The 57671-nt window shown below is 71.0% G+C and carries 48 protein-coding genes, 1 tRNA gene and 5 pseudogenes (2 of these 54 cut by a window edge); 21 read left to right on the top strand and 33 right to left on the bottom strand.

What is annotated here, in order from left to right; genetic code table 11:
• Positions 1-1841, top strand: a pseudogene (locus tag NEH16_RS17205) (DEAD/DEAH box helicase); it begins 657 nt to the left of the window's first position.
• Between the two features lie 197 nt (positions 1842-2038).
• On the opposite strand, the pseudogene NEH16_RS17200 reads toward NEH16_RS17205, so the two are convergent.
• The 7 genes and pseudogenes from NEH16_RS17200 to ssd form a co-directional block, all read right to left on the bottom strand.
• Positions 2039-2281 (bottom strand): annotated as a pseudogene (locus NEH16_RS17200) (Rv3654c family TadE-like protein); the annotation flags it as partial.
• 80 nt (positions 2282-2361) lie between these two features.
• Entirely contained in the window at positions 2362-2739 is a 378-nt protein-coding gene (locus NEH16_RS17195) for a TadE family type IV pilus minor pilin (protein ID WP_343299532.1), read from the bottom strand.
• Between the two features lie 113 nt (positions 2740-2852).
• Entirely contained in the window at positions 2853-3056 is a 204-nt protein-coding gene (locus tag NEH16_RS17190) for a DUF4244 domain-containing protein (RefSeq protein WP_073864057.1), read from the bottom strand.
• A 70-nt stretch (positions 3057-3126) separates the two neighbouring features.
• Positions 3127-3966 (bottom strand): type II secretion system F family protein, encoded by an 840-nt coding sequence (locus NEH16_RS17185; protein ID WP_265543406.1) that lies wholly within the window; start codon positions 3964-3966, stop codon positions 3127-3129.
• Positions 3963-4847 carry a type II secretion system F family protein gene (locus tag NEH16_RS17180; protein ID WP_265543404.1) on the bottom strand — a complete coding sequence of 295 codons (885 nt, stop codon included), beginning with the start codon at positions 4845-4847 and terminating at the stop codon, positions 3963-3965. Before NEH16_RS17180 ends, NEH16_RS17185 begins: the two co-directional genes overlap by 4 nt.
• Complete coding sequence (locus tag NEH16_RS17175) at positions 4844-5992, bottom strand: TadA family conjugal transfer-associated ATPase (protein WP_265543402.1); 1149 nt, start codon at positions 5990-5992, stop codon at positions 4844-4846. The genes NEH16_RS17180 and NEH16_RS17175 overlap by 4 nt, the downstream gene beginning before the upstream one ends.
• On the bottom strand, positions 5989-7050 hold the full coding sequence (gene ssd, locus NEH16_RS17170) for a septum site-determining protein Ssd (protein WP_265547229.1): 1062 nt from the start codon (positions 7048-7050) through the stop codon (positions 5989-5991). Before ssd ends, NEH16_RS17175 begins: the two co-directional genes overlap by 4 nt.
• A gap of 559 nt (positions 7051-7609) precedes the next feature.
• Between ssd and NEH16_RS17165 the strand changes: the two genes are divergently transcribed.
• Positions 7610-8449, top strand: a complete 840-nt coding sequence (locus NEH16_RS17165; RefSeq protein WP_265543400.1) for an HAD family hydrolase — start codon at positions 7610-7612, stop codon at positions 8447-8449.
• Between the two features lie 400 nt (positions 8450-8849).
• Here the strand turns inward: NEH16_RS17165 and NEH16_RS17160 are convergent, their stop codons facing one another.
• Complete coding sequence (locus NEH16_RS17160) at positions 8850-9674, bottom strand: oxidoreductase (protein WP_265543398.1); 825 nt, start codon at positions 9672-9674, stop codon at positions 8850-8852.
• 102 nt (positions 9675-9776) lie between these two features.
• Between NEH16_RS17160 and NEH16_RS17155 the strand changes: the two genes are divergently transcribed.
• Entirely contained in the window at positions 9777-10772 is a 996-nt protein-coding gene (locus NEH16_RS17155; protein ID WP_265543397.1) for an ATP-binding protein, read from the top strand.
• Between the two features lie 65 nt (positions 10773-10837).
• Here NEH16_RS17155 and NEH16_RS17150 read toward each other — a convergent pair whose 3' ends face one another.
• Positions 10838-12166, bottom strand: coding sequence for a hypothetical protein (locus NEH16_RS17150; RefSeq protein ID WP_265543395.1), 1329 nt, complete (start codon positions 12164-12166; stop codon positions 10838-10840).
• A gap of 282 nt (positions 12167-12448) precedes the next feature.
• Here NEH16_RS17150 and NEH16_RS17145 point away from each other — a divergent pair, with 282 nt between their 5' ends.
• From NEH16_RS17145 to NEH16_RS17115, 7 genes are all read left to right on the top strand, one after another.
• Positions 12449-14707 (top strand): SulP family inorganic anion transporter, encoded by a 2259-nt coding sequence (locus NEH16_RS17145; protein ID WP_265547227.1) that lies wholly within the window; start codon positions 12449-12451, stop codon positions 14705-14707.
• Positions 14708-14712: 5 nt separating this feature from the next.
• Positions 14713-15321 (top strand): carbonic anhydrase, encoded by a 609-nt coding sequence (locus NEH16_RS17140; RefSeq protein WP_265543393.1) that lies wholly within the window; start codon positions 14713-14715, stop codon positions 15319-15321.
• Between the two features lie 177 nt (positions 15322-15498).
• Positions 15499-17502 (top strand): acetate--CoA ligase, encoded by a 2004-nt coding sequence (gene acs, locus NEH16_RS17135; RefSeq protein ID WP_265543391.1) that lies wholly within the window; start codon positions 15499-15501, stop codon positions 17500-17502.
• Positions 17503-17743: 241 nt separating this feature from the next.
• Complete coding sequence (gene nhaA, locus NEH16_RS17130; protein WP_265543389.1) at positions 17744-19150, top strand: Na+/H+ antiporter NhaA; 1407 nt, start codon at positions 17744-17746, stop codon at positions 19148-19150.
• A gap of 39 nt (positions 19151-19189) precedes the next feature.
• Positions 19190-19720, top strand: coding sequence for a phage holin family protein (locus NEH16_RS17125; RefSeq protein WP_265543387.1), 531 nt, complete (start codon positions 19190-19192; stop codon positions 19718-19720).
• Entirely contained in the window at positions 19717-20661 is a 945-nt protein-coding gene (locus tag NEH16_RS17120; protein ID WP_265543385.1) for an alpha/beta fold hydrolase, read from the top strand. The genes NEH16_RS17125 and NEH16_RS17120 overlap by 4 nt, the downstream gene beginning before the upstream one ends.
• A 105-nt stretch (positions 20662-20766) precedes the next feature.
• Positions 20767-20970: a hypothetical protein gene (locus tag NEH16_RS17115; RefSeq protein ID WP_073966437.1), complete on the top strand. Its 204-nt coding sequence runs from the start codon at positions 20767-20769 to the stop codon at positions 20968-20970.
• A 36-nt stretch (positions 20971-21006) separates the two neighbouring features.
• On the opposite strand, the gene NEH16_RS17110 is transcribed toward NEH16_RS17115, so the two are convergent.
• The 3 genes from NEH16_RS17110 to nth form a co-directional block, all read right to left on the bottom strand.
• The gene (locus NEH16_RS17110) at positions 21007-22212 is read right to left on the bottom strand and encodes a MarP family serine protease (protein ID WP_073966438.1); all 1206 of its coding nucleotides are present in this window, start codon (positions 22210-22212) and stop codon (positions 21007-21009) included.
• 88 nt (positions 22213-22300) lie between these two features.
• Positions 22301-23014, bottom strand: coding sequence for an NUDIX hydrolase (locus NEH16_RS17105; protein ID WP_073966439.1), 714 nt, complete (start codon positions 23012-23014; stop codon positions 22301-22303).
• Positions 23015-23076: 62 nt separating this feature from the next.
• Positions 23077-24006: an endonuclease III gene (gene nth, locus NEH16_RS17100; RefSeq protein ID WP_265543382.1), complete on the bottom strand. Its 930-nt coding sequence runs from the start codon at positions 24004-24006 to the stop codon at positions 23077-23079.
• Between the two features lie 252 nt (positions 24007-24258).
• On the opposite strand from nth, the gene NEH16_RS17095 reads away from it, so the two are divergent.
• Positions 24259-24933, top strand: coding sequence for a Crp/Fnr family transcriptional regulator (locus NEH16_RS17095; protein ID WP_014046869.1), 675 nt, complete (start codon positions 24259-24261; stop codon positions 24931-24933).
• Positions 24934-24985: 52 nt separating this feature from the next.
• Here the strand turns inward: NEH16_RS17095 and NEH16_RS17090 are convergent, their stop codons facing one another.
• The 4 genes from NEH16_RS17090 to NEH16_RS17075 all read right to left on the bottom strand — a co-directional run bounded on the left by NEH16_RS17090 (position 24986) and on the right by NEH16_RS17075 (position 27495).
• A complete protein-coding gene (locus NEH16_RS17090; protein ID WP_265543375.1) occupies positions 24986-25816 on the bottom strand; it encodes an MBL fold metallo-hydrolase in 831 nt (276 codons plus the stop codon).
• Entirely contained in the window at positions 25813-26742 is a 930-nt protein-coding gene (locus NEH16_RS17085) for an NUDIX hydrolase (RefSeq protein ID WP_265543374.1), read from the bottom strand. Before NEH16_RS17085 ends, NEH16_RS17090 begins: the two co-directional genes overlap by 4 nt.
• 124 nt (positions 26743-26866) lie before the next feature.
• Positions 26867-27337 carry a RidA family protein gene (locus tag NEH16_RS17080; protein ID WP_265543372.1) on the bottom strand — a complete coding sequence of 157 codons (471 nt, stop codon included), beginning with the start codon at positions 27335-27337 and terminating at the stop codon, positions 26867-26869.
• Entirely contained in the window at positions 27337-27495 is a 159-nt protein-coding gene (locus NEH16_RS17075; protein ID WP_003991873.1) for a DUF4177 domain-containing protein, read from the bottom strand. The genes NEH16_RS17080 and NEH16_RS17075 overlap by 1 nt, the downstream gene beginning before the upstream one ends.
• A gap of 82 nt (positions 27496-27577) precedes the next feature.
• Here NEH16_RS17075 and NEH16_RS17070 point away from each other — a divergent pair, with 82 nt between their 5' ends.
• Positions 27578-28567 (top strand): ArsA family ATPase, encoded by a 990-nt coding sequence (locus NEH16_RS17070; protein WP_308286010.1) that lies wholly within the window; start codon positions 27578-27580, stop codon positions 28565-28567.
• Positions 28564-29880 carry an ArsA family ATPase gene (locus NEH16_RS17065; RefSeq protein ID WP_265543368.1) on the top strand — a complete coding sequence of 439 codons (1317 nt, stop codon included), beginning with the start codon at positions 28564-28566 and terminating at the stop codon, positions 29878-29880. Before NEH16_RS17070 ends, NEH16_RS17065 begins: the two co-directional genes overlap by 4 nt.
• Before the next feature lie 36 nt (positions 29881-29916).
• On the opposite strand, the gene NEH16_RS17060 is transcribed toward NEH16_RS17065, so the two are convergent.
• On the bottom strand, positions 29917-30270 hold the full coding sequence (locus NEH16_RS17060; protein ID WP_199879120.1) for a WhiB family transcriptional regulator: 354 nt from the start codon (positions 30268-30270) through the stop codon (positions 29917-29919).
• A 519-nt stretch (positions 30271-30789) separates the two neighbouring features.
• Between NEH16_RS17060 and NEH16_RS17055 the strand changes: the two genes are divergently transcribed.
• On the top strand, positions 30790-33033 hold the full coding sequence (locus NEH16_RS17055; RefSeq protein WP_265543366.1) for a transglycosylase domain-containing protein: 2244 nt from the start codon (positions 30790-30792) through the stop codon (positions 33031-33033).
• 86 nt (positions 33034-33119) lie between these two features.
• On the opposite strand, the gene NEH16_RS17050 is transcribed toward NEH16_RS17055, so the two are convergent.
• Positions 33120-33584, bottom strand: a complete 465-nt coding sequence (locus NEH16_RS17050; RefSeq protein WP_265543364.1) for a GatB/YqeY domain-containing protein — start codon at positions 33582-33584, stop codon at positions 33120-33122.
• 79 nt (positions 33585-33663) lie between these two features.
• On the opposite strand from NEH16_RS17050, the pseudogene NEH16_RS17045 reads away from it, so the two are divergent.
• Both NEH16_RS17045 and NEH16_RS17040 read left to right on the top strand, forming a co-directional pair.
• Positions 33664-34604, top strand: a pseudogene (locus NEH16_RS17045) (metallophosphoesterase).
• Positions 34605-34699: 95 nt separating this feature from the next.
• Positions 34700-34773: transfer RNA gene (locus tag NEH16_RS17040), tRNA-Pro, on the top strand.
• Between the two features lie 96 nt (positions 34774-34869).
• On the opposite strand, the gene NEH16_RS17035 is transcribed toward NEH16_RS17040, so the two are convergent.
• Positions 34870-37185 carry an FtsX-like permease family protein gene (locus tag NEH16_RS17035; RefSeq protein WP_265543363.1) on the bottom strand — a complete coding sequence of 772 codons (2316 nt, stop codon included), beginning with the start codon at positions 37183-37185 and terminating at the stop codon, positions 34870-34872.
• Positions 37182-37855: pseudogene (locus tag NEH16_RS17030) on the bottom strand (ABC transporter ATP-binding protein). Before NEH16_RS17030 ends, NEH16_RS17035 begins: the two are co-directional and overlap by 4 nt.
• 393 nt (positions 37856-38248) lie before the next feature.
• Here NEH16_RS17030 and NEH16_RS17025 point away from each other — a divergent pair.
• On the top strand, positions 38249-39055 hold the full coding sequence (locus tag NEH16_RS17025) for an SGNH/GDSL hydrolase family protein (protein WP_265543360.1): 807 nt from the start codon (positions 38249-38251) through the stop codon (positions 39053-39055).
• A 44-nt stretch (positions 39056-39099) separates the two neighbouring features.
• On the opposite strand, the gene NEH16_RS17020 is transcribed toward NEH16_RS17025, so the two are convergent.
• Positions 39100-39936, bottom strand: a complete 837-nt coding sequence (locus NEH16_RS17020) for a class I SAM-dependent methyltransferase (RefSeq protein ID WP_265543357.1) — start codon at positions 39934-39936, stop codon at positions 39100-39102.
• 70 nt (positions 39937-40006) lie between these two features.
• Here NEH16_RS17020 and NEH16_RS17015 point away from each other — a divergent pair, with 70 nt between their 5' ends.
• Entirely contained in the window at positions 40007-41893 is a 1887-nt protein-coding gene (locus tag NEH16_RS17015) for a S9 family peptidase (protein WP_265543355.1), read from the top strand.
• A gap of 72 nt (positions 41894-41965) precedes the next feature.
• Positions 41966-42820 carry an SURF1 family protein gene (locus tag NEH16_RS17010; RefSeq protein ID WP_265543353.1) on the top strand — a complete coding sequence of 285 codons (855 nt, stop codon included), beginning with the start codon at positions 41966-41968 and terminating at the stop codon, positions 42818-42820.
• Positions 42821-42866: 46 nt separating this feature from the next.
• Here NEH16_RS17010 and NEH16_RS17005 read toward each other — a convergent pair whose 3' ends face one another.
• The 7 genes from NEH16_RS17005 to NEH16_RS16975 form a co-directional block, all read right to left on the bottom strand.
• Complete coding sequence (locus tag NEH16_RS17005; protein ID WP_265543352.1) at positions 42867-44024, bottom strand: hypothetical protein; 1158 nt, start codon at positions 44022-44024, stop codon at positions 42867-42869.
• A gap of 118 nt (positions 44025-44142) precedes the next feature.
• Entirely contained in the window at positions 44143-44718 is a 576-nt protein-coding gene (locus NEH16_RS17000; protein ID WP_018102121.1) for a SigE family RNA polymerase sigma factor, read from the bottom strand.
• 382 nt (positions 44719-45100) lie between these two features.
• Positions 45101-46165, bottom strand: a complete 1065-nt coding sequence (locus NEH16_RS16995; protein ID WP_073966454.1) for an aspartate-semialdehyde dehydrogenase — start codon at positions 46163-46165, stop codon at positions 45101-45103.
• Positions 46162-47433 (bottom strand): aspartate kinase, encoded by a 1272-nt coding sequence (locus NEH16_RS16990; protein WP_018102119.1) that lies wholly within the window; start codon positions 47431-47433, stop codon positions 46162-46164. Before NEH16_RS16990 ends, NEH16_RS16995 begins: the two co-directional genes overlap by 4 nt.
• 213 nt (positions 47434-47646) lie before the next feature.
• A complete protein-coding gene (locus tag NEH16_RS16985) occupies positions 47647-48306 on the bottom strand; it encodes a DUF5063 domain-containing protein (RefSeq protein WP_073966455.1) in 660 nt (219 codons plus the stop codon).
• Positions 48307-48398: 92 nt separating this feature from the next.
• The gene (gene recR, locus NEH16_RS16980; protein ID WP_018514171.1) at positions 48399-48998 is read right to left on the bottom strand and encodes a recombination mediator RecR; all 600 of its coding nucleotides are present in this window, start codon (positions 48996-48998) and stop codon (positions 48399-48401) included.
• Between the two features lie 79 nt (positions 48999-49077).
• Positions 49078-49416 carry a YbaB/EbfC family nucleoid-associated protein gene (locus NEH16_RS16975; protein ID WP_265547225.1) on the bottom strand — a complete coding sequence of 113 codons (339 nt, stop codon included), beginning with the start codon at positions 49414-49416 and terminating at the stop codon, positions 49078-49080.
• A gap of 383 nt (positions 49417-49799) precedes the next feature.
• On the opposite strand from NEH16_RS16975, the gene NEH16_RS16970 reads away from it, so the two are divergent.
• Entirely contained in the window at positions 49800-50579 is a 780-nt protein-coding gene (locus tag NEH16_RS16970) for an SLATT domain-containing protein (protein ID WP_073966457.1), read from the top strand.
• Between the two features lie 48 nt (positions 50580-50627).
• Here the strand turns inward: NEH16_RS16970 and NEH16_RS16965 are convergent.
• Together NEH16_RS16965 and NEH16_RS16960 are read right to left on the bottom strand one after the other, a co-directional pair.
• Positions 50628-51276: pseudogene (locus NEH16_RS16965) on the bottom strand (hypothetical protein).
• A gap of 146 nt (positions 51277-51422) precedes the next feature.
• Positions 51423-52139, bottom strand: a complete 717-nt coding sequence (locus NEH16_RS16960; RefSeq protein ID WP_073966459.1) for a GntR family transcriptional regulator — start codon at positions 52137-52139, stop codon at positions 51423-51425.
• Positions 52140-52281: 142 nt separating this feature from the next.
• Here NEH16_RS16960 and NEH16_RS16955 point away from each other — a divergent pair, with 142 nt between their 5' ends.
• Complete coding sequence (locus NEH16_RS16955) at positions 52282-54501, top strand: serine/threonine-protein kinase (RefSeq protein WP_265543349.1); 2220 nt, start codon at positions 52282-52284, stop codon at positions 54499-54501.
• A gap of 71 nt (positions 54502-54572) precedes the next feature.
• On the opposite strand, the gene dnaN is transcribed toward NEH16_RS16955, so the two are convergent.
• From dnaN to NEH16_RS16940, 3 genes are all read right to left on the bottom strand, one after another.
• Positions 54573-55715: a DNA polymerase III subunit beta gene (dnaN, locus tag NEH16_RS16950; protein ID WP_265543347.1), complete on the bottom strand. Its 1143-nt coding sequence runs from the start codon at positions 55713-55715 to the stop codon at positions 54573-54575.
• 149 nt (positions 55716-55864) lie between these two features.
• Positions 55865-56761, bottom strand: coding sequence for a glycoside hydrolase family 19 protein (locus tag NEH16_RS16945; RefSeq protein ID WP_073966462.1), 897 nt, complete (start codon positions 56759-56761; stop codon positions 55865-55867).
• A gap of 188 nt (positions 56762-56949) precedes the next feature.
• Positions 56950-57671: the 3' portion of a glycoside hydrolase family 19 protein gene (locus NEH16_RS16940; RefSeq protein ID WP_374215648.1), read on the bottom strand. 160 nt of this gene lie beyond the right edge of the window; the window shows 722 of its 882 coding nt (coding positions 161-882); its start codon lies beyond the right edge, outside the window; it ends in the stop codon at positions 56950-56952.

The raw sequence follows: 57671 nt of genomic DNA, 5'->3' as shown, positions 1-57671 counted from the left end.
ACCCCCGCTGGTCCTCCTTCCTGCGCTCCCTGCGCTACGTCGTCATCGACGAGTGCCACACCTACCGGGGCGTCTTCGGCTCCCACGTCGCCCAGGTGATGCGCCGGCTCCGCCGCCTCTGCGCCCGTTACGGCTCCGATCCCGTCTTCCTCCTCGCGTCCGCCACCTCCGCCGAGCCCGCCCTCGCGGCCGGCCGCCTCACCGGCCTCCCCGTCACGGAGGTGGCCGACGACGCCTCCCCGCGCGGCGAACTGGTCTTCGCCCTGTGGGAACCCCCGCTGACCGAGCTGCACGGCGAGAAGGGTGCCCCCGTACGCCGTACCGCCACGGCCGAGACCGCCGACCTGCTCACCGACCTCACCGTCCAGGGCGTCCGCTCGGTCGCCTTCGTACGGTCCCGGCGCGGCGCCGAGCTGATCTCCGTCATCGCCAAGGAACGCCTCGCCGAGGTCGACCGCACCCTGCCCTCCCGGGTCGCCGCCTACCGCGGGGGGTACCTCCCCGAGGAACGCCGCGCCCTGGAACGCGCCCTGCACTCCGGCAACCTCCTGGGCCTCGCCGCCACCACCGCCCTGGAACTGGGCATCGACGTCTCCGGGCTGGACGCCGTCGTCATATCCGGCTACCCGGGAACGAGGGCGTCCCTCTGGCAGCAGGCGGGCCGGGCCGGACGGGCGGGTCAGGGCGCCCTCGCCATCCTGGTGGCCCGCGACGATCCGCTGGACACCTTCCTCGTCCACCACCCCGAGGCCCTGTTCGAGCAGCCCGTGGAGTCGACCGTCCTGGACCCGGACAACCCGTACGTCCTCGCCCCCCACCTCTGCGCCGCCGCCGCGGAGCTTCCGCTCACCGAGAACGACCTCCAGCTCTTCGGCCCGACCGCGCCCGGGCTCCTCCCCCAGCTCGAGACCGCCAGACTGCTCCGCAAACGGCCCTCGGGCTGGCACTGGACCCGGCGCGAGCGGGCCGCCGACCTCACCGACATCCGGGGCGAGGGCGGCCGCCCCGTCCAGATCGTCGAGGAGGGCACCGGCCGGCTGCTGGGCACCGTGGACGAGTCCGCCGCCCACAGCGCCGTGCACGAGGGCGCCGTCCACCTCCACCAGGGCCGCTCCTACCTGGTCCGCAAACTGGACCTGGAGGACTCCGTGGCCCTGGTCGAACAGGCCGACCCGCCGTACTCGACCACCGCCCGCGACACCACCTCCATCGCCGTCCTGGACACCGACACCGAGATCCCCTGGGGGGACGGCCGCCTCTGCTACGGGTCCGTCGAGGTCACCAACCAGGTCGTCTCCTTCCTCCGCCGCAGGCTGATCACCGGCGAGGTGCTCGGCGAGACCAAGCTGGACCTGCCGCCCCGCACCCTGCGCACCCGCGCCGTCTGGTGGACGGTGACCGAGGACCAGCTCGACGCGGCCCGGATCAACCCGGAGATCCTCGGCGGCGCGCTCCACGCCGCCGAGCACGCCTCGATCGGCATGCTGCCCCTCTTCGCCACCTGCGACCGCTGGGACATCGGCGGGGTGTCCGTCCCGCTGCACCCCGACACCCTGCTGCCCACGGTCTTCGTGTACGACGGCCACCCGGGCGGCGCCGGATTCGCCGAGCGCGCCTTCCACACCGCCCGCGAGTGGCTGTCGGCCACGCGCCTGGCCATCGCGTCCTGCGAGTGCGACGCGGGCTGTCCGTCCTGCATCCAGTCCCCCAAGTGCGGCAACGGCAACGACCCCTTGCACAAACGAGGCGCCGTCCGCCTCCTCACGGAACTCCTGCGCTCCGCGCCGGACGGGGCGGGCGAGACCGACGGCCCGGGCGGAGCGCCGAGCGGGCTGGGCTGAGCGCCGAGCGGGCTGGGCAAGGACGACGACGCGGGCGCTACGGCGGGGGCCCGGGCCGCCCGGCCGATCCGGTCCGGGCCGCCCCGCTGATCCCGGCCCGCCCGGACCGGCGGACCGCCCGACGGAGCCTCCCCCGCCGGCCCCGCCCGGGACCTGACCTCCGGCGCGTACGGCCCGAACCGCACCCGGGCCGTCACATCGGCGACCTCTCCCAGCACCGCGCACCGCACCACCTCCGCCCCCTGCGCCCTGGCCACCTCCTCGGCCGACGCGCAGGCCGGCTCCACGCCTTCGAGCGCCCGGTCCGCCGCCGCCAGCGCCGCCAGATCGGCCGCGCCCCCGGCCCGGTGCCGGGCGGCCACCGCCTGCCCGAGCGCCAGGACCACCGCGAACACGGTGCACAGTGTCGCCGTGGTCACCGCCGCCCAAACGGTCGCCATCCCCTGATCCCCCACCGACATCCGACACCGCCCTCGCCACCGCGCCGAGGCCCCACCCCACCGGCAACGGCCCCGTCCCGTCACCGACCGCCCCCTTCCGCCGCCGGATTCGGCGCCCCCGCGGCAGCCGCCGCGTCAGGCACCGGCGCATCCTCAGCCGCGGCCGCTGCCTCCGCTCTCAGCCTCACGGAGAGGCGCCCGGGCCCGGGCGTCGGAGCGGTCACCGTCACCCGCCACAGCTGTCCGGCCCGCTCCACCTCGACCGAAGCCCCGCCGGGCGCGGCGGAGAGAGCGGCTTCCCGCACCTGGGGAGCGGGCTCCGAACGGGCCGCGGCACGGGCCCCGGCCCGGGCCGCGTCCACGCAACGAATCTGGGCCGACGCAGCCATCAACGCCCACAGCAGGGCCAGAGCGAACAGCGTCAGCACCGGGATCACCATGGCGGCTTCCGCCGTCACCGCTCCCCGATCGCCGAAGCTCCTGTCGTCCGCCACGGCGCCCCCGCGCCGCCCGTTCTCCCCCGCCCGAACCGACCTGCGGACCCGCCGCCCCGGCGGCCCCCGCGCCCGCCTCAGAACTTCGCATCGAGCGCGCCCTTCAGCAGCGACTGCAGCTGAGACATCACCGCGGCACTGGTGACGACCTTGTAGAGCACCGCGGCAAACGCACAGGCCGCGATCGTGCCCACCGCGTACTCCGACGTCGTCATTCCGCTGTCGGCCCGAGACCGTGCGAGACGGACCACGGATCGCGTCCAGTTCTTGATCTTGCGCATCACTTCAAACCCCCGACACATCGATTACGTACGACACGACTGAACTGCTCTTACGTCTTCGCCTTCCGGACTACGCCGGCTGGAGCAGGCCCCCGGCCAGCCCGATCACCACGGGCGCCACCCCGACCGACAGGAACGCGGGGAGGAAGCAGAGCCCCACAGGCGCGGTGACCATCACGCCGGCCCGCTGCGCCCGCGCCACGGCCGCCCTCGCCCGCTCGGTCCGCAGTGCCTCGGCGATCCGGGCCACCGGCTCCGCCGCCGGCGCACCGGACGAGCCCGCCCGGTCCAGGCAGCCGGCCAAGGCGGCGGCACCCGGTATCTCGCCGAACCTCCCCCACGCGACGGCCGGGTCTCCGCCGAGCCGGATCTCCGCAGCCGTCCGGGCGAGCTGATCGCCCACCGGACCGCCCAGGGACTCGCCCACCGCCTCGGCCGCCTCCACCGGACCGGCACCGGCGGAGAGGCAGGCCGCCAGCAGGTCCGCCGCCATGGGCAGCTGGCGGGCGGCCTCCGCCATTCGGGCTTTGGTCTCCGCGGCGAGTCGCGAGGCGTATCCGAGCCTCGTCCGCTGCCACCGCCGCGCGGCGCAGGCCGTGGCCAGGCCAACCACCCATCCCGCCAGGCCGCCCACGAGGAACCACCCGGTCAGCACGACCGCCGACAGCACCACCCACTGTCTGAGCGGGCCGAGGGAGACCGTATGGCCCACCCGAGGCCGGGAGGACCGCAACGGCCCCATCCGGACACCGGAAACCGCCGGCCCCACCGCCAGAAGGCGCTCGCCCCGACGCCGCACCCGCCGACCGGCCTGCCGCCGCGCCAAAGGGAGAACCACTCGCGCGTACAGACACACCGCCACCGCAATGGCTTCCGCCGCCTGGGCATTCCCTCCGGCCGACGCGCTCATCCGGCTTCTCCCGCCCGGACGATCCTGGAAGCCCAGAAGAGCCCGCACACCTCCAGCAGGCCGCCGGTCACCAGACAGACCAGACCGGTGGTGCTGTGCAGCAACACCCTCAACGGGTCGGCGCCCAGCGCGGCGCCGAGCACCAGGGCGATAACAGGGAGCACGGCGAGCACCACGACGGTCGACCATGCCCCCGCGAGTTGCGCCCGCAGCTCGTCCCGCTGCCGGCGTTCGGCACGCAACGCACTCTCCAGTCGGCCCAGGCCCGTCGCGAGCCCGGCCCCGCTGCCCACCGACACCCGCCAGCAGGCTGCCACCCCGGCCAGTCCCTCCAGCCCCGGTTCACCCGCCGCCTGGACGAGCGCTCGCGGCACGTCGCCCCCGAACCGTGCGGCGGCCGACACCCGGAATCCGGCATCGCCCATCACGTCCGTACCGCGCACCGCGACGAGCAGCGCCTCCCCCGGCTCGCGACCGGCCCTGAGCTCGCCGACCAGCGCACCGCACAGGTCCCCCACCCCGTTCGCCCGGGCCTCCTGTTCCTTGCGGGCCCTCCTTCTCAGCAACCATCTCCGCGCCAGGGGGACGGCAGCGGCCCCCGCGATCAACGGCAGTACGGACTGCCCGAGCACCGCCGGCACCGAAGCCACCGGGAGACACAGCCACTCCCACCTCCCTCTCAGCCGCTTCTCGATCCGGCTGCGGACCCCGCACCACCTCTCCACGGCCGACGACCGCTCGCCCCCGTCGGTCAGTAGCACGCGCGCCCTGCGCAGCGGCCGACTACGTCCCATCACCACCAGCCAGGCCGCCATCGCCGCACACAGCGCCGCGGCGTGCACCACGTCCGGGATCCCGATGTGCGCCGTCCCGCCGGTCACAGCGCACCCCCGATGAGCTGGTGCAGCCGCTCCCAGCCGCGCTCCCGCTCAAAGCCCGCGGCGCCCCACCGCAGCGCCGGGACGGTCAGCACCAGCCCGGCCGCGTCCCGCTCCAGTACATGGATGTCCGCGATCCGCCTGCGTCCCGTCCGGTCCCGTACGAGGTGGACCACGACCGACAGAGCTGCCGCGAGTTGGCTGTGCAGCGCCAGCCGGTCGAGCCCCGCCGCGGTACCGAGCGCCTCCAACCGTGCCGGGACGTGCCCGGCGGCATTGGCATGAACAGTTCCTGAGCCTCCTTCATGTCCCGTATTGAGGGCGGCCAGGAGCTCGGTCACCTCGCTGCCTCGTACCTCACCGACCACCAGCCGGTCGGGACGCATACGCAGGGCTTGCCGCACCAGATCCCGAAGGGTGACCCGTCCGGCACCCTCCTGATTCGCGGGCCGCGACTCCAGCCGTACGACATGCGGGTGGTCCGGTCGCAGCTCTGCGGAGTCCTCGGCGAGCACGATCCGCTCGCGTTTCCCGACCGCCCCCAGCAGGCTCGAAAGCAGAGTCGTCTTCCCCGCCCCCGTCCCGCCGCTGATCAGGTAGGAGACCTTCGCCTCCACCAGGGCCCTCAGCACCCGGTCGCCTCCGGGCGGCACCGTCCCGGCCTCGACCAGCTCCGCCAGTGAGAAGGCCCGCGGCCTGACCACCCGCAACGAAAGGCACGTAGACCCGACCGATACCGGCGGAAGCACCGCGTGCATACGGGTGCCGTCCGGCAGTCTCGCGTCCGCCCAGGGCCTGGCGTCGTCCAGCCGGCGTCCCGCCACGGCCGCGAGCCGCTGGGCCAGCCTGCGGACCGCGGCGGCGTCCGCGAAGGTCACCGCGGTGAGTTCGAGCCCACCGCCCCGGTCCACCCAGACCCGGTCGGGCGCCGACACCAGAACGTCCGTGACCTCGGGGTCGGCCAGGAGGGGCTCCAGCACCCCGGTGCCGATCAGCTCCCCTCGCAGTTCGTCCGCACGGCCGAGCACTTCGGCCGTACCGAGCAGACGCCCCTGCGCCCGCAGAGCGGCGGCGACCCCGGCCGGGGTCGGAGCAGTGCCGCTGGAGGCGAGCCGCTGCCTCACCGCGTCGAGCAGCGCCTCGGTCATGGAGTGCCCCCGGCGACGGGGCCGCTGACGCGCTCCCCGATGAGCGCCTGTCCCCAGAAGGCGGCGCAGAACCTGGCCAGCGGGCCACGCGCGTTGCCGCCGGGCGGCTCGCCCGCGTCCTGCTCGGCCGACAGACCTCTTTCCAGCGGGAGTTCGCCGGCCAGCGGCAGGCGCATGGCCCGGGCCACCCAGTGCGCGTCGAGCCCCGGCGCGTACGGACCCCGCGCCATCACCCGCAGATCGTCAAGCACCATGCCGGCCATCGATGCCACCCGCTTCGCCGCCGCGACCGCGCGCAGTTCCCCGGGTACGACCACAAGCCCCAGGTCCAGCTGGGCAAGGGCCTCGGCCACCGCTTCGTCCACCCGGCGCGGCAGATCGACCACCACCACCCCGCCGAGTCTGCGCGCGGCGGCCAGCACCGCCCGCATGGCGGGTGGCGGGATCACCACCCAGTCGTCTCGGCCCCAGCTGAGCACCCGCAGCCCGTGCAGGGCGGGCAGCGACTCCTCCAGCGCGCCCCCACCGACCCGCCCCTTCGAGTGGGCGAAATCCGGCCACCGCATGCCCTCCGCCCGCTCGCCGCCGAGCAGCACGTCGATGCCGCCGCCCAGCGGGTCCCCGTCGATGAGCATGGTCCGCTGCCCCGCTCGGGCCGCGGTCACCGCGAGGGCGCAGGCCAGCGTGGACGCGCCCGCGCCGCCCCGGCCCCCGATCACCCCGACCGTGACCGCGGGCCGGCCGACGCCTTCCGAAGCGTTGGCGATCTGGTCGACGAGCCAGGTCTCGGATTCGGGCAGCCGGATCACGCACTCGGCGCCGATTTCGACGGCTCGGCGCCACACGTCCGGCACGTCCCGGCCCCGTCCCACGACCATGACGCCCCGCCTGCGCGCCGCGCCGCGGCACCGTGCGGCCGCGTCGTCGCCGACGAGGACCATGGGCGCCTGCTCCCACCCCTCTCGGTGGTCCGGCAGCGTGTGGTGCACCTCCGGTTCCGCGCCGGCAGCGGCACACAGCCTCAGCAGGTCGTCGAGCAGATCCACGTCCTCGGTCACGATCAGCGGCCCACCCCGCCGCGCGGTGACGGCCGCCCATCGGTCCTGCGCACTGGATTCAGCCACGCTCTCCCCCTCCATCACTCACCTTCGCCGCGGTTGCGGCGATCTCGGAGCCCGTCCGAGAACGGTGATTCCGGTACCCGTGGAGTTCACGGGTGGAATCACGGTGCAGCGCTTCCGGAAATCATGTGGATCTTGCTCAAAAACCGTGGACAACTCAGTGGTTGTGAATAACTCCGTAGCCCATATCGGTGACTTCTCGGTGCGACTCTTTCGCTACCCAGCGTCACGGTGCACGCTGAAGTGAGCCGGGCGCAGACACGGCCCGACAGGGAGCAGAAGGAGGAGAAATGGTCGATTCGGCGCGACAAACCGCGTCCGGACATGCGACGACCCCCGCCGGGGGGAGAGCGGGGGTCGTCCCCACGGCCGACTCGGGGGGGAGGAGCCGGACCGGGTTAGCACGGTCGCGAACGATCCGTGACTTCCATGGTGTACCCGAGGCCCTTCTCAGGCAAACCCACGCGCCAGGGTTTACGCCGAATGGCGGGCCCCTATGCTCTGCCGTGTGGAAAACCGCTTCTTGCCGCGCACAGCCGCCTTCTTCGACCTGGACAAGACGGTCATTGCGAAGTCCTCGACACTGACCTTCAGCAAGTCCTTCTACCACGGCGGGCTGATCAACCGCCGCGCGGTGCTGCGTACCGCGTACACACAGTTCGTGTTCCTTGCCGGGGGTGCGGATCACGACCAGATGGAGCGGATGCGCGAATATCTTTCGGCGCTCTGCAAGGGCTGGAACGTACAGCAGGTCAAGGAGCTCGTGGCCGAGACGCTGCACGAACTGATCGATCCGATCATCTATGACGAGGCGGCGACCCTCATCGAGGAGCACCACACCGCCGGCCGCGATGTCGTGATCGTCTCGACCTCGGGCGCCGAGGTGGTCGAGCCGATCGGTGAACTGCTGGGCGCCGACCGCGTCGTCGCCACCCGCATGGTCGTCGGTGACGACGGCTGCTACACGGGCGAGGTGGAGTACTACGCGTACGGCCCCACGAAGGCCGAAGCCATCAAGGCGCTCGCGGAATCCGAGGGATACGACCTGGCCCGCTGCTACGCGTACAGCGACTCGGCCACCGACGTACCGATGCTGGAATCCGTCGGCCATCCCCACGCGGTCAATCCGGACCGCGCGCTGCGACGGGAGGCCGCGCTCCGGGAGTGGCCGATTCTCGTCTTCGATCGGCCCGTCCGCCTCAAGCAGCGCCTCTCGGCGTTCTCCCTGCCGCCGCGACCGGCGCTCATGGCCGCGGCAGCCGTGAGTGCCGCCGCACTTACGGCGGGAGCCGTCTGGTACGCCGCCCGCCGTCGAGCCGGCGCGGCTCCCGCCTGACCCGCCGATTGAACCAACTCGTCCGTAATTGAACCCAAAAGTAAAGAAGTGCGGCCACCACTACCGCTCCACCGGCCCCTGGAGTACAAAGGACTCAACGGCCCGCGAGACCAAGGACATCCGCGAGGATGACCTGAATTACGCAGCAAGGCCCCACGGACCGCGCATGAAAACCCGGCACCCACGCGACGTCGACCCGTCGATTACGGGCCAGCCACACCAGGAGCGGGCAAAGACTCCGACCTGATGGGCACATATCGAGGACGCTTGGTAACCGGGTGGACGTGCCAGCGGCGGTACCGAGACCGGTACCGCCGCAACCATGTCCAGCTCCGTGCGAGACGCGAGGCGCCTCGCATGACAGCGACCACCGGCACGGGTGGCGAGCGGCGGTCCCGCCTTATGCGGCGCCTCGCTGCAGGGCTTCGCACACCGCTGTCGATTCCCTGACGCCGAGTTCCGCCGCCCGTCCGCAATGAGTGATCCAGGCTGCCATGCCGTCCGGCGTGCCGGACAGATAGCCGTCGAAGGCGGCGACGTAGGCCGCCCGCCCCTGCTCGGCGTGCCCGACCTCGGCCGGGCAGATCGACTTCGGATCGAGCCCGCTCCCGATCAGCACGATCCGCTCCGCGGTCCGAGCCACCAGGCCGTTGTGCGAACCGAAGGGGCGCAGGGCCAGCAGCTCTCCGTGCACGACGGCGGCGGTCACCAGAGCGGGAGCCTCACTCCCCGAAAGAATGATCCTGCTGAGACCGTCCAGTCGACCCGCGACCTCGTCCGCGTCCGGCAGCGGGGCTTCGATCAGAGGCTCGTCCACCGGTTCGCCCGCGAGACGGGGCCGCCCGACCGCGTCCTCCGGTGCGGCACTGCCGGCCGCCACCAGGTGAAGCCGAGCCAGCACCCGCAACGGTGACTGCCGCCAGATGGACAGAAGCTGCCCCGCCTCCGCCGTCAGCCGTAGCGCGGCTCCGACGACACGCGCCTCGCCATCGCCGCTGAAGTCGGTGCGACGGCGCACCTCTTCGAGGTTCCAGTCGGCACCGGACAGGGCTGCCGATCCACGCGCGCCCCGCAGAGCGGCCTCCGCCGTGACCTCGTTGCTGCGGCGCCGCATCACACGGTGGCCGTAGACGCGGTCCACCGCCTTGCGTACGGAGTCCACCGCGTCGTTCACGCCCGGCAGGGCGCCGAGAGCGACGAGCGGGTCCGAGGAAGTCGTACTCATAAGTAGCGAGGCTACGCGCCTCCCGCCCACCCATCGGCCGGGAGTGGCCTTCTTCACGAAACCAGACAACGCATAGCGAGCAATCGACTACCCTAGGTGAACATGAAGATCGCTTTCGTAGGGAAGGGCGGCAGCGGAAAGACCACGCTGTCCTCGCTCTTCATCCGCCACCTCGCAGCCAATGAAGCCCACGTCGTCGCGGTGGACGCCGACATCAACCAGCACCTCGGAGCCGCGCTCGGCCTTGATGAGGACGAATCCGCAGCGCTGCCCGCCATGGGCGCCGAACTCCCCCTGATCAAGGAGTACCTGCGCGGCAGCAATCCGCGCATCGCCTCGGCCGAGACGATGATCAAGACGACGCCGCCGGGCGAGGGCTCGCGCCTTCTGCGCGTGCGCGAGGACAACCCGATCTTCGATGCCTGTGCCCGTACGGTCCGGCTCGACGATGGGGACATCCGGCTGATGGCGACGGGCCCGTTCACCGAGTCGGACCTGGGCGTGGCGTGCTACCACTCGAAGGTCGGCGCGGTCGAGCTCTGCCTCAACCACCTGGTGGATGGCCCGGACGAATACGTCGTGGTCGATATGACCGCCGGTTCGGACTCCTTCGCCTCGGGGATGTTCACCCGCTTCGACATGACGTTCCTCGTCGCCGAACCGACCCGCAAGGGCGTCTCCGTCTACCGCCAGTACAAGGAGTACGCGCGGGACTTCGGCGTGGGTCTGAAGGTCGTCGGGAACAAGGTGCAGGGCGAGGACGACCTGGACTTCCTGCGCTCCGAGGTGGGCGACGACCTGCTGGTGACCGTCGGCCATTCCGACTGGGTGCGAGCCATGGAGAAGGGTCGCCCCGCACGCTTCGAACTGCTCGAGGCGGACAACCGGATGGCCCTGCAAGCCCTGCAGAACGCTGCGGAGGACTCGTACGAGCGACGGGACTGGGCCCGTTACACGCGCCAGATGGTGCACTTCCACCTGAGGAACGCGGAGAGCTGGGGGAACGAGAAGACCGGCGCCGACCTCGCCGCGCAGGTCGACCCCGGCTTCGTGCTGGACGAGCGCTTCCTCCACGCCGAAGCCACCCAGCCCGCGTGAGCGACTGAGGTCCCGGATGGGCCGACCACGGCGCCGGGCACACCTCCTGCCCGGCGCCACTGGATCTAACGACCGGCCGGATTGCCCGCAGCCGCGGCCGGCGCCTTCGAGGCCGACTGCTCCCGGTCCACGCCCGACTTGAGGAACGCGGGCCAGCCGGCCTTGGGAGCCTGGCCGACCTTCAGCGTCCGGAGCGTCGCCAGGGTTGCCGGATCCTGGGCGTCGAGCCAGTCCGCCAGTTGCCTGAACGAGACGCAGCGCACGTCCTTCTTGGTGCAGACCGCCGCGATGGTCTGCTCGATGGCGCGCATGTACGTTCCACCGTTCCAGGACTCGAAGTGGTTGCCGATGATCAGTGGCGCGCGGTTGCCGTCGTATGCGCGATCGAACGCCTGGAGCAGGCCGTCACGCATCTGGTTTCCCCAGTACTCGTGCTTGTCGGGGTCGCCCTGCGTCGTTCCTGACTGGTTGAACATGAAGTTGTAGTCCATCGACAGCGTCTCGAAGGCGCGCCCCGGAACCGGCACCAGTTGCATGGAGAGGTCCCAGACACCGTTCTTCTTCTGGGGCCACACCTGATCGTTGACCCCGCTGGAGTCGTAGCGGAACCCCATGGTGCGTGCCGCCGCCACCATGTTCTCCCGGCCCTCCAAGCAGGGGGTTCGGCCGCCGACGAGCTCCTTGTCGTAATCGAAGGGCAGCGCCTTCTCGCCCCTGAGGACCGGGTCGTTCGTCTTCCAGCCCTTCACGAATGACTTGGCCTGGCTGATCTCGCTCTTCCACTCCTCGACGGACCAGGTGCCGACGCCGCCATCCTTACCGCAGAAGTGCCCGTTGAAGTGGGTGCCGATCTCGTTGCCGTCCTGCCAGGCCCCACGGAGCTGGGTCAGGGTGTCGCGGATGCCCTTGGTGTCGTTGAAACCGATGTCCGAGGCACCGGCGTTGTGCTTGGGCGGGTCGTACTGCGTCCGATTCCCCTCCGGCAGCAGATAGACGCCGCTGAGGAAGTACGTCATCGCGGCGTTGTACTTCTTGCCCACCTCGCGAAAGTGCGAAAAGAGCCGCTGGCTGTCCTCGCCCGCCCCGTCCCACGAGAACACCACGAACTGCGGAGGTTTCTGGCCGGCCGTCAGACGATCCACCACCGGCTGCTTGGGCTGAACCCCGGTGAACGCGGTGGAACCATCGCCAATGGCCCGGAACACGCGCTTGGGCGCAGCCTCAGCGCCCTTCTTCTTCTCTCCCGCAGCGCCGTTCACAGCCCCGAGACCGGAGCCCTCCGCTCCGGAGTCGGCTCCCGAGCACCCGGCCGCCCCCATGACCAGTACGACGGCCACGACGCCCAGGCCGATCCTTTTCGTGGGGCCCATCGTCTTCTTCGCGGCGGCCATCATCCGCCCACCTCTTTCTCGCAGGTAGCTTGCGCCGGGTGCCGACACGGAGCGGCCAAGTTCGCACGCAGTGCCCAAGAGCCAGCACGACAGGCCGAATGAAAAGCTGACTATTCACCGGAATGGGTGGCTGGATGGCCCATTTGCCCCCAATCCTGGACACGGCTCTTTACTCTCCATTACTCTCTGTTTACCGAGAGTTGAGATATCCCGCCGCTGCATGCCGTGACCCACGGCCGCGCCATCGAGTTCCACGACCGCGCCGCTCAGGAGGAGACGGGAAATATGTCTGCCTGCGTGCCCACTCGCCACGAACACTCGTCCCGCAGTTCGCGCCCCTCCCGGTCCTCGGGAGTCAAGCGACCACACAGCCCGCCCCCGCCGCCGCGCGGCGGACGGTTCCGCATCTCGGGCGCCGACGTGTCCGCGTCCATCACTGTCTTTCTGCTCGCCATCCCCATGTCGCTCGGTCTGGCTGTCGCCATGGGAGCCCCCCTGGAGGCGGGGCTCATCTCCGCCGCGGTCGGCGGCATCGTCGCCGGACTCCTCGGCGGCACCCCCCTGCAGGTCTCCGGTCCGTCCGCCGGACTGACCGTGGTCACCGCCGAGACGATCCAGATCTACGGCTGGCGCACCACCTGCGCCATCACGATCGGGGCGGGCCTGCTCCAGCTCGCGCTCGGCTCATTGCGCGCGGCCCGCAGCGCACTCGCCGTCAGCCCCGCCATCGTCCACGGCACGCTCGCCGGCATCGGCGTGGCCATCGCGCTCGCTCAACTGCACATCGTGCTGGGCGGCTCACCGCAGAGCTCGGCGATCTCCAACGTGCTGCATCTCCCCGACCAGCTGGCACATGTCAGTCTCGCCGCTCCATTGATCGGCGCGCTCACCGTAGCCGTCCTCGTCCTGTGGCCACTGCTGCCCGGACGGACCGGGCGGTTCCTGCGCCGCGCCCCGGCGGCCCTGGCCGCCGTGGGTCTGGCAACGGCCGTGGCCGCGTGGGCGGCACCGTCGATCGCCCGGGTCGATCTGCCCTCCTGGCGTTCGCACGCCCTGCCCGAAATGCCGGACGGACCGGTGCTCGGCCTGGCTACAGCCGTGTTCACGATGATGCTGGTGGCCAGCCTGGAGTCCCTGCTCGCCGCCGTCGCCGTGGACAAGCTCGCTGCTGACCGGAGCCGTGCCCACTCGACGGATTCCCCTGCGCGGACCGGGGAGGCGCCGGACGACGGGACTCGCGCGGCGGACGAGTCCGGCGACAACGACGACCATCCGGACGCCACCAAGCGGCCCGCGCCGCCCCTCCTCAAACGCTCCGACCTCGATCGGGAGCTACGCGCACAAGGCGTCGCCAACGCGGTATCGGGCCTGCTGGGGGGACTCGCGGTCTCCGGTGGAGCCGTGCGCAGTTCGGCGAATGTCAGGGCCGGAGCGACGGGCCGCGCGTCCACCGTGCTGCACGGCGTATGGATCCTGGTCGCATCCGCCCTGCTCGTCGGCGTCCTGGAGCGCATCCCGCTGGCCGCCCTCGGAGCACTGGTGATGATGGTCGGCCTCAAGATGGTCAGCCTGGCGCACATCCGCAACGTCCATAAGCACCGGGAGTTCCTGGTGTACGGCGCCACCATCGCCGGGGTGCTGGTCGTCGGCGTGCTCAAGGGCGTGGTCATCGGCATCGCCGTCGCGGTGGCCGTCGCGCTGCACCGCCTGGGCCGGACCCGGATCTCGGTGTCCGAACAGAACGGGCAACACCTCGTCGTCGTACGGGGCCAGTTGACCTTCCTGGCCGTTCCCCGCATCAGCCGGGTGCTGGGGCGACTCCCCCAGGATGCCGATGTGGTCGTGGAGCTGGACGGCTCGTTCATGGACCACGCCGCGTACGAGACGATCCAGGACTGGAGCAACGCCCACGCTGCCCATGGCGGCCAGGTGGCGTTCGCCGGGAGGTCCGGCGGCAGGATCGCCGAGCCCGCCGTGGCAGCGCACTCCTGCTGCCGGCCATGGACCCCCTGGCGCAACCATCACTGTCACGACCGTCCCGAGCATGCCCCTCCGACGGAGGCCGGCGCCGACGCGGATGCCACCGCGACCGAGGCACCGCAGCGCGCGGCGAGTACCCCGGAGGCGGGCCACCCGCCGAGCCCCGCCCTGACCGCCGGAGCCGCCGAAGCCGCCGGTGCCGCCCCCACCGCCACAGCCCTCCCCACCGGGATCACGGCCGCCACCAGCCCGGCCCCGGGGACTCCAGCCCCCGCCCCGCCCCACACCGGCACCAGCTCCATGACCACCTCCGAGCCCGCCCCGCCCCCGCGCCCGGCGCGCCCGGTACCCCCGCCGCCTCCGCCTCCGCCTCCGCTGCCACCCAGCAGCCCGCATCCACCGGCCGACCCTCGCGCCCAGTCCGCGATCACCGGCTGGTCAGGGGCCTCAGCTCGTTCCAGCGGGATACGGCGCCCCTCGTCCGTGGGGAGCTGGCACGACTCGCCAGGGAGGGCCAAAGCCCCTCGCAGCTCTTCATCACCTGCGCGGACTCCCGCCTGGTGACGAGCATGATCACGGCCAGCGGCCCGGGCGACCTGTTCACCGTGCGGAACATCGGCAACCTGGTGCCACCTCCTGACGCGGAGGAGGGCGACCACTCGGTGGGGGCCGCGATCGAGTACGCGGTGGACGTGCTCGGCGTCGAGTCCATCACCGTCTGCGGCCACTCGGACTGCGGCGCGATGAACGCGCTGCTGGGAGCCGCCCCGCAAGCCCCGGACACATCGCTGTGGCGCTGGCTCCGACACGGTCTCCCCAGCCTGGCCCGGACGACCTCGGCCGGCGACACCCCGGTCCGGCTCTCCGGGCGGCTGCCCGCCGACGCTGTGGAGCAGCTCTGCCTGACCAACGTCGTCCAGCAGCTCGACCACCTGAGGGCCCACCCATCGGTGGCCCGCCGGATCGCCGACGGCGCCCTTCAGCTCCACGGCATGTACTTCCATGTGGCCGAGGCCCAGTCGTACCTGCTGGACGAGAGCGCGAGTGCCGAGAGCGGCACGCCCGAGGTGTTCGACCCGATCGCACCGTCGTACCCGGTCACACCCTCGCACCCGATCCCACCGGCACACCCGATCCCACCGGCGCACCCGGCGGAGCCGGCCCGCACCGGCGCCTGAACCTCAGGCCCCTCGGATCCGTAGGACCAAGTGATCCCGCTTCCGTGCCGGAAGCGCCCGCAGCGGCGGTGCGCTCCACCGTGCCGCGACCGCGTGGAGGCGGGATCATGCCTCTATACACGAGACACAGGTCTAAACCAATTCCCGGCAGACACTTGTCACCTGGCCTTGGGACTGATGAGCTATGCCCGGGACACAACGGACACCCTGGGACTGGGAGAAGTCGTGAGCAACGAGAGCCTGGCCAACCTGCTTCGGGAAGAGCGGAAGTTCGCTCCGCCTGCCGAGCTGGCCGCCAACGCCAACGTCACCGCAGAGGCGTACGAGCAGGCCGAAGCGGACCGGCTGGGCTTCTGGGCCGAGCAGGCCCGCCGCCTGACCTGGGCCACCGAGCCCACCGAGACCCTCGACTGGAGCAACCCGCCCTTCGCAAAGTGGTTCGCGGACGGCGAGCTCAACGTCGCGTACAACTGCGTGGACCGTCACGTCGAGGCGGGCAACGGCGACCGGGTCGCCATCCACTTCGAGGGCGAGCCCGGCGACAGCCGCGCCATCACCTACGCGGAGCTGAAGGACGAGGTCTCCCGCGCCGCCAACGCCCTCACCGAGCTCGGTGTCGGCAAGGGCGACCGGGTCGCCGTCTACCTCCCGATGATCCCCGAGGCCGCCTTCGCGATGCTGGCCTGCGCCCGCATCGGCGCCGCGCACTCGGTGGTCTTCGGCGGCTTCTCCGCCGACGCCATCGCCGCCCGCATCCAGGACGCGGACGCGAAGGTCGTCATCACCGCAGACGGCGGATACCGCCGCGGCAAGCCCTCCGCGCTCAAGCCCGCGGTCGACGACGCCGTCTCCCGTATCGACAGCGTGGAGCACGTCCTGGTAGTCCGCCGTACGGGCCAGGACACCGCGTGGACCGAGGGCCGCGACGTCTGGTGGCACGAGATCACGGGCCGCCAGTCCGCCGAGCACACGCCCGAGGCGTTCGAGGCGGAGCAGCCGCTCTTCATCCTGTACACGTCGGGCACCACCGGGAAGCCCAAGGGCATCCTGCACACCTCCGGCGGCTACCTCACCCAGGCGGCGTACACCCACCACGCGGTCTTCGACCTCAAGCCGGAGACCGACGTCTACTGGTGCACCGCCGACATCGGCTGGGTGACCGGGCACTCCTACATCGTCTACGGGCCGCTGGCCAACGGCGCCACGCAGGTGATGTACGAGGGCACCCCCGACACCCCGCACCAGGGGCGCTTCTGGGAGATCGTCCAGAAGTACGGGGTCACGATCCTGTACACCGCGCCGACCGCGATCCGTACGTTCATGAAGTGGGGGGACGACATCCCCGCCAAGTTCGACCTGTCGTCCCTGCGCGTCCTCGGTTCGGTCGGGGAGCCGATCAACCCCGAGGCGTGGGTCTGGTACCGCAAGCACATCGGCGCCGACAAGTGCCCGATCGTGGACACCTGGTGGCAGACCGAGACCGGCACGATGATGATCTCGCCGCTGCCCGGCGTCACCGAGACGAAGCCGGGAAGCGCCCAGCGCGCCCTGCCTGGCATCTCCGCGACCGTCGTGGACGACGAGGCCAACGAGGTGCCGAACGGCGGAGGCGGCTACCTGGTCCTCACCGAGCCGTGGCCGTCGATGCTCCGCACCATCTGGCGCGACGACCAGCGGTTCCTCGACACCTACTGGTCGCGCTTCGAGGGCAAGTACTTCGCCGGCGACGGCGCCAAGAAGGACGAGGACGGCGACATCTGGCTGCTCGGCCGGGTGGACGACGTGATGCTGGTGTCCGGGCACAACATCTCGACCACCGAGGTCGAGTCGGCGCTCGTCTCGCACCCTTCGGTCGCCGAGGCCGCCGTGGTCGGCGCCGCCGACGAGACCACCGGCCAGGCCATCGTCGCCTTCGTCATCCTGCGGGGTACGGCGACCGCCTCCGACGAGCTGGTGGCGGAGCTGCGCAACCATGTGGGGGCGACCCTCGGCCCGATCGCGAAGCCGAAGCGCATCATGCCGGTGGCCGAGCTGCCGAAGACCCGTTCCGGCAAGATCATGCGCCGCCTGCTGCGTGACGTGGCGGAGAACAGGGCCCTGGGCGACGTCACGACCCTGACCGACTCCTCGGTCATGGACCTGATCCAGAGCCAGCTGCCGTCCGCCTCCTCCGAGGACTGACACCGAAGCGAGGACTGACACCGAAGCACGGTCCGAAGGGCACCCGGCAACGCGCCGGGTGCCCTTCGGACCTCTACGGTGAGATCACCGCTCCCGAGCATCCTCGCCGCCACACCCCGCGGGTACAGTGGCAGCTGATCGACAACAAGATAGGAAAATCTTCACAGGGGTGCCGGGAAGTCTGGTCGGCAAGTGCATCAGCCATGCCATCGCTGCCGTACCGACCCGGAGGTCTCCCCCCGTGGCCACACCCACCCCCGCGCCCACCGGCCCGCGCCGCACCTTCCTGGGCCGGCTGCCGCTCCCCGAGCGCAACTACGTCGCCGACGCCCTGCGTACGGAGACCGTCGGGGGCGTCATCCTGCTGGTCGCCGCCGTGGCCGCGCTGGTGTGGGCGAACACCGCGGGTGCGAGCTATTCGGCGGTCAGCGACTTCCACTTCGGGCCCGAGACCCTCGGTCTGCACCTCTCCGTGGAGCACTGGGCCGCCGACGGGCTGCTCGCGATCTTCTTCTTCGTGGCGGGCGTCGAACTCAAACGTGAACTCGTCGCAGGCGAACTGCGCGATCCGAGGGCCGCGGCGCTCCCCGTGGCCGCCGCGCTCTGCGGCATGGTGGCCCCGGCGGTCGTCTACACCCTGGTGAACGTCCTCGGCAACGGCTCGAAGGATGGCTGGGCGGTCCCCACCGCCACCGACATCGCCTTCGCACTCGCCGTTCTCGCCGTCATCGGCACCTCGCTGCCCGCCGCGCTCCGGGCCTTCCTGCTGACGCTCGCCGTGGTGGACGACCTCTTCGCGATCCTCGTCATCGCCGTCTTCTTCACCGAGAACATCGACTTCCTCGCGCTCGGCGGCGCCTTCCTCGGCCTGGGCCTCTTCTATCTGCTGCTCCGCCTGGGCGTACGCGGCTGGTACATCTACGTACCGCTCGCCGTGGTCATCTGGGGGCTGATGTACAACAGCGGCGTCCACGCCACCATCGCCGGTGTCGCCATGGGCCTGATGCTGCGCTGCACGCGCCGCGAGGGCGAGGAGCACTCCCCCGGTGAGCGCATCGAGCACCTGGTGCACCCGCTGTCGGCGGGCTTCGCCGTGCCGGTCTTCGCGCTCTTCTCCGCAGGGGTCTCCCTATCCGGGGGCGCACTGGGCGCCGTGTTCGACCAGCCGGAAACCCTCGGGGTCGTCCTGGGCCTCGTCGCCGGCAAGACGATCGGCGTGTTCGGCGGTACGTGGCTGACCACCCGGCTCACCAGGGCCGAGCTGAACAAGGACCTGGCCTGGGCGGACGTCTTCGCGATCGCCACCCTCGCCGGCATCGGCTTCACCGTGTCGCTGCTGATCGGGGAGCTCGCGTTCGCCGGTGACGACGACATGATCAACGGGATCAAGGCGTCGGTTCTGCTCGGCTCCCTCATTGCCGCCGTACTCTCCGGTGTACTGCTCAAACTGCGGGTACGCAGATACAGGGCACTGTCCGACGCCGAGGAACTCGACGAGGACGGCTCCGGGGTGCCGGACATCTACGAACAGGACGATCCGGCGTACCACCTGAGGATGGCCGCCATCTACGAGGAGAAGGCGGCCGAGCACCGCCGCCTTGCCCGACTGGCGGGGGCAGCGAGCAACAGGCCGGACAGTCCGGCATGATCTGACATCGGACGTGTTGAACAGGAGAGGGAGTCAGGGATGAGCGACCCCGGCAATTACGCGGGCAGCGCCGACCGCAGTCTCGGCCAGCTGGTCGCGTCGGCGACGGCCGAACTGTCGGCACTGGTGCACGACGAGATCGCCCTGGCCAAGGCCGAGGTGCGGCAGGACGTCAAGCGCGGCGTCATCGGCAGCGTGGCGTTCATCGTCACGGGCGTGCTGATCCTGTTCGCGATCCCGGTGCTGAGCTTCGCGGCCGCGTACGGCATCCACAACCTGGGGCTGGGCCTCGCCTGGTCGTTCCTGATCGTGGGCGGCGCGTTCATCCTGCTGGGCGCTCTCCTCGCGCTCTTCGGATACGCGAAGATCAAGAAGGTCAAGCCGCCGGAGAAGTCCATCGCCTCCGCCAAGCAGACCGCCGCCGTCCTTCAGGGCGTCAAGCCGCACCCGCGCCCCGAGACCGCCGCCGACGCGATCCTCCCGGTGGGCGGCAGCACCCGCTCCGACCGCGCCATCGAGAGCGCACCGGTCCAGGACAAGGCGTCGGCTGTGGCACGCTCGTCCACATGACCGTTCCCGCACCGTCCGCCCCGGCCGGCGGCCCCGTCCGCCTCGACGGCCCCTGGACCCACCGGGACGTCGCGGCGAACGGTGCCCGCTTCCACATCGCCGAAATGGGTGAAGGGCCGCTCGTCCTCCTCCTGCACGGCTTCCCGCAGTTCTGGTGGACCTGGCGCCACCAGCTGCCCGCACTCGCCGAGGCCGGCTTCCGGGCCGTGGCATTGGACCTGCGCGGCGTCGGCGGCAGCGACCGTACGCCCCGGGGCTACGACCCCGCCAACCTGGCGCTCGACATCACGGGCGTGGTCAGGTCCCTCGGCGAGCCGGACGCCGCCCTCGTCGGCCACGACATGGGCGGTTACCTGGCCTGGACCGCGGCCGTGATGCGCCCGAAGCTGGTGCGCCGACTGGTCGTCTCCTCGATGCCCCACCCCCGGCGGTGGCGCTCCTCGATGCTCTCCGACTTCGCGCAGTCCCGGGCCGGCTCGTACATCTGGGGGTTCCAGCGGCCGTGGGTGCCGGAGCGTCAGCTCGTCGCCGACGACGGCGCCTTGGTGGGCCGGCTGATCAGCGACTGGTCGGGGCCGGGCAAGGCCGAGTTCCCCGACGAGGCGGCGCTCGGCGTGTACCGGCGGGCCATGACGATCCCCTCGACGGCGCACTGCTCGATCGAGCCGTACCGCTGGATGGTGCGCTCGCTGGCACGCCCGGACGGCATCCAGTTCAACCGGCGCATGAAGCGGCCCGTTCGGGTGCCGACACTGCACCTTCACGGTTCACTCGATCCGGCGGTCCGCACCCGCAGCTCGGCCGGATCCGGCGAGTACGTCGAGGCGCCCTACCGTTGGCGACTTTTCGACGGTCTGGGCCACTTCCCCCATGAGGAGGATCCGGCGGGGTTCTCGGCCGAACTCATCAACTGGCTCAAGGATTCCGAGCCGGATCGCTAGCCGTTCTGGCACACATGTCCTACGGACGGCCCGTGCCCGGCGCATAAGCCAATTGGCTGACGGATAGGCGGTTACGGACCATGAGGCACGGGCAGACGTCCGGGTATGGGCTGGACGCACGACTTCGGTGACGCAGCACGCAACCGTCGCTCGACCGCCACGGCGGTTCCGGGCATTCATGAGGGGGACGGCCTTCAGGGCCGGGTGCACGCTTTGCACGTCATGCATGATCCTCGGCTCGGCATCTCACGCATCCTCCGCCGCAGGGCCCGCTGGGTCTCGGCGCGGCTGCGCCATCCCCGTAACTGACGCACCGACGGTCCCGCACGGGCCGCCCGGAAGCCCTCAGAGCGCGCACCCCTGGCTGTCGACCTGCTGGTTGGCGGTACGGCCCCGCGTGATGTCGTCGCGGATCTCGTCCGCCGTCAGCGCGTAGCCCGTGTCCGGGTCGTCGAGCGACTTCGCGAACACGACTCCGTACACCTTGCCCTCGGGGGTCAGCAGCGGGCCGCCGGAGTTGCCCTGGCGGACCGTGGTGTAGAGCGAGTACACGTCACGGCGGACCGTGCCCCGGTGGTAGATGTCGGGGCCGTTGGCGTCGATGCGGGCCCGCACGCGCGCCGAGCGTACGTCGTACGAGCCGTTCTCGGGGAAGCCCGCGACGATGGCGCTGTCGCCCGTCTCCGCGTCGCTGTCGGGACCGGTGAACTTCAGGGGCGTCACGTCGAGGTCCGGGACGTCGAGTACGGCGATGTCGCGCTGCCAGTCGTAGAGGACGACCTTCGCGTCGTACAGGCGTCCCTGGCCGCCGATCTGGACGGTCGGTTCGTCGACGCCGCCGACGACGTGCGCGTTGGTCATCACCCGGCGGTCGGAGAACACGAACCCGGTGCCTTCGAGGACCTTGCCGCAGCTCGGGGCCGTACCGACGACCTTCACGATGGACTTCTTGGCGCGTGCGGCGACGGGGCTGCCGACCAGCGCCGGGTCGGGGGCCCTGACCTCGGTGATGGGTTCGTTGGCGAACGGGCTGAAGACCTGCGGGAAGCCGTTCTGCGCGAGGACCGAGGAGAAGTCCGTGAACCAGGTGGACGCCTGGGGCGGCATCACCCGGGAGACGCCCAGCAGGACCGAGGAGCTGCGGACCTCCTTGCCCAGCGTCGGCAGCGAGGTGCCCGCCAGGGCGGAACCGATGAGCCAGGCGACGAGCAGCATCGCCACCACGTTGACCAGGGCGCCGCCGGTCGCGTCCAGGGCGCGCGCGGGCGACCATGTGATGTGCCGGCGGAGTTTGTTCCCGAGATGAGTGGTGAACGCCTGGCCGATCGACGCGCACACGATCACGATGACGACCGCGACGACGGCCGCGGTGGAGGACACCTCCGAACCGTCCGTCATCTGGTCCCACAGGACCGGCAGCAGGTAGACGGCGACGAGACCGCCGCCCAGGAACCCGATCACCGACAGAATGCCGACGACGAACCCCTGGCGGTAGCCGATGACCGCGAACCACACGGCTCCGGCCAGCAGCAGGATGTCCAGCACGTTCACCGTCTATAGCCTCGCAGATTCGTCACCGGGCCCGTACGTCTCCGTGGTCCGGGCGGTCCCGGATCGGCGGAGCACGGAAGTCAGCCTGTCATGCGCGCCAGTCGAGCGGCACCTGCCTGGCTCTGTCCCAGGGGCGTTCCCAGCCCGCGAAGTGCAGAATCCGGTCGATCACGCCGGCCGTGAACCCCCAGACGAGTGCCGATTCGACCAGGAATGCCGGGCCCCGGTGGCCGCTGGGGTGGACGGCCGTCGCCCGATTGGCCGGGTCCGTGAGATCCGCCACGGGGACCGTGAAGACCCGCGCCGTCTCGCCCGGATCGACCACACCGATCGGGCTGGGCGTCCGCCACCAGCCGAGGACCGGGGTCACCACGAAGCTGCTCACGGGGATGTAGAGACGGGGCAGCACACCGAAGATCTGCACCCCGCGCGGATCGAGACCGGTCTCCTCCTCGGCCTCGCGCAGAGCGGCCCTGAGCGGCCCGGTCGTCGCCTGGTCGCCGTCCTCCGGGTCGAGCGAACCGCCGGGGAAGGACGGCTGGCCGGGATGGGAGCGCAGGCTTCCGGCGCGCTCCATCAGCAGCAGCTCGGGGCCGCGCGCACCCTCGCCGAACAGGACGAGCACGGCCGACTGGCGCCCCGCCCCGTTCTCCGGCGGCAGGAAGCGGCTGAGCTGCTGCGGTCGCACCGTGCGCGCGGCACGGGCGACGGGGTCGAGCCAGTCGGGCAGGCCCTCCTCCGAAACCATGACCGCGGGGCCGTCCGCCCCACCGCGCTCCGTGCCGGTCTCATGCGTCTTCATAGGCACCCCTCCGTCTCACAACGCCCGTCGTCCCGCGATTCGTTCCGCAGCGGCGGTACGCGTCAGTCGGCGCCCAGGGGAGGTGCCGGGCTTCCCGGGTAGTCCGGCGGCGGACTCAGCCGCTGGCCGGGCTTGCCGCCCATCTCGTACTTCAGGAGCTTGCGGGCCTTCTCCGGGTCCGTCTCGCCCTCACCGTACGACGGGCAGAGCGGGGCGATCGGGCAGGCGCCGCAGGCGGGCTTACGGGCATGGCAGACGCGGCGGCCGTGAAAAATGACGCGGTGCGAGAGCATGGTCCACTCGCTCTTGGGGAAGATCGCCGCGACCTCCGCCTCGACCTTCTCCGGGTCCTCCTGCTCGGTCCACTTCCACCGCCGGACCAACCGGCCGAAATGGGTGTCCACGGTAATTCCAGGCACTCCGAAGGCATTGCCCAAGACAACGTTGGCCGTCTTGCGACCGACTCCCGGCAGCTTGACGAGATCCGCGAGCCTCCCCGGCACCTCGCCGCCGAAGTCGTCGCGGAGCGCGGCGGACAGGCCCAGCAGCGACTTCGCCTTGGCCCGGAAGAAGCCGGTGGGACGGATGAGCTCTTCCAGCTCCTCCGGAACGGCTGCCGCCATGTCCTCGGGGGTGGGATAGGCGGCGAAGAGCGCGGGCGTGGTCTGGTTGACCCTCAGGTCGGTGGTCTGGGCGGACAGGACCGTGGCGACGAGCAGTTCGAACGGATTGCGGAAGTCCAGCTCCGGATGGGCGTACGGGTAGACCTCGGCGAGCTCGCGGTTGATCCGGCGGGCGCGGCGGACCATGGCCAGATGCGATTCCGGCCGCCCCGGCTTCTTCTTCGGCGCGGCGGCTCCGGACGCCCCGGCATCCGCGGGCTTCGCCCGCCTGGCCGAGCCGGCCCCGGCGGACCGGCTCTTCGCCGTCCCGGTGGCGCTATCCGCCGTTTTCTTCAGGTTCTTCCCTTTGCTCGCACCCTGTTCGCCCACAGCGGAATCACGGCCCTCCGACACCCCATCAGCCCCCTTGGCCTGCGCTCTCACCGGTAATCCGGACACTCGGCCAGCCTAGAGCCCGGCACTGACATCCGCCCCGGTCACGAGTGATCCGCCCCAATCGGCCCCCTGCCGTACCCCTCGGCACGCGCGTGCGTCAAACTGGTTTGTGATTGATCGCACTGTTTTACCGTCCGGCATGATGGGGACCACGGTTCCCTGAACAGGCCGACAAGGAGAGAACTCGTGGACGACGTTCTGCGGCGCGCCCCGCTTTTCGCGGCGCTCGATGACGAGCAGGCCGCGGAGCTCCGCGCCTCGATGAGTGAGGTGACCCTCGCGCGCGGTGACGCGCTGTTCCACGAGGGTGACCCGGGTGACCGCCTCTACGTGGTCACCGAGGGCAAGGTGAAGCTCCACCGCACCTCCCCCGACGGTCGCGAGAACATGCTGGCGGTCCTCGGCCCCGGCGAGCTGATCGGTGAGCTGTCGCTCTTCGACCCGGGCCCCCGCACCGCCACCGCCACCGCACTGACCGAGGTCAAGCTCCTCGGCCTCGGCCACGGCGACCTCCAGCCCTGGCTCAACGCGCGCCCCGAGGTGGCCACCGCCCTCCTGCGCGCCGTCGCCCGGCGCCTGCGCAAGACCAACGACCAGATGTCCGACCTGGTCTTCTCCGATGTGCCCGGCCGTGTGGCCCGCGCCCTCCTGGACCTGTCGCGCCGCTTCGGCGTCCAGTCCGAGGAAGGCATCCATGTGGTGCACGACCTGACGCAGGAGGAGCTGGCCCAGCTGGTCGGCGCCTCACGCGAGACGGTCAACAAGGCCCTCGCCGACTTCGCCGGCCGCGGCTGGCTGCGCCTCGAAGCACGCGCGGTGATCCTGCTCGACGTGGAGCGGCTGGCCAAGCGGTCGCGCTGACCCGTCGTCGTGAGGGCCCCGCCGGTGTCGGCGGGGCCCTCACGCACGCATGTCAGATCAGCCCGTGCTCGGCCAGGTAGTCCAGCTGCGCCCGTACCGACAGCTCCGCGGCCGGCCACAGCGAACGGTCCACATCCGCGTAGACGTGGGCCACCACCTCGGACGAGGTCCGGTAGCCCGACTCCACCGCGGTCTCCACCTGGGCCAGCCGGTGCGCGCGGTGGGCGAGATAGAACTCGACCGCCCCCTGCGCGTCGTCCAGCACGGGTCCGTGCCCGGGCAGCACCGTGTGGACCCCGTCGTCCACCGTCAGCGAGCGCAGCCGCCGCAGCGAGTCCAGATAGTCCCCAAGCCGCCCGTCCGGGTGCGCCACCAGCGTCGTCCCGCGCCCGAGGATCGTGTCCCCGGTCAGCACCGCCTGATCGGCCGGCAGGTGGAACGACAGCGAGTCCGCCGTGTGGCCCGGCGTCGGCACCACGTACATCTCGAGGCCACCGGTCGTGATCACGTCGCCCGTGCCCAGGCCCTCGTCGCCGAGCCGCAGCTCCGGGTCGAGCGCGCGCACCTTGGTCCGGGTCAGCTCCGCGAACCGCGCCGCGCCCTCCGCGTGGTCGGGGTGGCCGTGGGTGAGGAGCGTCAGCGCGACCCGGCGGCCCGCCCGCTCGGCGGTGTCGATGACGGCCCGCAGATGGACGTCGTCCAGCGGGCCGGGGTCGATGACCACCGCCAGGTCGGAGTCGGGCTCGGCGACGATCCATGTGTTGGTCCCGTCCAGCGTCATCGCCGAGGGGTTGGGCGCCAGGACGTTGACCGTCCGGGCCGTGGCGGGACCGGACAGCACCGCGCCGCGCGGCTGTCCGGGCAGCGCCGCCGCGTCACTCATGCCGCACCGCCTTCCGTGTCGCCCTTTTTCGCCCCGCCGTGCGTTTCGTCCGCACCGACGGTGGAAACGCGCTTGGTGAATTCCTCATGCCCCGGCCAGCTCAGCACCAGCTCGTCACCGTCCATAAGGGCCCGCGCGAGTACGGGGGTGAGGTCCTGGCCCGACGCCGCATCAAGCGCCTGCGCGGCGGTGGCGTACGGCCGCAGTGTCCGCAGCGTCGCCACGGTCGGCGGCATCATCAGCAGCTCGCCCCGGTCGTATCCGTCGGCCGCTTCGCCCGGGGTGATCCACACCGTGCGGTCGGCCTCCGTCGAGGCGTTCCGGGTGCGCTGGCCCTCGGGGAGCGCGGCGACGAAGAACCAGGTGTCGTAGCGGCGCGGCTCGAACTCCGGCGTGATCCAGCGCGCCCACGCGCCGAGCAGGTCCGAGCGCAGGACCAGCCCGCGCCGCTCCAGAAACTCGGCGAACGACAGCTCTCTCGCCACCAGCGCCGCGCGGTCGGCCTCCCAGTCGTCGCCGGTGGTGTCGGTGACGACGGTCTCCGGCGTCGGACCGGCCAGCAGGACCCCGGCCTCCTCGTACGTCTCGCGGACCGCCGCGCAGACAATGGCCTGCGCCTCCGCCGGTGCGCCGACGCCCAGCCGGTGCGCCCAGGTCTCCAGCGCGGGCCCGGCCCAGCGGACGAGCCGGTCGTCGTCGCGCGGGTCGACGCCGCCACCCGGATAGGCGTACGCCCCTCCGGCGAAGGCCATCGAGGTGCGCCGGCGCAGCATGTGGACGGCGGGTGCGCCCCCGGCGCCGGTGGCGTCGTCCCGGAGCAGCATCACGGTGGCGGCCCGCCGGGGCTCGGCGGCCGTCAGCTCGCCTGCGGCGAGGGCCCTGATCCGGCCGGGCCATTCCGGGGGGTACCACTGACCATTGGACATGGCCGGAGGCTATCCGGAACCGCGTCGATGTTCGAGAGGTCCCCGGATCCGTACATGGCGCGTACACACAAGATCCCGCCCGGTCCTCACGGCCGGACGGGATCAGAGGCGGAGACGGTACGGATCAGGCCCCGGTCAGCTCGACCTGGATCTCGACCTCGACCGGCGCGTCCAGCGGCAGCACGGCGACGCCCACGGCGCTGCGTGCGTGCACACCCTTGTCCCCGAGGACCTCGCCCAGCAGCTCGCTCGCACCGTTGATCACACTGGGCTGGCCGGTGAAGTCGGTGGCCGAGGCGACGAAGCCGACGACCTTCACGACCCGCGCGATCCGGTCCAGGTCGCCCGCGACCGACTTCACGGCGGCGAGGGCGTTCAGCGCGCAGGTCTTCGCGAGTTCCTTGGCCTCGTCGGGCGTGACCTCGGCGCCGACCTTGCCGGTCACGGCCAGCTTGCCGTCGACCATGGGCAGCTGACCGGAGGTGTACACGTACACCCCGGACTGCACGGCCGGCTGGTACGAGGCCAGCGGCGGCACGACGGCCGGCAGCGGCAGACCGAGCTCGGCGAGCTTCGCCTCGACGGTGCCCGCCACTACTGCTTCTCCCGCTTCAGGTACGCCACGAGCTGCTCGGGGTTGTTCGGGCCGGGAACGACCTGGACCAGCTCCCAGCCGTCCTCGCCCCAGGTGTCCAGAATCTGCTTGGTCGCGTGCACGAGAAGGGGCACGGTCGCGTATTCCCACTTGGTCATGGCCCGACTGTAATGCCTGCGCAATCCGGGGCACGCGCAGCCTCGTGCGTAGCCTGCGGTGCGACTGGTTAGGCTCGAATACGTGAGCAGGTTCCAGGTCGTCAGCGGCAAGGGCGGTACCGGTAAGACCACGGTCGCCGCCGCCCTCGCGCTCGCCCTCGCGGCCGAGGGCAGGCGCACCCTCCTCGTGGAGGTCGAGGGCAGACAGGGCATCGCCCAGCTCTTCGAGGCGGATTCCCTCCCCTACGAGGAGCGCAGGATCGCCGTCGCCCCGGGCGGCGGCGAGGTCTACGCGCTCGCGATCGACGCGGAGCTGGCGCTCCTCGACTACCTCCAGATGTTCTACAAGCTCGGCAGCGCGGGCCGGGCGCTCAAGAAGCTCGGAGCGATCGACTTCGCCACCACCATCGCGCCCGGGGTGCGGGACGTCCTGCTGACGGGCAAGGCGTGCGAGGCGGTCCGCCGCAAGGACCGGCAGAACCGGTTCGTCTACGACTACGTGATCATGGACGCCCCGCCGACCGGCCGCATCACCCGCTTCCTCAACGTGAACGACGAGGTGGCCGGGCTCGCCCGGATCGGCCCGATACACAATCAGGCGCAGGCCGTGATGCGGGTGCTGAAGTCCCCGGAGACCGCGGTGCACCTGGTGACGCTGCTGGAGGAGATGCCGATCCAGGAGACCGCGGACGGCATCGCGGAACTGCGCGCCGCCGAGCTGCCGGTGGGCCGGGTCATCGTGAACATGGTGCGCCCGCAGCTGCTGGACGGGGACGCGCTGCGCGCCGCGGTGGGCGGACGGCGCAAGGAGATCGCCAAGACGCTGACGCGGGCGGGCGTGACCGGCGCGGCGGGGCTCGTACGCCCGCTGGTCGAGCAGGCCGCCGAGCACACCCAGCGGGTCGCGCTGGAGCGTGAGCAGCGCACCGTGCTGGCCGGGCTCGGTCTGCCGGGGTACGAGCTGCCGCTGATCGGCGAGGGGGTGGACCGGGCCGGGCTCGACCACCTGGCGGCCGCGCTCCGGGAACAGGGTGCGGGGCAAGCGGGAGCCGGACGAGGGGCGGGTTCATGACAGCGCGCACGAAGGCGGGGGCGGACGGCGGTGCACGCGCGGAAGCCGTACGGGTTCTGGACACCGACGCCCTGATCGACGATCCGGGCATCCGGATCATCGTCTGCTGCGGTTCCGGGGGCGTCGGCAAGACGACCACCGCCGCGGCGCTCGGGGTGCGGGCGGCGGAGCGCGGGCGCAAGGTCGTCGTCCTGACCATCGACCCGGCCCGCCGGCTCGCCCAGTCCATGGGCATCGACTCGCTGGACAACGTCCCGCGCCGGGTGAAGGGCATCGATGGCTCCGGGGAGCTGCACGCCATGATGCTCGACATGAAGCGGACCTTCGACGAGATCGTCGAGGCGCACGCGGACGGCGAACGGGCCCGCGCGATCCTGGAGAACCCCTTCTACCAGTCCCTGTCCGCCGGCTTCGCGGGCACGCAGGAGTACATGGCGATGGAGAAGCTGGGGCAGCTCCGGGCGCGGGACGAGTGGGACCTGATCGTCGTGGACACGCCGCCGTCGCGTTCCGCGCTGGACTTCCTGGACGCCCCGAAGCGTTTGGGGTCGTTCCTGGACGGGAAGTTCATCAAGCTGCTGATGGCGCCCGCGAAGATGGGCGGCCGCGCGGGGATGAAGTTCCTCAACGTGGGCATGTCGATGATGACCGGGACGCTGGGCAAGCTGCTGGGCGGTCAGTTCCTGCGTGACGTGCAGACGTTCGTCGCCGCGATGGACACCATGTTCGGCGGCTTCCGTACCCGCGCGGATGCCACGTACAAACTCCTCCAGGCACCCGGTACGGCCTTTCTCGTCGTCGCTACTCCGGAGCGGGACGCCCTGCGCGAGGCGGCGTACTTCGTGGAGCGCCTGGCCGCGGAGGACATGCCGCTCGCGGGGCTGGTGCTCAACCGGGTCCACGGCAGCGGAGCGGCGCGGCTCTCCGCCGAGCAGGCGCTGGCCGGCGCGGAGAAACTTGAAGCAGAAAATCTTGAAACCGACGGCATTGTGGATCAGGCAGCCGGGAAAGCTGGACTTCGTGAGCCCGCCGACTCCCCCACGGACGGGCACGCACTCCCGGAATCCGATCCCAGTCCCGGCACGGCAGCCGTCACAACCGAAGAACTGACCGCGGGCCTGCTCCGTCTGCATGCCGAGCGGATGCAGGTGGTCGCGCGCGAACAGGACACACGCGACCGCTTCACCGCGCTGCACCCCGAGGTGGCCGTGACCGCCGTGGCCGCGCTGCCCGGAGACGTCCATGACCTCTCGGGCCTGCGCGCCATCGGGGACCGCCTCGCGACCGGTTCCGCACCGGACGGCGGCGCCTAGCCCCTCGTAAGCCGTACAACGTACGGACCGCCGGGGCTAGCCGACGGCGGCGAACGTCTCGTGCAGCTCTTCGCTGTCCTCCAGCCCGATCGCGACGGGCAGGATGCCCGAGGCGCGCTCGTACTCGCTGCGGGCCGTTTCCAGCAGCCGGCGCCAGGACGTCACGGTCGGCCGTCTGCGCAGCAGCGCGCGGCGCTCCCGCTCGGTCATCCCACCCCACACGCCGAATTCGACGCGGTTGTCCAGCGCGTCGGCCAGGCATTCGGTCCGCACCGGGCATCCGGTGCACACCGCCTTGGCCCTGTTCTGCGCTGCCCCTTGTACGAACAGTTCATCCGGATCAGTAGTGCGGCAGGCTGCCTGCGCACTCCAGTCGGTTACCCAGCCCATCCCGGCGCCGTCCTCTCCCGAATCGAGGCTCCCCCACGGCGGCAGCGGCATATTCACCGCTGCCAGTTGAGGACGTTACGGAAGGTGGCGACAGCACAACACCCCCTTCGGGCCCAATCTTGAATGGCCCGAACGGACTATGCGTATACGGCAGATCACCCAGGGGAGTGAGGTGAGGACATGCGGGACTATCCCGCCAGAATCGGGACAGTCTGCCAGAACCACATCGGACGTTCGGTGACACACGGGGCGAATTCGGGAGCGCCGGGTGTGTGGCCGGATCGTGCACGGGGGTTGATACGGAACCGGACTGCTGTGACAGTTGAGAGCAGCTTAGGCCAAGGCATATCCGTGTGTCCGGCGAATGGCAACGTAGCCCCCTCGCGTCACCATGCCACCAGGTCCAGCGGCCGCGGCGCGGCACCCACGCCGGTTCCGAATGTCACGGTCCGGTACGCGAACGCTCCGAGAGGCCCCCGGTCCCACGGATCACTCATATCTACGGATTAGGCTGCCCCCATGCCAAAGAAGCGCTCGGGCGGGGGTCTCACCACGACCCAGCAGGCCGCCAAGTTCCTCGGTGTCGCCGCACTCTCCGGAGTCGTCCTGGCGGGCATCGCGCTGCCGGCGGCCGGAGCACTGGGCCTCGCGGCCAAGGGGACGGTCGACGGGTTCGACGAGATCCCGGCCAACCTGAAGACCCCGCCGCTGAGCCAGCGCAGCAAGATCCTCGACAGCAAGGGCGGCCTGATCGCCACGGTCTACTCGCGCGACCGCACGGTGGTGCCGCTCACCAGCATCTCCCCGTACATGCAGAACGCGATCATCGCGATCGAGGACGCCCGCTTCTACGAGCACGGCGCGGTCGACCTCAAGGGCATCCTGCGCGCGCTGAACCGCAACGTGCAGGCGGGCGGTACGGCGGAGGGCGCGTCGACCCTCACCCAGCAGTACGTGAAGAACGTCTTCGTGGAGGAGGCCGGCGACGACCCGGCCAAGGTCGCCGAGGCCACCCAGCAGACGCTGGGCCGCAAGGTCCAGGAGCTGAAGTACGCGATCCAGGTCGAGGAAGAGCTCGGCAAGCGGAAGATCCTGGAGAACTACCTCAACATCACCTTCTTCGGGCAGCAGGCATACGGCGTCGAGGCGGCTTCCCAGCGCTACTTCTCCAAGTCGGCGAAGGACCTGAAGCTGGAGGAGGCGGCGCTGCTGGCCGGGATCGTGCAGTCGCCCAGCCGCTACGACCCCATCAACGACACGGAGGAAGCGACCAAGCGCCGCAACACCGTGCTCCAGCGGATGGCGGACATCGGCAAGGTCTCGCAGGAAGAGGCGGACAAGGCCAAGAAGACGCCGATCAAGCTGAAGGTCAAGCGACCGCAGAACGGCTGCATCACCGCCGTGAGCGGCGCCGGGTTCTTCTGCGACTACGTCTCGAAGATCGTCAAGAGCGACCCGGCCTTCGGCAAGACCGCCAAGGACCGCGCCAAGCTCTGGGCGACCGGCGGTCTGACCATCAAGACGACCCTGGACCCGAGGTCGCAGGCCGCGTCCAACGAGGCCGCCGTCTCGCGGGTCAACAAGGACGACAAGGTCGCGGACGCGGTCGTCCAGGTCCAGCCGGGCACCGGGCGGATCCTGGCGATGGCCCAGTCGCGCCCGTACGGTCTCGACCCTTCCCAGCACCAGACCATGCTGAACCTCTCCGTCGACCACGCGATGGGCGGCAGCTACGCCGGCTTCCAGGTCGGGTCGACGTTCAAGCCGATCACCGCGGCGGCGGCGCTGGAGAAGGGCATCAGCCCGGCGCAGAGCTTCACCACGGACCACAAGATCACGCTGCCCGGTGAGAGCTTCCACACCTGCGAGAACCAGCCTGCGGACACCCGGCCGTGGGAGGTGTCGAACGAGCTGGAGACCGAGAAGGGCATGTTCGACATGACCAGCGCCCTGGGCAAGTCGATCAACACCTACTTCGCGAAGCTCGAGCAGAAGGCCGGCCTCTGCGAGACGCTGTCGATGGCCGAGAAGGTCGGCTACATCCGCGGCAACAACAAGCCGCTGCAGCAGGTGGCTTCCACCACACTGGGCGGTCAGGAATCGACCCCGCTGGCGATGGCCTCGGTCTACGCGACCTTCGCCAACCGCGGTACGTACTGCTCGCCGGTCGCGATCCTCGGGGTCACCAAGCCCGACGGCAAACCCATCGACGTACCGAAGTCGAAGTGCGACCGTGCGATGAGCGAACACACGGCCGACACCATCAACCAGATGCTCAAGGGCGTCGTCGCGGACGGCACCGGCCAGCAGGCCGGTCTGAGCGACCGGGACAACGCGGGCAAGACGGGTACCACCGACGAGCGCATCAACGCCTGGTTCGTCGGCTACACACCGAACCTGTCCACGGCGGTGTGGGTCGGCAGCGACGGCGCCAAGCAGGTCCCGATGAGCAACATCACCATCGGTGGCCAGTACTACGACGACGTATGCGGTGGCTGCCTCCCCGGTCCGATCTGGAAGACGGCGATGACCGGATCCCTCAGCCCGTCCGAGACCCCTTCCTTCAACCCGGTCGACGTACCGCGGGCGAAGGAGAAGGAGGACAAGGACAAGAACAAGGGCGGGGACAAGAAGAAGCCGGGCGACAACAAGCCCGGCGGCGACAACAACCCGTTCCCCGGCATCAGCATCCCGCCGGACGTCCTCGGCGGGAACAACGGCCACGGCCGCGGACAGAACGACGGCGGTACGAACGGCCCCTGACCGGCCGTTACGCATACGAGGGCGGGGCGCTCCGGATCATCCGGGGCGCCCCGCCCTCGTACGTACGCGGCCGGTTCGGCCTTCGCTCAGCCCGCGAGGAGCTTCTTCACCGTGGCGGCCACCCGGCCGCCCTCGGCGCGCCCCGCGACCTTCGGGTTGACGATCTTCATGACGGCGCCCATCGCGCGCGGTCCCTCGGCCCCGGCGGCCTTCGCCTCGTCGACGGCGGAGGCCACGATCGCGGTCAGCTCCTCGTCGCTCAGCTGCTGCGGAAGGTACGCCTCGAGGATCGCGCCCTCCTTCTTCTCCCGCTCGGCCTGCTCGGTCCGGCCGCCCTTGGCGAAGGCATCGGCGGCCTCACGGCGCTTCTTCGCCTCCTTGGCGATCACCTTCTGCACCTCGTCGTCGGAGAGTTCGCGGGCGGTCTTGCCGCCGACCTCTTCCTTCGTGATCGCGGTGAGGGTCAGCCGGAGCGTGGACGAGGTCAGCTCGTCACGCGCCTTCATGGCCGTGGTGAGGTCTTCCTTGAGCTTGGACTTGAGCGTGGTCATGAGGTGATTGTGGCAGGTGCGGGGCGCTCGGCGCCCGCCTGTTTTCCTGCGGGCGCACGGAGTCTGCGACGATGGGCGCATGCGCGCACGCTACGGAGTACCCCTGAAAATCACGGCGGTCACCGCCGCGGCCGGCGCCGCCGGTCTCGCCTACGCGGCAGGCTTCGAGGTCCGCTCGTTCCGCCTGCGCAGGGTCACGGTCCCGGTGCTTCCGAGCGGGGCGCGCCCGTTGCGCGTCCTCCAGGTCTCGGACGTGCACATGGTCAGCGGACAGCGCAAGAAGCGGGCCTGGCTCCAGTCCCTGGCGGGTTTGCGCCCCGACTTCGTGGTGAACACGGGCGACAACCTCTCGGACCCCGAGGCCGTGCCGGAGCTGCTGGACGCGCTCGGCCCGCTGATGGAGTTCCCGGGCGTGTATGTGTTCGGCTCCAACGACTACTACGGCCCCAAGCTGCGCAACCCGGTCCGCTATCTCTTCGAGAAGGCGTCGGGCAAGCACGGCCTCAACGGCAACGCCCCGGCGACCGGAGTCGTCCACAACCCGTGGGAGCCGATGCGGGACGCCTTCGACGAGGCGGGCTGGCTCGACCTCTCCAACACCCGCGGGCGCCTCAAGCTGGACGGCCTGGAGCTGGCCTTCACCGGCCTGGACGACCCGCACATCAAGCGCGACCGCTACGCCGAGGTGGCCGGCGGCCCCGAGACGGGTGCCGACCTGTCGATCGGCGTGGTCCACGCCCCGTACCTGCGCTCGCTGGACGCGTTCACGACGGACGGTTACCCCCTGATCCTCGCCGGTCACACCCACGGCGGCCAGGTCTGCATCCCGTTCTACGGCGCTCTGGTCACCAACTGCGACCTGGACACGGACCGCGTGAAGGGCCTCTCCACCCACTACTCCGGCGGCAACCGCGCCTACCTCCACGTCTCCGCGGGCTGCGGTACGAGCCGCTACGCCCCGGTCCGCGTGGCCTGCCCCCGGAGGCGACCCTGCTCACCCTGACGCCCCGGGACGCCTGACCGGGCCGCCCCCGCCGATCACGACAAAAACCGGATTTCGTCTCCGGGCGCCGGTGGGCTAGAGTTGTCGATGTCGCCGGGAGACCGGCGGCGATCGGGGTGTAGCGCAGCTTGGCAGCGCGCTTCGTTCGGGACGAAGAGGTCGTGGGTTCAAATCCCGCCACCCCGACAGCCGTAAGACCAGGTCAGGGGCCTGATCCGAGAAATCGGATCAGGCCCCTGAGTGGTTTCCGGGGCGATGACGGACGACGCCGCGTGGCCTCCGTCAGTCGCGGCGGATGTGCTGGATCTCGACGTGGCGCCGGGTGAGTGGCAGAGAGGCCAGGGCTGCTGTGAGCAGGATGCCGACGGTGCAGGCCACGAGGAGCGGGAGCCCCTCGGCGTCCCAGTGGACGGTGCCGCCCCCGGTGATCAGGTAGCTGGACTCGGCCAGGCGGCCTGCGACCAGGGCACCCACGAGGCCGACGGCGAGCGGGAGCAGGACCTGGATGCACTGGGCCGCGCGGACGGTCAGAGGGCGAGCCCCCAGAAGGTTCAGCATGGCGAGCCGGCCTCGGCGCTCCATCGCGCGGTCCGCGGCGGACACCGCGAAGGCGGCGACGCCGATGGCGCGGCCGAGGACCATTCCGGCCGCGAGGAGGCTCTTGACCACGGTGATCTGTTGAAGCGCCTCCACATTGACGCCCACCGCCTCCACCTCCGCGGTGGGCGCGAGAGTTCCGAGGCCGTCGAGCACCGCCCGTACGGTGTCCGGGGCCGAGTCCGACAGCAGGAGGAAGCTGCCCGTCGCGGGCTGTCTCCCGGCGGGCAGCGCGGAGGGCGGGATGAGCACGTCGGCGCCGACAAAGGCCGAGGGCTGGTGCGCCTGGATGACGAGGGCGTCGCGCGGCAGCGTTACGCGGAACTTCTCCGTATCGCCGGCTCGTCCACCGGCGCTCAGTAGGAACGGGTAGCTGCGGCCGGGCCTGACGGCCGGATCCTCGGCCACCTCGGGATCGGTGAGGCGTTGGACTCTGCCGTCCACGCAGCCTCGGGGTGGCACCGCGCTGAACGCTGCGAGCTGGGCGCAGTCGGCGACCACGGCGGTGATGCGGGGCTCGGAGGATCCGGCATCCGGAACCCAGGAACTCATCGCGACAGCCTGCCCCTTCACGCCTTCGACCTGCCCCATCCGGATCCGCCGGCTCTCACTCAGGTCGCCAAGGGGAAGCGCGTACTCCTGCGTGGAGGAGGTGGGCCGGCTGATATGGGCCAGCTCGACCAGGAGCCCCTGAGCGAGGGACGCGGCGTAGACGAGAAGGACCAGGCCGGTGACGACGCGCAGTGAGCTACTGGGCTCGACCTCGTTCCGGCGCATGGCGAGGGCCATGGGCAACGACTGGGTGGTGCCGGCGAGTCGGCGGGCGAGCCAGGCCGTGACCGGCGCGAGCGCCAGCACGAGGCCGGCCCCCGTCAGCAGGACACCGACGGGGACGAAGACGGCATTGGCCGGGCCCTCGGAGGGATCGTGGCCCAGGACACCGAGGACGCAGTAGCCGCAGACGACGCCCAGACCCGGCAGAAGAAGCAGGAGCCCGTACTTCTTGGGAGGACGCGGCCGGGCCCCTCTCCGTACCTGGAGCGGGCGGGTCGCGGCCTCACGGGCACGGTGGCGTCCGACGAACCACGCGAGACCGGGACAGCCGATCAGGCAAACGGCCAGGACGGTCGTGGTGGGCCGTCCGTCGGGCGGATACCACTGGAGCCCTGGCAGCCCGACCTCCGCCAGGACCTCGTTGGCCAACGCGTATACGCCGACGCCGAGCCCCGCGCCCAGGAGGGCTGCGGCCACCGTCTCCACGGCGTTGACGCGCAAGGTGTCCTTCACGCTGAGTCCGAGCAGGCGCAGCGCGGCCAGTCTGCGCGCCCGGGCCTCGGCGGAGAGTCTGGCGCAGACGGACAGGAACACGGCCAGGGGCAGCAGCACGAGGCAGACGAGGGCGAAGCGCAGGATGTCGAGGGTCGAGGAGTCCACAGCGGGAGTCGGCGCCCACTTCGAGCCGAACCCGGCCAGCGGGCGTGCGGATGCGGGCAGTTGGCCGGGGGCCCGGCCGATGTACGCGTACAACTCGTCGGGCCCGGTGAGCCCCGCCGGACCGATCGTGCCGGCGACCCGACCGGGAAGGAGTCCGGCGAGGCCGGGCTGGGCGGCCAGGACCTCGCGCAGGCGTGGCGAGACGAGCACCTCACCGGCACCTGGCAGATGGTCGATGCCCGGGGGCGGAGGCAGGTGGGCGCCGGCCGGGCGCCCGACGAAGATCCGGGTGAACGGCTGCGAACCGTAGGGATCCTGGCGTGTCAGGAAGACGGTGTCATCCGCGGACCGGGTATGCAGGGCCCCGGTCACCGGCTGAGGTTCGCGGGCTGCGGCCCGGCTGTCGTGCGCCGACAGGATCGCGGGGATCGTCAGCACGGCGGCGAGGCAGGCGACGCCCATCGCGCAGCCCAGGGACATCAGGAGGAAACGCGCCAGGCCGGCCCGGCCGGCACCGCGCAAGAGTCTGATCCCGATCAGAAGGCTGACCGGGGGACGCGCCTTCACACCACTGCCAGCCGGGTCAGGGCCCCGTCGGCCATCGTGTAGCGGGTGTCGGCCCGGGCGGCCACCGACGCATCGTGCGTCACTATGATCACGGCGGTGTCCTGGGAGCGCGCCAGATCCAAGAACTCCTCCAGCACCGCATCGGCGTTGGCGCTGTCGAGGGCGCCCGTCGGCTCGTCCGCGAAGACCACGGCGGGGCGGTGGACCAGCGCTCTTGCCACCGCGACCCGTTGGCTCTGGCCCCCCGAGATCTGCGAAGTCCTGCGCTCCCTCAGCTCCGCGAGACCCAGCCGGCCGAGCACCTGCCCCGCCACCTCGTGCGCAGCCGCCTTGCGCCGTCCGGCCAGCCGCAGTGGAAGGGCGGCGTTCTCCTCGACGGTCAGCTCCGGGAGCAGTTCCCCGTACTGGAAGACGAACCCGAACCGCTCCCGGCGCACCGCGCTCAGCTCGTCGTCGCCGAGGCTCCGGAATCGCACCCCCCGAAGTACACGTCACCGCGAGTGGGCGCCACGACACCCGCCAAGCAGTGGAGGAGTGAGGACTTCCCCGATCCGCTGCTGCCGGTAATCGCACACACCTCACCGGCGCTCAGCGCGAAGTCCACGTCGTCCACGGCGCGTTGTGAGCCGTAGCGCAACTCCAGGCCCGTGGCGCGAAGGATGGCGTCCATGACGAGCGGTCCCCCGATCTCCGACAGTCCGTGGTCACATCTCATTGAATGTCACCGAGAGTAATCGCCATCGGCAGTTCGAGCTACGGTCGGGGCTCCGCTTCGCCCGATCTGATGAATGCCGAGGAAGCGATGACGCGGCACGTTCCAAGCCGGGCGGGCACCGCCCCGGGCGCGGAGCTCCGAAGAGGCACCCCTGCGAAGCGTCGGAGTAATCGCACTAGAACCTTTATTTCAGGGGGAGTTGTGGGTTTATCTACGCGCGGAGCTACGCCTACCGACCGATCATTCGGGCAATTCAGGCAGGTTCTCGCAGAGCTATTACCGACTGGTACCGGGAGCTGCTACAACAGGGACCGCTCACTCAACCCCCCACCCACCCCCCTGACAGCCATGTCAGTACGGAGATTCTGGGCGTCCGCTTCCACTCTGCTCCTCGCCGCCGCTGCCGCTCTGGGGATCGCCCAGCCGGCTTCGGCGTCCTCCTCGGCCGCCGTCGGCGGGTATGTCGCCCTGGGCGATTCGTACTCGTCCGGTGTCGGCGCGGGAAGTTACCTGCCCGACAGCGGTGACTGCCGGCGCAGCACCAAGGCCTACCCGTACCTCTGGGCGGCGGCGAACTCGCCGTCCTCGTTCACCTTCGTCGCCTGCTCGGGCGCTACCACGAGCACCGTGGCCAGTGGCCAGCTCGGGGCGCTCAGCTCGTCCACCTCGCTGGTGAGCGTCACCGCGGGCGGCAATGACGTCGGGTTCGCCGATGTCATGCAGGACTGCGTGCTGTCCGGCGAGTCCGCCTGCATCTCGGGCGTGAACACGGCCGTGGGAAAGATGAACAACACCCTGCCGTCGTCCCTGAGTTCGCTGTACGCCTCCATCCACTCCAAGGCCCCGCAGGCCCATGTCGTGGTGCTGGGCTACCCGCGCTTCTACAAGATCGGCGGGAGCTGCGTCGTCGGCCTGTCCGACAAGGCGCGTACGGCCATCAACAACGCGTCCGACGTGCTGAACGGCGTCATCGCCAAGCAGGCGGCGAACGCCGGGTTCACCTTCTCCGGAGTCGCCGACGAGTTCACCGGGCACGAGTTGTGCTCCGGAGACCCGTGGCTGCACAGCGTCTCGATCCCCGTCTACAACTCGTACCACCCCAAGCCCGAGGGCCAGTCCGGCGGTTACCTGCCGGCGTTCCGCTCGGCGGCGTAACACCGGAGCGGCGCCCCGGTGGACAATCGGGGCGCCGCTCCTCGTCAGGCCGCCGGGCGGGTGGCCTTGAGGGAGTACATCAGCGGGATGCGCGGACGGTCCGGCGGGAAGCGGAAGAAGTCGTCCCCTCCGCGTTTCAGTACCGGGAAACGCGCGAAGAGCGACACGTCGTGCTCGTGCAGGAATTCGATCCGCAGGCCGGCGGCAGCCAGCGCGGACACCACGCTGCCCACCGGATGCTGCCACTCGACGCTCCGGTTGTGGACGGTCGGCGCATCGAAGTCCGCATACGTACCCGGCGTCTCGTCCACCCATGCCTCACGGCTGAAGTAGTCGTGCACGATCCGCGAACCCGTCTCGTCGTCCAGGCAGTCCGTGAGCGGATGGAACTCCGCGAGGTAGAGGAAGCCACCGGGCGCCACCAGCGAGGCGGCCGTCTCGGCCCAGCGGTCGATGTCGGGCAGCCAGTTCAGCGCGCCGACGCCCGTGTAGACAATGTCGTACGACGAGTCCGGTACGGCCTGGGCCGCGTCGTACACATCAGCGGCGACGAAGGCCGCGCGGTCGGGGCCGAGCCCCAGGTCCTCGGCGAGGGCGCGGGCGGTCTCGACGGCCGGTTCCGAGAAGTCGAGGCCGACGACCTGCGCAGCGCCGTGCCGCGCCCAGGAGAGCGTGTCCAGTCCGATGTGGCACTGCAGGTGCAGCAGCGACCAGCCTGTCACATCACCGACCTCGGCCAGCTCGAAGGGCCGCAGGGCGTCCTTCCCGGCGCGGAAGGCGTCGAGGTCGTAGAAGTCACTGCCGGCGTGGATGGGCACACGTTCATCCCACATCCTGCGGTTGGCCTCGCGCCAGTCGGGCGGTATCGGAGCGGTGGACATGTGCGCGAGGTTATCCACAGGCTGCGGACGAAGCGAACGGATTGTCGGGGGTTCTGCGCAGAATGGGGTCATGACTGAGGCCACTGCTTCGCCGACGACCGCATCCGTCCCGCTGTGGGAGCAGCGCTTCCGCGCTCCCCGGGTGTCGCTGCCCGAGTGGGCCGAGGACGCGCCGGACCGCGCGTTGTTCGTCTCCAACGCGACGGGGACCTATGAGCTGTACACATGGGACCGGGCGACCGGCGAACAGCGTCAGGTGACCGACCGGCCGAACGGGACGACGGACGGCGTGCTGACGCCGGACGGCGAGTCCGTGTGGTGGTTCGACGACACCGACGGGGACGAGTTCGGGGTGTGGATGCGCCGGCCGTTCCACGGCGGGGCGGAGATCGAATCCGCGCCGGCCGCCCCCGGTCTCGCGCCGTCCTACCCGGCCGGGCTCGCGATCGGTCGGGACGGCACGGCGGTGATCGGCCGTTCGACGGACGAGGACGGCACGACGGTCCACGTCGTACGGCCGGACGCGGCCCCCGTGGAGATCTACCGGCACCGCGAGTCGGCCGGAGTGGGCGACCTGTCGCACGACGGGACGCTGATCGCCCTGGAGCACACCGAGCACGGGGACGCGATGCACTCCGCGCTGCGCGTGGTCCGGCCGGACGGGACGACGGTCGCGGAGCTGGACGACACCGAGGGCGGCACGAAGGAGCTGGGCCTCGCGGTCCTCGGCTTCGCGCCGGTCGACGGGGACACCCGGCTGCTGGTCGGACACCAGAGGCGCGGGCGCTGGGAGCCGATGATCTGGGACCCTGTGGCGGGCACGGAGACGGACCTGGCCATCGACCTGTCGGGCGATGTGGGCGCCGAGTGGTATCCGGACGGCTCCGCGCTGCTCATCGAGCACGGCTTCGAGGCCCGCAGCGAGCTCTGGCGGTACGAGCCCGTCGCGGCCGACGGCAAGCCGGTCCGGGTGGAGACGCCGACCGGCACGGTCTCGGGCGCCACGGCCCGCCCGGACGGGACCGTCGAATACCTGTGGTCGTCGGCGGCCGAGCCGCCCGTCGTCCGCTCCACGACCGGCGCGGTGGTGCTCGACCCGCCCGGCGCCAAGGCCCCGGCCTCGGTGCCCGTCGAGGACGTCTGGGTGGACGGGACCGGCGGCCGGATCCACGCGCTCGTGCAGCGTCCGGCGGCCCCCGCCGAGGGGCCGTTCCCGACGGTCTTCGAGATCCACGGCGGTCCCACCTGGCACGACAGCGACGCCTTCGCGGCCGGCCCCGCGGCCTGGGTCGACCACGGCTACGCGGTCGTCCGGGTCAACTACCGCGGCTCGACCGGCTACGGGCGGGCGTGGACGGACGCGCTCAAGCACCGGGTCGGGCTGATCGAGCTGGAGGACATCGCGGCGGTGCGGGAGTGGGCGGTGAAGTCCGGCCTCGCGGACCCGGCGAAGCTCGTCCTGGCCGGCGGCTCCTGGGGCGGCTATCTCACACTGCTCGGCCTCGGTACGCAGCCAGGCGACTGGGCCCTCGGGCTGGCCGCGGTGCCCGTGGCGGACTATGTCACGGCGTACCACGACGAGATGGAGGCCCTGAAGGCGATGGACCGCACGCTGCTGGGCGGGACGCCGGAAGAGGTGCCCGAACGGTTCGAGGCGTCGTCGCCGCTGACGTACGTGGACGCCGTGCGCGCCCCGGTCTACATCTCCGCCGGGGTCAACGACCCGCGCTGCCCGATCCGCCAGGTGGAGAACTACGTGGACCGGCTGAAGGACCGGGACGCCGTGCACGAGGTCTACCGGTACGACGCGGGGCATGGCTCACTCGTCGTGGAGGAGCGGATCAAGCAGGTCCGGCTGGAGCTCGACTTCGCCCGCCGACACCTGTCCGGGGTGTCGCCGGCGGGGCCCGGGGACCCCACCGGCCCGGACGAGACGGCACCGGGAGGCGACGCGTAGGGGCCGAATAAAAGGAGGCTTTCCGGGTGCCCCCGCTCCGGCCGGCCGGAGCGGGGACCGTACCGTGGAGGGGTGTACCGGTTCCTGCTGACCCCGCGATGGTGGGGGATCAACCTCTTCGTCGTGCTGGCGATCCCGTTCTGCGTGTTCATGGGCACCTGGCAGCTCGGCCGCTTCGAGGACCGCGTGCACACGCACGAGGCCACCGAGAAGCAGCCGGCGCCCGGCACCCGGGCCGCCGAACCGCTCAATGAGCTGCTGCCCGTCGACACCGAGACCTCCGGCCGGCCGGCCACCGCGACCGGGCGGTACGCCGACCGCTTCCTGGTGCCCGGCCGTGAGCTGGACGACCGGAAGGGCTTCTACGTCCTGGACATGCTGCGGACCGACAGCGGCAAGGCCCTGCCGGTGGTACGCGGCTGGCTGCCCGGGAAGCCCGGACAGACCCGGGTACCGCCCGCACCGTCCGGCCGGGTCACGGTGACCGGCGACCTCCAGGCATCGGAGAACGCGGGCACCGCGGGGGTCGGCGCGACGGGCGGGCTGCCGGACGGCCAGGTCGGCATGATCAGCGCGGCATCGCTCGTCAACCTGGTGCCGTACGACGTGTACGACGCCTGGGTGACGCTCCCGGCGAACGGTACGAGCAAGGCGGGCGGCACCGAGGCGACCGCGCTGCGGCCGGTGCCGGCCGCCGCGCCGGAGGGCGGCGGGCTCGACCTCAAGGCGTTCCAGAACCTCGGCTACACCGGTGAGTGGTTCGTCTTCGCCGGGTTCGTGGTCTTCATGTGGTTCCGGCTGCTCCGACGCGAGGCCGAGGCCGCCCGGGACGTACGGCTCGGGCTGGTCCCGGAGGCGGAGGCCGCCTCCCCGACGGCCCCCGAGCAGGAGGCCGTCCCCGACGCCGAGGTCCGCTCCGGGGCATGAGCGGGCGGCCCGACGGCCCGGCCCGCCGGGTGCCCCGTAGCAGCTCCTACGACGACGGTTCCAGGACGCCCGTCCGGTAGATCGTTCCCGCGCAGGCGTTGTCGATCTTCGCAGCGGCAACCGGAGCCCCCGGCTCCGGGGTGTGCTGCACCGAGATACTGCCCTGGGCGGGGGTGCCGCCGTCGGAGCCGAACTGTGTCTCCGTACCCGTCTCGGTCTCTCCGGTGTCGCCGCCCGCCGCGGCCCCGGCCGAACCGCCGCTGCCGGCTCCCGCCGCGCCGTCCGTCGGCGTCGGGGAGGGAGAGCCACCGGTGGACGGGCAGGTGTCCTTCGGAACCCAGGCGAACTGCACCTCGTAGACCGCGTCCGGCTTCAGCAGGACGACGGCCTCCTCGGTGGCGGGGTCGGGCAGACCGGACGCGGGGTCGCCCACGGTGTGCCGGACGACCTCGATCCGGCTCGGATCGGCCGCGCCCATCGCCTCGAAGCCCACGGTGCCGCCGCTGCTCACCGCGCAGTTCTCGCCGGAGACGTTGGCGATGCGGAAGGCCCCGTACACCGTGCCGTCGGCACCCGCCGCGCCCGTACTGGCCGACTTCACGCCTAGCTGCGCCGGATCGCACGGACGCATGACGTCCACCGCGCTTCTGGCGGGATCGGCGGACGGACCGGCCGGGTCGCCGTCCTGGCCCTGGGTGCTGCTGTCGGACGGAGGCGTGGTGCTCGCAGGGAGCCCCTGGCCGCCGTTCGGGTGGCCGCCACCGTTCTCGCCGCCACCGCCGTTGCCGGTGTCCGCGCCGGAGTCGTCACCGTTGCCGCCCTGTGCCTGCTCGCCGTGGCCGGCGATGGCGGGGCTGGCCGTGCTGGAGCCGTCCGAGTTGGCGACGTGCACGAACGCCGGGATCGCGGTGCCGATGAGCAGTGCCGCAGCGGCGGCGCCGACCAGGGCTTGGCGCCGACGGGCCCGCCGGGCGGGCACCGCGCGCTGGAGCCGGTCGAGGCTGCCCTCGCTCGGCTCCAGGCCCTGCACGACACCGTGCATCATGCGGCGCAGTGCGTCCTCGGCACCGTCGTCGCCTTCGTCGCGGAAGGGCAGGCCCCCGCCGGACGGGCCTCCTCCGCCGAACAGGCCGGCCGGGGCCACGAGGCCCTGGGTCTCGCCGTCGCGGTCCGCGTGCGGAGCGTTCTCCGGCCCGTGGTTCACAGTTCCGTTCCCAGTCCGGTCCAGCGGGAACCCGCGCGAGGGACCGCGCCGGTATCCGTTACGACCCCCGGCCGCGGGTCCTGTTCATGGTCGTGATCGTGGTGGTCACCGCGCCGGCTCATACCTGCGCCTCCATCACCACGCGCAGGGCCGCGATGCCGCGTGACCCGTACGCCTTCACCGAGCCCAGGGATATCCCCAGCGTCTCGGCGACCTGAGCCTCGGTCATGTCCGCGAAGTAGCGCAGGACCAGCACCTCGCGCTGGCGCCTCTGCAGACCGCGCATCGCCTTGATCAGCGCGTCCCGCTCCAGCTGGTCGTACGCCCCCTCCTCCGCGCTCGCCATGTCCGGCATCGGCTTGGAGAGGAGCTTCAGCCCGAGGATGCGGCGGCGCAGCGCCGAACGGGAGAGGTTGACGACGGTCTGGCGCAGATACGCGAGAGTCTTCTCGGGCTCGCGGACCCGGTTGCGCGCGGAGTGCACGCGGATGAACGCCTCCTGCACGACGTCCTCGCAGGACGCCGTGTCGTCCAGCAGCAGGGCCGCGAGGCCGAGCAGTGAACGGTAGTGGGCGCGGTAGGTTTCGGTGAGATGGTCGACGGTGGTTCCGGCTGCCACGCTCTCTTCAGCACCCTCGCGCTGGGCCGGCAGCCCCGTCTGACGCGCGGCGGGCATGGGCGCGATCACCGGCATGCCACCGGCTGCGCGGGCCCGTCGGAGCGGTCGCACCGAAGCGCCGCGCAAGGGGCCCACCACTGTGATATCGAGAACCTCTGCCACGCCAGTTGGACACGCTTCCCCCCGTCAGGGTTGTACGCATACGGCACCGCGTTTGAGGCCCTGCGATATGCCTTCATACGTACCCGCTCTTCCCAGATGCCTCGCACATGCGCCCCGCCGCGCAAGAAGTGACCGCTTAGACGCCTGGCGCCCGACCCGCGGTTGCAACGAACCGAAAGGTCATCGTCTGTCACGGCGACTGCCCAGCTCAAGAGGTTCAGACCAGCGAGTTGCTCACAGACCGTTCACAGAAAGTGCAAAACAGGTTCGATCCGGACCTCGTGATCGCGGTCGGTCACGATCTGGGGAACTCGGCGGCCACGGATTCGGCGATCTGGGCCACGTTGAGCGCGGCCCCCTTGCGGAGGTTGTCGCCGCAGACGAAGAGTTCCAGCGCCTGCGGATCGTCCAGCGAGCGCCGGACCCGGCCGACCCAGGTCGGGTCGGTGCCGACCACGTCGGACGGGGTGGGGAAGTCGCCGGCGCCCGGGCTGTCGTACAGCACGACCCCGGGAGCGGTCGCCAGGATCTCGTGGGCCCGGTCGACCGCGACCTCGTTCTCGAAGCGGGCGTGCACGGACATCGAGTGTGTGGCGACGACGGGTACGTACACGCAGGTCGCCGACACCCGCAGGCTCGGCAGGCCGAGGATCTTGCGGCACTCCTCGCGAATGACCAGTTCCTCGGACGACCAGCCGTCGCCGGCGTCCGTCCCGGCCCACGGGACGACGTTGAGCGCGACCGGGGCGGCGAACGGGCCGCCGTGCGTGTCGCCCACGACGCGGCGCACGTCGCCCGGTTTCGTACCGAGTTCGGTACCGGCCACCATCGTCAGCTGTTCGCGCAGGGCGGCGACCCCGTCGCGGCCGGCGCCGCTGACGGCCTGGTACGAGGAGACGACGAGCTCGCGCAGACCGAACTCGGCGTGCAGGGCGCCGACCGCGACGATCAGCGCCAGCGTGGTGCAGTTCGGGTTCGCCACGATGCCGCGCGGTCTCATCCGGGCGGCATGGGGGTTGATCTCGGGCACGACGAGCGGAACGTCGTCGTCGGTCCGGAAGGCGGCGGAGTCGTCGATGACGACGGCGCCCTTGGACGCGGCGAGAGGGGCCCAGCGTGCGGAGACATCGGCGGGCACCAGGAAAAGTGCCACGTCGATGCCGTCGAAGACGTCCTCGGTGAGTTCGAGGACCTCGCTCTCCTCACCGCGTACGACCAGCTTGCGACCGGCCGAGCGCGGTGAGGCGACGAGTCTGACCTCGCCCCAGACGTCCGCGTGCTGCGAGAGGATCTGGAGCATGACGCCACCGATCGCCCCGGTCGCACCGACGACCGCGAGCGAAGGGCGGCGTGCGGTCATCGGCCGGTGCCCCCGTACACGACGGCCTCGTCGGAGTCGCTGTCGAGTCCGAAGGCGGTGTGCACGGCGCGCACGGCCTCGTTGACGTCGTCGGCACGGGTGACCACCGAGATGCGGATCTCGGAGGTCGAGATCAGCTCGATGTTGACGCCGGCGTCGGACAGCGCCTCGAAGAAGCCCGCGGTGACCCCGGGATTCGTCTTCATACCCGCGCCGACCAGGGAGATCTTGGCGATCTGGTCGTCGTAGCGCAGCGAGTCGAAGCCGATCACGCCGCGGTTGCGCTCCAGGGCGTCGATGGCCTTGCGGCCCTCGGCCTTCGGGAGCGTGAACGAGATGTCCGTCAGACCGGTCGACGCGGCGGAGACGTTCTGCACCACCATGTCGATGTTGACCTCGGCGTTCGCGATCGTCCGGAAGATCGCGGCGGCCTCGCCCGGCTTGTCGGGCACGCCGACGACGGTGATCTTGGCCTCGGAGACGTCATGGGCGACTCCGGAGATGATCGCGTGCTCCACCTTCTGGTCCCCTTGCGGCTCGTTGCTGACCCAGGTGCCGCGCAGTCCGGAGAAGGACGAGCGGACGTGGATCGGGATGTTGTATCGGCGTGCGTACTCGACGCAGCGGTGCAGCAGCACCTTGGAGCCGGACGCGGCGAGCTCCAGCATGTCCTCGAAGGAGATCCAGTCGATCTTACGGGCCTTCTTGACGACCCGCGGGTCGGCGGTGAAAACGCCGTCCACGTCGGTGTAGATCTCGCAGACCTCGGCGTCCAGCGCGGCCGCGAGCGCGACGGCGGTGGTGTCGGACCCGCCGCGGCCGAGGGTGGTGATGTCCTTCTTGTCCTGGGACACACCCTGGAACCCCGCGACGATCGCGATGTTCCCCTCGTCCAGCGCCGTACGGATACGGCCCGGCGTCACATCGATGATGCGCGCTTTGTTGTGGACCGAGTCGGTGATGACGCCCGCCTGGCTGCCGGTGAACGACTGGGCCTCGTGGCCCAGGTTTTTGATCGCCATGGCCAGCAGCGCCATGGAGATCCGCTCTCCCGCGGTCAGCAGCATGTCGAACTCACGCCCGGCCGGTATCGGGGATACCTGCTCGGCGAGATCGATCAACTCGTCCGTCGTGTCGCCCATCGCGGACACCACGACAACCACCTGGTTGCCGTTCTTCTTGGCATCGACGATTCGCTTGGCGACGCGCTTGATGCCCTCGGCATCGGCTACGGAGGAGCCTCCGTACTTCTGCACGACAAGGCCCACGTGCGCTCCTCGCTCAGTCCATTACTGCGGTCGGCTCAGTTTAACGAGCAGCCCGGAAACGCCCCGCTGATACCACATGGTGAGATGTCCCGCTCACCAAGTGATCATCGGCGCGTCGCATCCGAGCCGCTCGTACCGCGCTGCTGCCCACCGAACACGTACGCATTCCCTTTTGTGGCCCAGCCCACACGCGGACCGGGGCACCCGCGATCCCTACTTCGCCGGGCGCAGGCCCAGGGGGCCCGCGATCTCCTCGAACATGACGCGGCCCGCCTCCTCGGCGAGGTCGTCGTCGCCGGCGTCCTGGTCGGTGTCCAGGCCGTCCAGCTCCTGGAGGGGCTGATTGAGGCGGATGTGGGCGATCAGGGACTGGAGGGCGCGCAGGGTGGCGGAAGCGGTGGAGCCCCAGTTGGAGAAGTAGGAGAACTGCCACCACCACAGGGCCTCGGTGGTGCGGTCCTCCTCGTAGTGGGCCAGGCCGTGGCGCAGATCGGTGACGAGGTCGGCCAGGTCGTCGGAGATGCGGGCCGCGACCGGGGCCTTGCGGGGCTCGTACGGGTCGAAGACCTCGGAGTAGACGTCGATCGGCTCCAGGAGGGCGGCGAAGCGCTCGCGCAGGCCGTCCGCGTCCGGTTCGGCGCCGAGGTCGGGCTCGTAGCGCTCGTCGGGGACGATGTCCTCGTACGCGCCGAGCCGGCCGCCGGCCAGCAGGAGCTGGGAGACCTGGAGAAGCAGGACCGGAACGGCCTCTTCCGGCTCCTCGACCCTGGACACCTCGGTGACCGCGACGATGAACGTCTTGATCTGGTCGGCGATCTGGACCGCGAAATCGCCGGGGTCCTGCGTGACGGTGTTCAACGTGGCGTCAGACATCGAGGAGACCTCCCGTGTGACCGGTCGGAGACGGTGGGTAGAAGATAACCGCGCTGCACGTAAAGCCGTCGTGAGATGCGGAAACGCGACCGTCAGACATCGAGCAGCCGCCTCCCCTCGAAGGCCCGGCCGAGCGTGACCTCGTCCGCGTACTCCAGGTCGCCGCCCACCGGCAGGCCGCTGGCGAGCCGGGTGACCCGCAGCCCCATCGGCTTGACCATCCGCGCCAGATACGTCGCGGTGGCCTCGCCCTCCAGGTTGGGGTCGGTCGCCAGGATCAGTTCGGTGATGGAGCCGTCGGCGAGGCGGGCAAGAAGCTCACGGATGCGCAGGTCGTCCGGGCCGACGCCCTCGATGGGGCTGATGGCCCCGCCCAGCACGTGGTAGCGCCCCCGGAACTCACGGGTCCGCTCGATCGCGACGACGTCCTTGGGCTCCTCGACCACGCAGATGACCGACCGGTCGCGCCGCTGGTCGCGGCAGATCCCGCACTCCTCCTGCTGCGCCACATTGCCGCAGACGGCGCAGAAGCGGACCTTGTCCTTGACCTCGAGGAGGGCGTGGGCCAGGCGCCGCACGTCCGTGGGCTCCGCCTGCAGCACATGGAAGGCGATCCGCTGCGCGCTCTTGGGACCGACGCCGGGCAGCCTGCCCAGTTCGTCGATGAGGTCCTGAACCACGCCTTCGTACAACGGAACGCCTTCCTGACTGAGTCGGCTGAGTCGTGGTACGTACCGTAGGGGGTACGTACGGTCTTGGGTATGCGGCCGGTCAGAACGGCAGGCCGGGCATGCCGCCGCCCAGGCCCTCGGTGAGCGGACCCAGCTTCTGCTGCTGGAGCTGCTGGGCGTTCTCATTGGCCGCCTGGACCGCCGCGACGACGAGGTCCGCGAGGGTCTCGGTGTCCTCCGGGTCCACCGCCTTCGGGTCGATCACCAGGGAGCGCAGCTCGCCCGAGCCGTTGACCGTCGCCTTGACCAGGCCGCCGCCCGCCTGACCGTCGACCTCGGTCCTGGCAAGCTCTTCCTGGGCCTGGGCGAGCTCCTGCTGCATCTTCTGGGCCTGCTGCAGCAGCTGCTGCATATTGGGCTGACCACCACCGGGAATCACGGTCACTCCAGGCATTTCGACGACAATTGTTTCGGTACGCCGAGCCTACGTTGTCGCCGGGCGGCGCGCCCCACCCGCCGAGGAGCAACTCTTTCGAGTGAGATCCGGGGAGCGGTGCCGGGACTCCTATACCTGACCAGAGGCCGTGCACACCCGGGAATACCGCGATTTCGACCCCACGGCCCACCATTCGGCGGTAGGAAGGGCATGCGTCCCGGCACGCACGCGCCTACCCCTCGTCACGCATGGTTACGCATGGGGGACTGCCCGTCGCGTCCAGGGACCGGGAGCAGAGCAGAGATCCGCCCCGTCGTCGAGTACGCGGTCGAGAGCACGCGTCGCTATGCAGCATGCAGAGGAGTACCCCGGTGAGTCAGCCGGAGATGCAGCCCGAAGTGCCGCCCCGCAAGTCCGGCACGTCCGGCCCGGCGGGTGCGGCCGCTCCCTCCGGTACGGACTCCGAGGACCGTGCGGGGCGGGCCCGTGACCTGACCGGGGAGCCGTTCCCGCTGGGGGACTGGGGAGAGCCGTCCCAGCGGCTGGACGAGCTCTACCGGTGGCTGGAGGCGGACGCGCTGCGCACCGCCGACTGGTATCTGAACGACCGGCTGTGGAAGCGGCGCGGCGCCAGGGCGCTGCGGATGGGCACCGCCGCCGGAGCGGTCGCGGGCGCCGCCCTGCCGCTGCTCGACCTGACGGGCGCGCTGCACGGCGCGGCCGGCTGGGGCTATCTGTCGCTGCTGCTCGGTGCCGCTTGCATGGCGTGCGACCGCTACTTCGGCCTGACCTCGGGCTGGATAAGGAACCTCGCGACCGCGCAGGCCGTGCAGCGCCGGCTTCAGGTGCTCCGGTTCGACTGGGCGTCGGAGTGCGTACGGGAGGTGCTCGGCCCCACCGAGGGCACGGCGAGCGAGGCGACCGAGCGGTGCCTGGGCGTGCTGCGGCGCTTCTCCGAGGACATCACGGAGCTCGTACGGTCGGAGACCGCCGACTGGATGGTGGAGTTCCGGGCCGGGCCCGCACCGCTGGGGATGCAGGCCCTGGTCTCCGGCGGCTCCGGTAACGGGCGCCCGGAACCGGGCTCGGCGCCCGGACGCTTCCCGCTCCAGTCGATGGGCCGGCCGAACATGCCCCGGCAGCGCCCGCCGGAGTCCCCGCGCTGACCGTTCGCCGGACGGTGCGGGGCTCCGGTGCGGGACACCGGGACCGCGTCAGCTGAAGACGATCATCGATCCTTGAGCGAGGCTGCGGGTGGCCGCGGCGTGCAGGCCGAGCCAGACGTGGCGCTCCCGGGCGAAGGGGTTGTCGTCGTACGGGACGGAGGTCGCCGGTTCCTCCAGTTCGGTGGGGGCGGCGGGCGGCAGGGGGCGGCCGGCGGGTTCGCCGGGTCGATTCCGATGGACGGGGCGACGAACTCCAGCTCGCGCAGCAGCCCGTGCGCCGAACCGAGCGGGCCGCCCGCTGCCAGCAGGTCGTCGGTGGAGACGGGCGCCTCGAAGTCGAGGGGGACGTACGCCCCCGCGTGGTCGAAGTGCCACACCAGGTGCGACTGCCGGGCCGTGGACTCGAACATCTCCAGCAACTGCTCGTAGTCCCCGCCCAGCTCACCGACCGGCGTGACGGCGAGGCCGCTGAGCTGGAGCAGATAGGCGCGGCGGAGGAAGTGCAGGGCGTCGTAGTCGAAGCCCGCGACCGGGGCGACGTCTCCGGTCAGTCCCGGCATGTAGGCGTAGACGGGGACGGGCGGCAGTCCGGCCTTGCCCAGGGCTTTGTCGTAGAGGGCGATCTCTTCGGCGAAGGGGTTGTCGGGGCTGTGGCACAGCACATCGACGAGGGGACAAGCCACAGGTCACAGGCCACGAAGTCTCGCTCTCCAACGGGGGCGTGCGGTGGTCGGGACAGCGTAATGCGACCGGGAGCGCGCGCACAGTGGTCGCTCACGACCTGCCCGGGGCGCGGAGGGGCGGCGACGGTGGTGCGGAGGGGCGGCGACGGTGCCCGGGGGCTCAGGCGCGCTCCTCGGCCTCCTCCGCGGACGGTCCGAGCCCGGCCAGGCGGTCGGCCCAGCTCAGCGCATGGCCGTTGTACCCGTCTATCGCCGCTCGCAGGGCCTCGCGGTCCCGGTGCGTGATGGCGGCGACCAGTTCGGTGTGGCCGTTCCACAGCCAGTCCCGCAGATCGGCGTCGCCCCGCAGGTACGGCACGGCGAACACCCAAGCCTGGACGCGCAGCCGGTGCAGGAAGTCGCTGATGTAGCCGTTGCCGATGAGCCCGCCGAGCTCGCGCCAGAAGCGCAGGTCGTAGCCGATGAGGATGTCCAGGTCACCGCTGCGCGCCGCGCGGGCGGCCTCCTCGGCCCGGCGGCGTACGGAGACGAGCGCGTCCCGGTAGTCGGCACGTCGCTCCGCGACCGGCTCGTGGAAGACGTCCCGGATGACCCCGTCCATGACCAGGGCGCGGGCCTCGACCATCGCCCGGTAGTCCGCGACCGTGAACTGGTGCACCCTGAATCCGCGGTGCTGGTCGGATTCGAGCAGGCCCTGCGCGGACAGGTCGAACAGCGCCTCGCGAACGGGCGTCGCGGACACCCCGTACTGCTCGGCGATCTGCTTGACGGTGAACTCCCGCCCCGGCAGCAGACGCCCGGCGAGCACTTCGTCACGCAGCGCGTCCGCGATCTGCTGCCGCAGGGTGCTGCGGGTGACGGCTCCGCTCGGGCACATGGCGCCCCTCCCCCATTCGGTTCCGGGTCACCTTAGACCGGGGCCGCACCGGCCCTGAGCCCCGGAGGGGCCCGGTCGGACGATCCACGCCGCTATTCTCGTCCCCGTCCGGCGTGTTGTCGTACGGGGGAGGCCGCACACCATGGAGAAGCTCGGGTCCACCGATCCCCAGCGCATCGGTGCCTACCGCCTGCTGGGGCGCCTCGGCGCGGGCGGGATGGGCCAGGTGTATCTGGCCCGGTCCGACCGCGGCCGCACGGTCGCGCTCAAGCTGGTACGCGAGGAGCTGGCCGCGCAGCAGGAATTCCGCGACCGGTTCCGCCAGGAGGTGCGGGCCGCCCGCCGGGTGGGGTCCACTTGGACCGCGCCCGTCCTGGACGCCGACACCGAGGCCGACGTCCCGTGGGTCGCCACCGGATATGTGGCCGGCCCCTCCCTCCACGCCACCGTCTCGGGCAGACCGGGCACCGTGTCCGGCCCGGCCCCCGGCGCCTACGGGCCCCTGCCGGAGCGGTCCGTCCGCATTCTCGGCTCCGGCCTGGCGCACGCCCTGAAGGCCATCCACACGGCCGGCCTGATCCACCGGGACCTGAAGCCCTCCAACATCCTGCTCACGATCGACGGCCCACGCGTCATCGACTTCGGGATAGCCAGAGCCCTGGACACCATCACCGACGGCGGCCTCACCCGCACCGGCGCCCTGGTCGGCACGCCCGGTTTCATGTCTCCGGAGCAGGTGCGGGGCGAGCGGGTGAGCGCGGCGAGCGATGTGTTCTGCCTGGGATCGGTGCTGACGTACGCCCTGACCGGCCGGCTTCCCTTCGGCGCCGCGGCCAACGAGATGCACGCGCTGCTGTTCCGCATCGCCCAGGAGGACCCGGACCTGACCGGGGTCACTCCGGGGCTCGACGACCTGATCCGCGGCTGCCTCCACAAGGACCCGCAGGCCCGGCCGTCCACCGACGACATCCTGGCGCTCCTGGCCGACGGCGACACCGGCGCGGAGCCCTGGCTGCCGGGCGCGCTCCTCGCCCAACTCGGCCGCCACGCGGTGGAACTGCTCGACTCGGAGGATCCCGAGGACGCGGTGCCGGCCGGCGCGGTGGCGCCGGGTGGCGGGGTGGTGCCGGGTGGCGGGGCTCCCACCGATGCGGGGCCCCGTGACGCCGCGCCGACGGACGCGGTGCCGGATCCGGATCCGGATCCGGCTCAAGCCCCGATCGCCTCCCCCGCCCCAGGCGTCGGGAAGCCGCAGGGCGCGGTCCCGCTCACCAAGCCGGGCGCCCCCGCCGGGGCGGTGAGCGACACCCCGTCCGACGCTGCCCCCGGCGTCCCGTCCGACGCCCCCTCCGACGCCCCGTCCGACTCGCGCACCGAGCCTCCCGCCGAGCCGGCGACCGAGGTCATCAACGCCCCCACCGGTCCGACCGCCCCGCTCCCGACTCCCGGGCAGCCCGGGCCCGGGCCCGTCCACGCGCTCCCCAACGCGGCCGCCGGCGCGGCCGGTGCCGCCGCCACGCCGCCGAGCGGGCCGCCCCCGGCCACCCCGCCTCCCGGCTACGGCTACCCGCACCAGGCCGCCCAGCCGCAGCAGGTTCAGGGCTACGGCCACCCGCAGCAGCCCAACCCCGGCCAGGCGTACGGCTATCCCCAGCAGCCGAGCCCGGACCACGGCTACCCGTACGGCTACCCGCAGCAGCCCGGCCCGGGTGCCACTCCCCCGTACGGCCCCGGCTACCCCACCGGCACCCAGCATCCGGCCCCCGCTCCCGAACCGGCCCGCCGGAGCAGCGGCTCGACCATCGCGCTGATCCTCGTCGCCGTACTGGTCGCCATCGGCGCGGGCGGGTCCGTCTACGCCCTCATGAACGACAAGGGCGGGACGCCCACGGCCAAGCCCACCCGCTCGGCCGGGCCCTCCCCGTCGCAGGCCATCGACGACTCCCCCACCCCCGACGTCTCCCCGGACCCCTCGCCCGACGACGGGGACAACGGCGAGGAGGGCGCCGTCCCCGACGGCTACCTGGGCTCCTGGTCGGGCAGCATCGACAACGCCACCGGACACTCCACCCGTGAACTCGTCATCCGTCAGGGCGAGGTGGGAGACACGGTCCTCACCCTGACCGCCGAGGGCCCTCTCGCCACCGGGGGCACCTACCGCTGCGTCTTCGAGGCGACCCTGAGCGCCGAGGCCGCCGACGGCGAGTCCGTCAGCATCGGCCCCTCCACCGTGACGGAGGGCGAACCGGCGGCTTCCTGCACTCCGGGGGCTCCGACCACGCTCACCCTGCTCCCGGACGGCAGTCTGAGCCGTGAGAACACGTCGAGCGGCGAGAAACTGACATACACGAAGACCGGCTGATCCGCCGGGCCGGGCGGGGCCGCCACCGCATCCGTACGGCCGCCGCCCCCTGTCCCGCCCCGCCGACGGTTTCACTGGACCAGCGGCCGTAGCGACATGAGCAGGTGCTGGTGGACCGTGTCCCCCGCCCCGTCCGCCGCTGCCGCCGCCGCCTCGTGGTCCTGGTGCCCGGTGATCATGGCGCGCTGGCCCTGGCCCATCAGCTGGAACCGGACCACCGGGGTGTCGAACGTGGCGAGCGCGTCCATCAAGTAGGAGGGGTTGAACCCCACGGTGATCTCGTCGGCGCCCAGGAGTCCGGCGGGCAGGCGCTGTGAGGCCACGTCGTCCTCGTACCCGGCCTGGAGCAGGACGGAGTCCGCGGTGAACGCGAACTGGAGCGGGCTGTCGCCGTCCGCCACGACCGCGACCCGCTTCACCGCCTCGACCAGCGGTTCGCGTTCGGTCACCGCCTTGACCGGCCCGCTGAGCACGAACAGCTTGTCGTGGCGCGGGAGTCGGCCGTCGAGCAAACGGACCGTGGTGCGCATGCCCTCCCGTTCGAAGCCCGCCGAACCGCCGTCCAGGGCGAGGCGGACCGTACCGGGGCGGCTGCCGACCGAGCGGGCGATCTCGCTGAGCCGGCGGGCCGAGACGACGACGTCGGCCGTGACGCCTTGGGCCGTGGGCCGCCAGTCGAGCGTACGGACGGCGAAGCGGTAGCGGTCGGTGGCCGCCAGGGTCATCCGCTCGCCGTCGAGCGCCAGGCGGATGCCGGTGAGTGTGGGGAGGGTGTCGTCCCGGCCGGCGGCCACCGACACATCGGCGACGGCTGCCGCGAACTCCTGCCCGTCCACCTCACCGAGTATCTCCGGCAGCGGCGGCAGCGCGGGATAGTCGTCCAACGGCAGGACGGAGAGCCCGAATCCGGCGCCGCCGCCCGTCACCGTGAACCGTGAACCCTCGACCGCGCACTCCACCGGTCCTTCGGGCAGCACCTTGCACACGTCCAGCAGGCGGCGGCCCATGACCAGGACCTTCCCGGGCCGCTCGGTCCGCGCCGCGATCTCAATGCGGGCGGACGCCTCGTAATCCAGACCGGAGATGCTCAGCCTGTCGTCCGCCGCCTCCAGCAGCAGCCCGCCCAGGACAGGTACGGGCGACCTGGTGGGCAGGACGCGGGCGGCCCAGGAGACGGCGTCCGCCAGCTCGCCTCGTTCGATCCGGAACTCCATCGTGCTGCCCTCTCCTCGTGCGCCGACCACCTGCGGTCCCGACGCTTGCGACGTTAGAGGCGACCACTGACAACGAGGCGGGGGACGCCTCCGGCCACGAGGCCGGAAGCGTCCCCCACACGAGTGAAGTTTTGGGTCGAAAGCCCTGGTCAGCAGCTCAAGTTGGAACCGGGCGTGGTGCCGAGGATCTGCACGAACGCCTGGTACTTGTCGATGCGGCTCTGGACCTGGGCGGGGTTGCCGCCGTTGCACTCGATCGAGCCGTTGATGGAGCGGATCGTCTCGCCGAAGCCGGCGCCGTTCACCATGGCGTTGTGGGCGGTCATGGTGCCCGGGCCGCTCTGGGTGTTCCAGTACCAGAGGCCGGTCTTCCAGGCCACGGCCGCGTCCTGCTCGACCAGGTAGGGGTTGCCCAGCAGGTCGATGCCGAGCGCGTCGCCCGCGGCCTTGTAGTTGAAGTTCCAGCTGAGCTGGATCGGACCGCGCCCGTAGTACGCGGCCTGGCCCGCCGGGCAGCCGTAGGGCTGGCTGCTGTCGCAGTAGTGCGGGTAGTTGGCGGTGTTCTGCTCGACGATGTACACCAGTCCGCCGGTCTCGTGGCTGACGTTGGCGAGGAAGGCCGCGGCCTCCTGCTTCTTGACGGTGTCACTTCCGGTGTTGGCGAAGCCCGGGTAGGCGTTCAGCGCGGCGACCAGCCCGCTGTACGTGTAGAAGGAACTGCGGCCGGGGAACATCTGGTTGAACTGCGCCTCACTGACCACGAAACCGGAGGACGAGCCCGGGTCGCCCGGGTCCGTGCCGCCTCCGCTTCCGCAGGCGCCCTTGTCGGCCCAGACGTCCGAGCTGCCCGGCTTCTCGTTCTGCGTCCACCACTTGGCGGTCCAGTTGTGCCCGTTGTACGAGGCGGTGCCGCCGCCCGTGTACACGGACGAGGCGTTCCAGGCGGCCGCGCAGTCGGCGGCCGACGCGGTGGTGGCGGGGAGTACGACGAGCCCTGCGACGACCGCGCCCAGCGCGGCGAGCAGGCCCATGATGCGACGGAACATCTGCACACTCCTTCGTCGCGGCGCACCGATCGTCGCGGCGCACCGCCGTGGGGGGTTGTCGCCACTCAAGCGCGGTTGGTCTGGACCTGTCAAGGTCTAGACCAAAAACCGGAACCTCTTCCGCCGCGAGACCCCCGGGGCCGCCCGCGACGCGAAGATCACTCGGGCTCCGGGGGTTTGAGACGGCGTCAGCAGGTGAGGTGCGAACCCGGGTCGACGCCGATGACCTCCGTGATGTGCTCATACTTGGCAGCCCGAGCCCGCACCGAGCCGGGGTTTCCGCCGTTGCACTCCAGCGATCCGTTGAGCGAGCGGATGGTCTCGCCGAAGCCGGCCCCGCCGACCATGGCGTCGTGGGAGGTCATGGTGCCGGGGCCGTTCTGGGTGTTCCAGTACCAGAGCGCGGTCTGCCAGGCGACGGACGGATCACGCTCCACCAGCCACGGGTCGTTGAGCAGATCGAGGCCGAGCGCGTCCCCGGCGGCCTTGTAGTTGAAGTTCCAGCTGAACATGATCGGCCCGCGCCCGTAGTAGGCGGACTGACCGGCCGGGCAGCCGAACGGCTGGCTGTAGTCGCACTTGATCCAGTAGTTGGCCTCGTTGATCTCCTTCACGTACCGCAGGCCGACCGACTCGAAGTCGGCGTGCGTCAGGAACGCCGCGGCCTCCCGGCTCCTGGTCTCCTCGGTCCCGGTGTTGGCGAAGCGGGGATACGCGTGCAGCGCGTCGATCAGGCCCTGGTAGGTGTAGAAGGCATCGCGCTCGGGGAAGATCTCGTCGAACTCCGCCTCGCTGATGACGAAGTCGGAAACCCCTCCCGTACAGGCGCCCGCGTCCGCCCAGACCGTGGTGGCGCCCGGATTCTCGTTCTGCGTCCACCACTTCGCCGTCCAGTTGCGGCCGTGGTGCG

This window comes from Streptomyces drozdowiczii (assembly GCF_026167665.1).
Classification (GTDB): domain Bacteria; phylum Actinomycetota; class Actinomycetes; order Streptomycetales; family Streptomycetaceae; genus Streptomyces; species Streptomyces drozdowiczii_A.
This window is presented reverse-complemented; position numbering and strand designations above follow the sequence as displayed.

Bases quoted from the DNA above. Each gene is read 5' to 3' on its own strand.
- acs (WP_265543391.1), top strand. From the start codon at position 15,499: ATGAGCTATGCCCGGGACACAACGGACACCCTGGGACTGGGAGAAGTC.
- NEH16_RS17060 (WP_199879120.1), bottom strand. From the start codon at position 30,270: ATGGGCTGGGTAACCGACTGGAGTGCGCAGGCAGCCTGCCGCACTACT.
- NEH16_RS16955 (WP_265543349.1), top strand. From the start codon at position 52,282: ATGGAGAAGCTCGGGTCCACCGATCCCCAGCGCATCGGTGCCTACCGC.
- NEH16_RS17105 (WP_073966439.1), bottom strand. From the start codon at position 23,014: ATGAAGACGCATGAGACCGGCACGGAGCGCGGTGGGGCGGACGGCCCC.
- NEH16_RS16985 (WP_073966455.1), bottom strand. From the start codon at position 48,306: ATGTCTGACGCCACGTTGAACACCGTCACGCAGGACCCCGGCGATTTC.
- NEH16_RS17065 (WP_265543368.1), top strand. From the start codon at position 28,564: ATGACAGCGCGCACGAAGGCGGGGGCGGACGGCGGTGCACGCGCGGAA.
- NEH16_RS17015 (WP_265543355.1), top strand. From the start codon at position 40,007: ATGACTGAGGCCACTGCTTCGCCGACGACCGCATCCGTCCCGCTGTGG.
- NEH16_RS16970 (WP_073966457.1), top strand. From the start codon at position 49,800: ATGCAGCCCGAAGTGCCGCCCCGCAAGTCCGGCACGTCCGGCCCGGCG.
- NEH16_RS17125 (WP_265543387.1), top strand. From the start codon at position 19,190: ATGAGCGACCCCGGCAATTACGCGGGCAGCGCCGACCGCAGTCTCGGC.
- NEH16_RS17085 (WP_265543374.1), bottom strand. From the start codon at position 26,742: ATGTCCAATGGTCAGTGGTACCCCCCGGAATGGCCCGGCCGGATCAGG.
- dnaN (WP_265543347.1), bottom strand. From the start codon at position 55,715: ATGGAGTTCCGGATCGAACGAGGCGAGCTGGCGGACGCCGTCTCCTGG.
- NEH16_RS17020 (WP_265543357.1), bottom strand. From the start codon at position 39,936: ATGTCCACCGCTCCGATACCGCCCGACTGGCGCGAGGCCAACCGCAGG.
- NEH16_RS17150 (WP_265543395.1), bottom strand. From the start codon at position 12,166: ATGATGGCCGCCGCGAAGAAGACGATGGGCCCCACGAAAAGGATCGGC.
- NEH16_RS17175 (WP_265543402.1), bottom strand. From the start codon at position 5,992: ATGACCGAGGCGCTGCTCGACGCGGTGAGGCAGCGGCTCGCCTCCAGC.
- NEH16_RS17055 (WP_265543366.1), top strand. From the start codon at position 30,790: ATGCCAAAGAAGCGCTCGGGCGGGGGTCTCACCACGACCCAGCAGGCC.
- NEH16_RS17155 (WP_265543397.1), top strand. From the start codon at position 9,777: ATGAAGATCGCTTTCGTAGGGAAGGGCGGCAGCGGAAAGACCACGCTG.
- NEH16_RS17050 (WP_265543364.1), bottom strand. From the start codon at position 33,584: ATGACCACGCTCAAGTCCAAGCTCAAGGAAGACCTCACCACGGCCATG.
- NEH16_RS17145 (WP_265547227.1), top strand. From the start codon at position 12,449: ATGTCTGCCTGCGTGCCCACTCGCCACGAACACTCGTCCCGCAGTTCG.
- NEH16_RS17000 (WP_018102121.1), bottom strand. From the start codon at position 44,718: ATGCCGGTGATCGCGCCCATGCCCGCCGCGCGTCAGACGGGGCTGCCG.
- NEH16_RS17025 (WP_265543360.1), top strand. From the start codon at position 38,249: ATGTCAGTACGGAGATTCTGGGCGTCCGCTTCCACTCTGCTCCTCGCC.
- NEH16_RS16945 (WP_073966462.1), bottom strand. From the start codon at position 56,761: ATGTTCCGTCGCATCATGGGCCTGCTCGCCGCGCTGGGCGCGGTCGTC.
- NEH16_RS17160 (WP_265543398.1), bottom strand. From the start codon at position 9,674: ATGAGTACGACTTCCTCGGACCCGCTCGTCGCTCTCGGCGCCCTGCCG.
- NEH16_RS17115 (WP_073966437.1), top strand. From the start codon at position 20,767: ATGGGCTGGACGCACGACTTCGGTGACGCAGCACGCAACCGTCGCTCG.
- NEH16_RS16960 (WP_073966459.1), bottom strand. From the start codon at position 52,139: ATGTGCCCGAGCGGAGCCGTCACCCGCAGCACCCTGCGGCAGCAGATC.
- NEH16_RS17165 (WP_265543400.1), top strand. From the start codon at position 7,610: ATGCTCTGCCGTGTGGAAAACCGCTTCTTGCCGCGCACAGCCGCCTTC.
- NEH16_RS17090 (WP_265543375.1), bottom strand. From the start codon at position 25,816: ATGAGTGACGCGGCGGCGCTGCCCGGACAGCCGCGCGGCGCGGTGCTG.
- NEH16_RS17190 (WP_073864057.1), bottom strand. From the start codon at position 3,056: ATGCGCAAGATCAAGAACTGGACGCGATCCGTGGTCCGTCTCGCACGG.
- NEH16_RS17185 (WP_265543406.1), bottom strand. From the start codon at position 3,966: ATGAGCGCGTCGGCCGGAGGGAATGCCCAGGCGGCGGAAGCCATTGCG.
- NEH16_RS16995 (WP_073966454.1), bottom strand. From the start codon at position 46,165: ATGACCGCACGCCGCCCTTCGCTCGCGGTCGTCGGTGCGACCGGGGCG.
- NEH16_RS17120 (WP_265543385.1), top strand. From the start codon at position 19,717: ATGACCGTTCCCGCACCGTCCGCCCCGGCCGGCGGCCCCGTCCGCCTC.
- NEH16_RS17140 (WP_265543393.1), top strand. From the start codon at position 14,713: ATGATCACGGCCAGCGGCCCGGGCGACCTGTTCACCGTGCGGAACATC.
- NEH16_RS17075 (WP_003991873.1), bottom strand. From the start codon at position 27,495: ATGACCAAGTGGGAATACGCGACCGTGCCCCTTCTCGTGCACGCGACC.